The sequence below is a fragment of the Candidatus Uabimicrobium helgolandensis genome, assembly GCF_041508025.1.
Classification (GTDB): Bacteria; Planctomycetota; Uabimicrobiia; order Uabimicrobiales; family Uabimicrobiaceae; genus Uabimicrobium; species Uabimicrobium helgolandensis.
Map to the genome: position 1 here is coordinate 6,627,049 of NZ_CP165719.1, position 57,671 is coordinate 6,684,719.

Below are 57,671 nucleotides of genomic sequence, written 5' to 3' on the forward strand. Positions count from 1 at the left end.
CCACAATTAGCACAGATGAAAATGTGTACCAAGCCAAAGAAACATTGCGCAAAATTAACCAATAGTACATAAAAGTGGCTATCGCAATAGCAATAACAATCATTGTAAAAAAAGGACTAATCTTATTAGTGATAGAACGAACTTGGCTTTTTTCTTTATTTTGAACATTTCGCCATAAAGAAGTTAAAAAACTCTTTTCTACTTCTTTCTTAACTTTTACAACAACAGCTTTGCCAACGATTCGCCCTCCAGCAAAAACAAATTCTCCTTCAGTTTTGGTAATAAGATCCGATTCTCCAGAAACAAAACTATAATCAATTTGAGCAATACTACTTAATAACTTTCCATCAGTTGGAATTAATTCTTGATGGCGAATGTAAATTTGATCATTTACTTGCAATTCATGGACGGAAACAACATTTTTTCTCTCATGCTTTATACGCACTGTTGATAAAGGAAAATAAGATTTATAATCGCGATCAAAAGACAAATTTTGGAAAGTTCTTTTTTGGAAAAATTTACCTATGAGTAAAAAAAATACAAAACCACACAATGAATCACAGTAACCAGAACCGCGGTAGGTGAATATATCGAAGAGACTAGTTAAGAATAATGCCAAAAGTCCTAAAGCAATGGGAACATCTAGGTTCATTGTCCGTTTTTTACAGGAAATCCATGACGAATACAGCCACTCTTTCGCCGAATAAAAAAAGACTGGCAGTGTTAAAGCAATGTTAAGGTAACCAAAAAAACGTAAAAACTCATTGGGAATTTGTTCCTTGTTCGCTAAGTATTCTGAAAAACTAAAAAGCATTACATTCCCGAAGCAAAACCCAGCGACACCTAAACGAAGTATATCTTCGCGATCTTTTATCGGTAATTTTTTGTTATCTAAAGATAAGCGAGGAGGGTAACCTAATTGTCCAAGAAGAAAAACGATTTCACTCAACATCATCTGCTGGCTATCGTACTTTATGTGCACCTCGCGTGAAGAGAAATGAACATCTACATTTTTGATAGCATTGTGGAGTTGATAGATGTTTTCGAGTAGCCATATGCAAGAAGCACAGTGGATATTTGGTATATGAAATTGTGCAATGGCAGTATTTTTTTCACTAAACTTTAAGAAATGGTTAATAAATTTAACATTGTTAAGGTAAGCATAGTCTTCTTGCGATTTGTTAACAATGGGTTTTCCTGGTGATTTTGTTAGTTCGTAGTATTTATGTAAAGAGCTACCTTGTAAAATATTAAAAACAAAAAGACAGCCATGACAGCAAAAATGGTGCTCATCTGCTTTTATAGTATCATCTAAACAAGGTAGTCCACAATGAAAGCATGGTGTTAGAATTTTACATCTCCTTAATCTAAATCCAAGAACATTAAGGTTAAGAAGCAATTTGTATGCCACAGGTTTGTATTAAATTTTGCGCAAGCGTGAACCTCTTGTAATGTACTTTTCTCTTTTAAGGCTTCCAGTGCTACTTTGGCTTTGAACTCTTTGCTGTAGGTATTGCGTTTTCCGCCATATATCTTATTTACCGTTCCTATTAAAACGCAAAAATCTAAAAAGACCTAAGACGATCACCAAACAGTGCTGTGATCGATTACCGCTAGAGAGTTGCACTCTAGAGGACAAGTAAGAGGACAAATTCGTTTAAAAAGGAAGATGCCGAGAGCAAAAAAGAAGCTCAACTTGTCGTTCTCTGTCAGAGACGGCGAGTTTGAGAAAAGCTTTCCAGGGTTTCCAGACGTGACAATGTCTATCCACAGGTAAACATCGGGCGGTTCTGGTGGGAAAGCGTTCCGAAAAATTTTGTGCGCGGCGAGCAATAACAAGGCTTGCGGCAAGATGTGTACTGATTCCAAAAAAATGTGCAAATTTATAACGACCAATAACACTGGTGAAGGCTGGATTTACTTCGATAATTTCGACACCATTTTTCATAGCTTGATTTTTGATGAGTGCAGCAAATTTGCTATAGGCAAAGGAAGAGATCATTCTTTTATATTTTGTATTTGACGACGAGATCAAGTTACTTTTCTTTTTTGAGAAATCTAGTTTTTCAATAGCAACAGGTTTTTGTTCTTTCACAGCACGTGAAATAATTTGTTTGCAAGCTTCAGCAAGAGTTGCAGTCACTTGATGACAAGTGCGATCTTGAATGAGAGTATGTATTTTTTGATGATGGACCAAGTTACCATGCCTGTTTGTTTCAGCAACGGCTATATGAGAATGATTTAAGTCAACACCGATAGCTCCGAGATTGACAACTATCTCTTGCTATTTTTCTGTTGTATTACGTAAAGTGCTCTATTATCAACACGATGTAACATCATTAATTACCATAATTTGGGTTAAAAAACATGCATATAAATTTTAAATTTAAAAACATATAGGTGCTAAAGTAATTTATTATTATAGTAATGTACCTAACCAGTGAAAAAAGATTATTGTAGGTCCTGTATTTTCCGTAGAATATACCAGAGAGAAGAATTGGAATATCAACAATTGAATACCTAAACTACCATTGTTTGATAAAGCAAAAGAATGAGGAATATCGGCTTGTGGTATATTTATGGAGTTGTAGTATGACTCTTATGAACAAAGAGGAAATAGAGAAACAATACGTTTGGCTACACCATCGGAAAAAACTTAGTTTCATGAGTTATTTCGCGCGGTGCACTTAAGAACTATTAAAACTCTCAAACGTGACCAAGATCCCTATCAAGAGATTGTGGCTGAACTTTCAGCACAAGTTCTCGTACAGTTAGTACCAATTGCCCAACCAGATGACATATTGGAAACCGTTGTTATTTCTTCTTAGCAGTTTCCCATGTACGCGCATCTCTCTTTTTTCTATTTCGAATATTTCACGAGAGTAAAAAGTCATTGTATTCATATTTCATGTGTTATAAAAGCTTTGCTATAGATTTCAAAGCTTTTAAGCCTTTTCTGATACGGCGTCGGTCGAAAACAGGTGCGTTGGTTTTAGGTAGAGGGTTTCCTTTACCACTCTTTCGATTATATGTTCAAATAATTAATAGTTGTGAGGATATGATGTTTGATTTTAGTGAAAATCAGCTTTTATTCAAGAATCAATAGCGATAGTGTCTGATGTCAACATCCTAATAAATAATTTTACAACGAGTTATCGGCCAAAACACAAAAATAGCACGTCCTATAATATAGGATCCAGGTATAAATGGTGCTTCTTGTCGCGAGAGATAGTCTTCTTTAAGAATATCATTAGGAATATTTCGTTCAAAACCATAAATGTCTGTGAACTTACGCGTTTCTCCATGAGGAAAGTTTTTTTGATCTCCTTCAACAGCAATTCCATTTTGATAAAAGAAACGAAATATCTGCCAGTCTTTACTATCTCGGCTGTTGGGAGGATTATCACCTAAGGCAAAATAATGATTATTTGGTACATTAAAACTAGTCAAACCACCAAAAAAATCGCGCTTGGCAATGTAATAGATGTCGCGCCATAATGCTATATTGCTAAATATAAAAGATCCATTAGAAACTCCCCATCGCAAAGAAGTATCATATGTTAATCGCGGTGCTTTTTCCTCTTTTTTAGCGTAATTGAGTTTAGCAACGACTTTGTTGTTTATAGTCAATGTAATAAGATCATCTATATTTTCAAAAGTTATAGACTGATTTTTTTGCAATTTTTCCGCAAAATTTACTTTTTGTAATACTTCGTCATTTTCTGACTGATATCTACTTATTTGTCCTGAATTCTGCGTACTCATTTCACATAAAAAGCGGTATTCTCCTTCGCGCAGTTCTAAAAATAATTTCCCTGAAGAATCTAATAACGAGACATTAAATTTTAATCGAATTTCTCCTACGCGTTCACTACCTCCGACAGGATAAGCATATTGTTTGCGATAAAAAAAACGTTGATTATTAATCGGTTCGTAACGATTAGTGATCGTATTCTTATACTCGCACCACGTAATTTGTTTTGTTTTAACCGAAATTTCTCGTGCATTAACTTGCCACTTATTACTATACTCCCAATTGTACTCGATGTTATCATGAGTCTTAAATAACGGATATAGTAACTCATTTACTACCTTAGGTGGTTTGCGAACAATCATGTTGTCGATATATATTTCACCATTGCGTATATGAACTTTTTCCCCAGGCAAACCAATTAAACGTTTGATAAAAATTTGTCGATTATTCTGCGGATAGAAGAAAACAATAGGATCCCAGCGTTGTGGTTTTTTAAATATGTAGGCGTGTTTTTTTACTAAAATACGGTCTCCGCAATCGACATCACCGATAAGTGTGGGCTCCATAGAGCGTGTCATTACTTTAAAAGACTGTAAAAAGAAGTGGTGAACCATTAGTGAAATAATCAAGCCATATATCGCGATATCAGCGATAAACTCTGCGAATTTCATGAAACAATCGAATCTAGAAAAGAAAATATCTTTTCAAGTAGTGGAAAAAAATACACAATTATCACTGCAAGTAATTGGCTACTAAATATATAACTCCGCGTTTTCCAAAAAAATTCGTCTATTTCTGTAATTTCTAAATAGTGTGCTGCAAAATAAAAAATACCGATAAGTTCTATATTAATAGCAATGACAATCACAAACGTCAAAAATGTTGCTTGTCCGCGCGAATTTTGTTCATTAAGTAATGACCAAACAAGTACCGCAATAGCAATACTTAACAAACCATCCATTGCCAGTGTTGTTTTTGTGTCTTCAAAGTAGTAAGTGATAAATAAAATCAGACAAGTGGTAACAAGTTGAGTAAGTGCTATCACAATAAAAAAAGTTATCTTACCAGAAAATAAGTTTGGTAGACCAATCGTCGCTCCTAAACCTGTTGGCAGAAAACACAATAGCAAAATCCAAGCGTTTATAACAGTAAAAGCCGGTGGTAAAGAAATATCACTTTCCCCCCATCCCAAAAAGTGATCTGCTAGTTTGGGAAGCCCCCACGAAACGACAAGCATCACTATGCCAAAAATCGATGCTAAAAACCAACACACAACAGGAGAAGCACTTTTAGGCACTATAGTAAAATAGTAAATAATACCAAGAAGTATACATGCTGCAAATTCAGCATAATGAGCAACATCTTCATCAACGACCAACTCTTCTATCACAACTTTCACGCTTGTTATTAATATTTGTAAAAAAACAAACAAAAAAGTAATTGTTGTTATACTCATAGATTACAGATATCCATATCAATTGCGTATTTTCGTTAGTAAATACCAACCGCATGCCCAACCAAGTATAATAGCGCTTACTGCAACGAGAATAAACCATTTATGTCGTTTAAAAAATCGTCTAAATTGCCGCCACCATTTTGGCGTTTCGCGAATAACAATAGGCTTACCATCTAAATAATTTTCTAAATAAGTGGCCAAACTCTCTGCATCATTAAAACGGTCTTCGGTATCTTTAGATATACATTTGAGTACAATATAATCAAGTTCACGAGTTAATAAAGGGTTTATTTTACTTGGCGGAATAGGATCAAGGTTGTTGATTTTATGATAGAGCTCAATACTTGAACGCCCAACAAATGGTAATTTTTTAGTAATCATTTCATAGAGTATAACACCTATTCCCCAAACATCTGTGGTGGCGCGAATAGATTGGTTTTCTCCACGTGTTTGTTCAGGAGCCATATAAAAAGGTGTACCAATAATCGTATCACTTTTGGTAAGACGTGAACGCGAATCCATAATTTTGGCCAACCCAAAATCAGTAATTTGCGGATGTCCTTCCATATCGATGATAACATTTGCTGGCTTTAAATCGCGGTGGATAATTCCTTGTTCGTGAGCATAGTGAATAGCACGCGAAAGTTCCGCAGCGATATTAAGCAAATCTTCTAAGTCAACATTTTTACGTTTTTGAATTAAAACACTGAGTGGAACTCCATCGATATAATCCATAGAGAAGAAATGACGTCCTTGAAAATCTCCTGCTTCATATATACTTACAATATTAGGATGACGTAAACGGCTTGCCGCATCTGCTTCACGTAAAAAACGCTTGATGCGTTCAGGAGTTTCATTTTCTTCATTGAGCACTTTCAAAGCCAATATTCTATCTAACTTTTTATGCCGTGCTTGGTAGACAGTTCCCATTCCTCCACTAGCTATTTCACCTAGTATTTCATAAGCTCCAAATTCTTTAGGAAGAGATCCTCCTCTTTTTCTTTTTGGAGCAGGCGACGCTTTCCCTTCTGCCCTTACGTCACTAAGTGCTTTTTGAATTGCTGCAGAACGCAGACGAGAAGAAGTATATTTTCCCTGTTCTTCAAAACGACCAGGAGAAAGAAAAACTTTTGTTTTTTCTTTCCCTCTTGCCAAAGCAACAATGCGGCGATGATAAAAAATTTGCTCCGCCGCTCTCTTTAATTCAATAAAATCTTTTCCTGTAAGTACGTTATCTTGGACAAGTAACTCTGCTGTTGCCAGCCCTTCGCGTTTTTGACCAGATAGTTTTTTGCGATATTCGGTAATAATCTCGGGCGTAGTAAAGTTTCTTTTAATTGCAATTTGACACAATATAAAATCAATTTTGTCTAAATCGTCTTGTCTTTCTACTTTTTCTGTCAGTTTATCAATGCAAACAGTTAATCCCTGTCCTTCTTCGTCTGTAATCAAACTATCATCAATAATTGTTTGTAATAACGATTTGGGAGAATTAACATGCCATTTCAACAAAATATTAGAAAGATTTTGTGGAGAAACGGTTCCATCAGTAAGTAACATTCGACTTAATAAATAATCTTCTCGCCTTGCCATATAATTTAATCCGCATTAAGGTTTACACTCGTACAATAACACTATCAACTAAGAGATGTAATCGGCAAATTATTTTTCAACATACCTTTAAAACCAGAAGGTTAGGAAAAAAATGTGCTTATTTTTTCCCAACCTCTTAGGAATGAGGTTAAAATAAATGTACCGCTAAAATTTTGTATTTTAAATAGGTATTATAAATGAAACATAACTGTAGCCCTGTTAGCTTATGATAACGCTATAATACAAAAGATGGCGATCTCTTAGCTTGATTCCCATCTTGCTGCTTGTTGCTCCATCTGCCGTGATTTGTTACTGTTTCCCATGAGTTTAAAACAAATCGCTGCTCCTTTGTATGCGCGTACCATATCATCTTTTACTCCAGAGTACATTAAAATGACACGCATGTAGCAAAATAAAGATTTCTTAGAATCATTTTCAGCATTACCCTCGCGATAATAATCTCCTAATCCAACGTAAGCAGTGCTAAGAATAAACGGGTCTTTCATGCTCTTATCGTCTATTATTCTTAGTAAATGACGTTTTGCATCGCGATATTGTTTTTCGCCAATTAAACAAGTTCCTACGCGTACGTTTGCTTTATTATACATTTTGTCATCTTTGTCTAAATCTTTAACAACAGACTTATACATAGCTTTTGCTTTACGATAATCATTTTTCTTTTCGTAGCAAAAAGCCGCTTTGTATTTAGCATTGAACTCTTCGTTTTTTTTGCCAATTTCTTGATAAAAACCTGCAGCTTTGCGATAAGATCCTGCCGCTCTACGCCAATCTTTGACAGCAAAATAAACTTCCCCTTTGTAAAAATGAGCTTCAGGAAGGTAGCGTCCTTTAGGAAATTTACGAATAACGTCGTTATAAGAATTAATCGCCTCGCGAGTGTTTTTTTGTAAACGATAACTCTCTGCTATGCGAAATAGACAATGTTGTTGCGTCCAACTGCGTTTTTGTGATTCGCGTTCATAATCTCTGCGCGCTTCTTTGTATGCTTTTTGTAGAAAGTACCCTTCTGCTATTTGAAAATCGTTGGGTACATCTGCACGTTGAATTTCTTTTATGCGATTTTGAGCAGCCTCTTGTTTACTTCCTGGACCAGCTTCTTTAAAATAATATACTACTTTTGAATATGTTTCATCAGTAACAACTACACTCTTACGTAAACCTCCATCGTTGAAATAAATGGTGTCGCTAAAAACAAAACTACTAAGTAAAGCACATAATACAATAGTTATTAATTTTTCCATAGTATTTACTTTCCATTAAAATCGTTATTTTTTTTCATATAGACGTCGATGATGAAAACAATTAGGTAAGCGCAAAGTGTAAAAACAACACTGTTTATGCAAACACTTATTTTTAGGACAGAACATATCAGGAAGTTTTTTCTCTAAGTCAACTTCCGATAAAATAATGTCAGTAATCACAGAAAAAGGTATTTCAGACGGTTCTCTATGTGCTTTAGGGGAGCCGTGTATAAGAAGCTTTTCAGACTGATGTAGAAACCAACTCGCAATTTCACCTATTGCGTTTAGGTTATCATTTTTTAAAGAAGAAAACTCTTTATTTATGTTGATTTCAGCAGCACGTATTTTTGAAGCAAGTCTGCTTAGTTTAAGTTTCCTCAATTTACCAGTTCTATTTACAGAAAGGCTAATGTGTTTTTTGTCTTCATCATGAAAAACAGTCAAATCTGCTTTGTCTAACCATCTTGCTACTTTTGATACTGCTCCAATTTTTGCAGACACTACTACAATTTTTGAATCACCAATAGTGAACAACTGTCGCTTTTCTTGATATTCAGCAATAGCTTTGTACCAATTCTCTTCGTGAGCAACAACACAATCTAGTAATAAAAAAATATCGTCTATACATAGAGACACGTCGTTATTATGTTTAACGTAAAATCCACGTAAAATGTTCACAAAACTTACAGTTTCGTCCATCGCAAATTTAGAACTCAGTAAAAAACGATTTGGTTTTATTTTCTCTACAAAATCAATTACTTTACCTAAAGATGGTTTATCTTCCAAAGCGCAGTGAGCAAGTACCTCTGCAATACTCTTCCACTCATGAGCTTCTTCTTGTGGTTCACCAAAATCATATTGGTACTTTTTGCTATCATAACGTTGCAACAAATAACAAGCAAATAATGTTTTCAAATTGGCTCTTTGCGGAATATATATTCGATCTTCGTGCACACGCAAAACGATTGATTGACAATCAAAGAAATTTTCTTTTTCAGCTGTATGTGCTTGCTCTATGGCTTCGAACACTTTAAAAAAGAAATTAGTAGTTTCGTGGAATGATGCGCCGAAGTGAAAAGATGCGCCGCGAATTAAATTTGGTAAAGCCATTAAATGATCTATAGGATTGCGAGAGCGCAACGACTTTCCTAAACTATCGTGAATTCGCGCAAATTCTAATAAATTAATAAAACGCTCTTCTTTATCAACTCCTAAATCTTGCGCCACAAGATTAGCAGCCGATAAGCGTTTTTTTTCCTCGCTAATACTGTGACCATCAGGATGCGTATCCAAACGCCCTCCACCAATGTCAACCGCCAAAAACCCTTCTTGTTCTAACTCATTAGGGGTTTTTCCTTCTGGTAATCTTCCCGCAGGACAGAATAAAATTTTTGCTTCTTCTAAACCTTGGTAACAATTACTACCATATTTTCGAAGAAGATAGCAGCAAAGCATTGCATCTAAATCAGGATGTTCATGTGTAACAATTGTGTGAAACAGCATGATTACCAGCTTTCTAAGTCAAATTTTTTCGGCAAAATAACTAGGGTGTGTCAATGTTTAAGTTTTACATAATCTTGACTGCCCTACTTGATTGGGGTAACAGCTAAAATTAAAAGTTATCTTCTCTTTTTACACGAATAACATATTTTCCTTTGTTAAAAGGTAAAAATGGTATTTTAGAATTTACATCGCGGTTGATGTCAAAATAAGTAACAAATGCAGCTATACTATAACGGTGCCCATTACCACTTTCTAATTTACCTAAACGCACAATCCCCTCAAACTGCCCTTCGGTATCAATTGTTGCCTTCGACTGTAAAGTCCAGTCATCTTCATATTCACTACGCGTCATAATATACATCCGTAACGAATTACGATCGTCTTCTGGTAGGCTATTGTACTGAGCAATTTTACCTTTAACTCGTGCACGCACCCGATCAATTGTGCTTTCATTTTCCGGTTGATCAATGATAACTCCTACTTTAGGTAGAGATTCGAAATTATTATCCCACCATGAACTACCATTGTATAATTTATAACCAATAAAAACATTATAGCCTATTTGCTCATCTTTACGATGTACAGAAACACCTGTTTTCCCACCAACTTTAAGCATTGGAAAAGGGCGATATTCGGCTCCAAATTGACCCATCACTTTTTCATAAGCTCGTATGGTAAAGCGCGATACTTTTATCATTGAAACTACAAAATCTTTGCGAATTAGTTCTAGGCTGTCTTTTCCCATATATTCAACAAGCGGTTGAATATTGACAAGCTCATATTTGCGAATATCTTCTAGATCTACATTAACGTGATGAATATTTTCTAAACTAGGTCCGACATTGAAACTATCTCCAAGAAATAACTTCAATTTGTCAAAATCGTTTCTGGTATATGTAAGAGTAATTGATTGTCCCGTGTGCGCTTCGGTTTTTTTTCCTCCCCAGATGTTTTTGATAAAAGCTCCCTGGTCATGAACAAAACCCAACCTGTCTTCTTTTTCGTACAGGCTCATTAATTTGTGACCAGTCGCCACTTCAAACCGGTCTCTTTTTTCTTCTTCCAAATCAGGCTTGAAAAGAGTGCTAATTAATGCACACGATGTTAAGGACATAAAAAACACACACGAGATTATGAGTCTACAGCTAATCACTATTTCACCTTCCACTATAAATTACTAAAAAGTTGGTAAGATTCACCGAGTATTCTATACTACAAAGCGTATCAACGCAAGTTTTTTTCAAGGTGCTAGCCTACGCATACTTTTTTTATGAGTAGTCCTATACAAGCAAGCCCCTTGTTATTACAGTAAGTTTTGCGTATGTTTTTTTTTACAAGATTTGTTCGCAGTCTATTTACCTTTTATGAATACCCCTGTTACCAAACGTAAGAATGTATTTCGTAGATCATCAAAAAACACATAAAAGATAGGTACAATAAGAAGCGTAAGCAGTGTTGACATTGTTAATCCACCAATAACAGTACGTCCAAGTGGATAATACGGGGTTCCAGCAAAGTCAGCTGTTCCAATCGCCATAGGAAGTAAACCGAAGAGAGTTGTAAGAGAAGTCATCATAATCGGTCGAAAACGCGCAAAACTTGCTTGTAGTATAGCTTCAGTACGTTCAATGCCTTCTCCGCGCAAACGATTTATATAGTCAACAAGTACAATTCCGTTGTTTACAACAACACCTGCCAAGATAATATTCCCAAGATATACCATCATACTAATCGGAGTACTAGTTAAGTATAAAATCCAAAATACTCCTATAAAAGCAAAAGGTATCGACAAAATAATTGAGAATGGTAAAATAAAAGATTCAAATAAAAACCCCATGAGAAGGAACACTAATACAATAGCTAAACCCATTGTCAGCAAAAAAGTATTTTGATTTTCTTCTAACTCTACAAATCGTCCTTCTTTATTTATGGTATAACCGCGAGGCAATTTCAATGTTTGTAATGCTTTATCAATTTTTACCCCTAGAGCAGTAAGATTGCTTTTATTTGCTGTCGCATTGATGGTAAAAGTAGTTTTACGATTACGACGACGTATTGTTGCAAAACCTTTTTCATAAAGAATCTCTCCTAATGTACCAAGAGTAACTTCTTCTTCATTGCGATTATAAACGGTTATATCATTTAACATATCGGCATTAGCAACAAGTGACTGTTCAAATTGAATTTCTATAGGTATTTCGTGATCATCTACTTGAAATTGAGAAACGGTAAATCCGCGCAATGCATATGAAATAGTAGTTGCTGTACGCTGAGGAGAAATATCATAACGTTGTGTTTGTTCTCTATCTAGATGAACAATAATTTCTTCTGCTTGCTCACTCTCCTCGACACCAACATCCAACAGTTCAGGAATTCCTTGCAACAACTTCTCCACTTCTTTACCTATTTCGCGTAAAGTTTCTGGATTTTCGCCGCGCAAAACAATAGGAACATCTCCTTCTTCTTGATTTCCGCCACCACTTGAGGATTGTTGCCAATTACCGCGAATAGAAACACCAGGTAAACGAGGTATGAGCTTTTGTACGTCTTGGGCAATTTCATCTGTTGAACGCTTAATGTCATCTCCCTCACTAAACCACAAGCGTATTCGTCCAGAATTATCGCGGCAAAAAGAAAGCATGTTAATGATTTCCAATTCTTTTTTTTTCGCGAAAATAGCTTGCTCTACTTTGAGAAGAAGGGCACTATTTTTAGATACATCTTGGCTATCAGTAAAGGAAAACCTCACTTGCATTTGTCTTTGTGATCCGTTTTGTTGGTTTGTTACCCCTATTTTTCCTTTGATTATCCATGTTGAATACGTAAGAGGAATTAATATAAAGCAAATTGTTTCAAAACGGCGTGCCATTACCCATGATAATATTTTGTAGTAAATATCATTGCTTTTTGCGATAATTTTTTCAAAAATCATAAAACGTTTTACTGTTTTTTTACGCTTTTCCATAGCATACACTGCTGGAGGAATAAAAACTAAAGCCACTATAAGAGAAGCCACAAGAGAATAACAAACAGCTCCTCCCATTTCGACCATCATGACCCGTTCTGTTCCTTCAGTCATAACCATAGACGGAATAAACACAACTAAAGTAGTAGACGTTGCAAGCAAAATAGCCAGCCCAACTTCGTTCACCCCTTTTACAGCAGCATCCATTAATGACAAGCCTTTTTCGAGATGGCGATATATGTTTTCAACAACAACAACCGCATTGTCGAGAAGCATACCTACCCCAAGAGTAAAACCCATAAGAGAAATCAAATTGAGTGTTCCACCGTAAGCATGAACAACAACAATCGCCATCATTAAAGACACAGGTATTGAAAATGTAATAACAAAAGTCATTCGAACGCTACGTAAGAAAAAAAACAATACCAAAACAGCAAAAAAAGCTCCCCATAATAACGTTTGTTGTAAATTTAGAAGAGCATCCTCTATGTCGTCCCCCTCACTGTATAAAAAAGTAAACTCGAAATTTTCAAATCGAGAATCTTTTTTGTAGGATTCCATAATTTCTTTTACTTTAGTACAAACTTTAACTGTATTTGCACCTGATTCTTTATAAATTTCACAAAACATTGCAGGAAGAGCATTAATTCTAACTCTAAAACTTTTTAAGCTGCTAGCTAAAAATATCTCAGCAACATCCTGTAATTGAATACCTTCTTTTACAGGAAACTCGCGAATATCTTTTAATGAAGTAAATTTTCCTAGAGAACGCACTAAGAAAGTTCCACGATTATCGACTATTTTACCTTGAGTAAGATTCAGGTTGGCGTTACGCAAGCGTTGCACAAGTTGAAAAACATTTACATGATAAGCCGCTACTTTATCGGGAATCAAATCAATGTATATCTTTTTATTGTATGTTCCGTGAAGCTCGACATTGGCAATTCCATCCTCCTGTTCAAGGCGCATAAGCATAGTACGGTCAAATAAACTAGCGTAATCAACTAATTTCTTGAGAGCATCTTCAGGTTTGACATTTTTGTCTTTTTTTCTCAAAGAAATACCAACGTACTGTATAGGAAAATCCTGAAAATTAAATTTGCGGATACGATAACGTGTTACGTCTTCAGGGAAATCGACCATTAACCTTTCCATACGATCTTGCAACTGGTTGTACATTATATTAAGATCAACTGTTGATTTGAAATGGAGACGAACTCTTGATCCAGTACTAGAAGAGCGTGACCTTATTTCCTTGACTCCCTGTATTGTTCCTGCCATTTCTTCTATAGGTCGCGTAATTTTTTTTTCTACATCAGAGGGATTTGCGTCGGGATAATTTACAATGATAGTTAATACTGGCCAAGTAATTCCATCAGGCATCATCTGTAAAGGTATATTCTTGTAAGCAATAACTCCTGCAACAGAAAAAGCTACAAAAAACATTGTTACCGTAACAGGCCTAAATATACTCCAGGACAAAAAAGAACGTCTCTCACTCATAACTTTTCCTTATTTTTTAAGGCATGCCTAATCTTTGTGTAAGCTGCTGTTGTTGTTCATAAACCCAGCGATAGTATTCCTTCATTTTTAAAAGGCTAGCAGCCTCTTCATCAATGATAAATGTAGTTCTTGGATGCATTTGCAATGCTGATGCTGGACACCAGGCGCTCAAGGGACCTTCTATGGCTTGCTTAATTGCACAAGCTTTCTTTTTTCCTATAGCAAGAAGTACTATGCGCTTTGCTGAAGTAATAGTTCCAATTCCCATAGTAATAGCAAGGGTAGGCTGAAACTCTCCTTCTGTAAAAAAACGACTATTATCCTTCACTGTCTGCGGAGTCAATGTTTTGATCCGTGTTTGTGATCCTAAACTAGATGTAGGCTCATTGAAACCAATATGGCCATTACTACCTAAACCTAGTAATTGAAGATCTATTCCACAACCGCGAATTTTTGCCTCGTACTTTTCGCTTTCATAAATCGGGTTTTCAGCAATACCGTCTGGCAAGTGTGTGTTACGCGAAGAAATATCTATATGCTCAAATAGATGTTTTTGCATGAAGTAAGAATAACTTTGGGAATGTTGAGGGCTTAATCCAACGTATTCATCTAGGTTAAAAGTAATAACATTTCGAAATGAAAGTCTACCCCTCTCATAACGATTTACCAATTCCTTGTAAAGAAGCATAGGGGTACTTCCTGTAGCAAGTCCAAGTACTGCATTATTTTTTTCAATAATAGCTTGCTCAAAAATATCCGCACATTTATTCGCTATTTGATGCGGCTCTTTAAGAATAATAACTTCCATTTATAAATCTCTCTTGTGAAGAAATGCAAGTATCTCTTGTTGTTGTTTTTTTGGCCAAGTAAATTTAGGAAACTCTAATTCGAGTTCTTTGTGATTTCCATAACCACGAATATAACCGTTAATCCTAGCAGTTGCAGTTGCGTGAATAAAATCGGTCATTGTTTCGTATACTTCAAAAAAAATTTTCAACAGAAATGGTGTGTGTTGTAACCAATATTTTTGATGGTAATCTTCAGCAACAAAAAAAGAAAAATTTTCAATAATTTCGACGTAAGACTCTCCATGTTTTTCTTTGTATTTCTCTTCACTTTTGCGAACTAAACTTAGTTGTTCGTTGTTATGCGCAAAAATAGCACTTTTGTATTGGCGCGAATAAGGAACGCGATCATGACGTCCGTTTTTCCAAAAAACTTCAAGTAAACTTTCGTAACAAACGATTTGAGGATCATAATCCATCTCAATTGTTTCTATGTGGTCCCCCATTTTACGGTATGTAGGATTTACAGAAGTTCCCCCAGCATATCCCACACGCGTACGGACAACACCTGGTATACACCCAAACTGGGCATCTGGTCCCCAGAATCAGCCAAGAGCAAAAGTTGCTGTTTGTAAATTACCTTTGACTACAACATCCTTATTCACAGCCATTTTCATTTTTTCTTTCCTTCTTTTTAGCCCAAATTGCACCAACAGCAAAACACTTTGTCACCAAAACAGGACAAAGACGATATAACGACCACAAAACTCTTGTTGAAAAAGGTATGACAATATTTTTTTTCCCCTGTGCTATTTTCCTTAACATTATCATAGCAAAACGATCAGGCTTCATTTTGGGGATTTTTCGCCACATTTGGTGCACAAATTCTTCTGACATCCCATAATATTTGCTATTGTCGACTATTTTGGTGTCCACTGCACTTGGGCAAACCATTGTTACTCTAATACCATACTGTGCTGCTTCAAAACTAAAAGCGCTAGAAAACCCAACAATAGCATGTTTACTCATCGTATAAGCAGTAACATCAGGAAAAGGAACTAACCCAGCCAAACAGGCAATATTCACAATATGTCCACTATTTTGCTTTAGCATTTTGCTATATACAAGGTGCGAACCGTGAATAACACCTTTGATATTAACATCGATGACGCGATACCAATCATCCATCGTTAGATTTTTTATTTCGCCAGCAATACCAATACCTGCATTATTAAACAGAATATCAATACGCGAAAATTGGGTAACCACCTCTTCGATAACGCGTGCAAAATCACTGTAGTCAGCTACATCACATTTAAAAGCGCGACTCTTATCTCGAGCGATACCTTTTATTGTTTCCAAGCAAGCCTCATCATCAACATCAATTGCAATAATTGTCGTTGTACTACTCTGCCCTAATATTTGACAAATGGCTTTACCAATTCCAGAACCTGCTCCTGTTACAATTACCACTTTTTTATGAAAATATTTCATACAGGAAAGTGTCCTAGCGAATCTTATTTAAAGCTTCTTGCGCTTCTTTTTTCATCGTAGCGTCTTTTAACAAAGCTTCTAACTCTGGAATTAGAGGAACTGCAAGTCTTCGCATGCGGCCAGCACAAATAGCTCCCCACCTACGAACTCCAATATCTGAATGCAACAATGCCTTTTCTACAATGGGAATCATTCTAGTACTTTTATAATCTGTTTCGGCCAAACCGCGTAAAATCCATTCTTTTCCTTGCTTATTGACGTATTCAAAAGCTTTCAATAAATGTGATGTTGACTCAGGATAACGCATATCTACTTGCTCAAAAGACTGTTGAGCATATGTATTGACGTAGCGATTTTTTTCCGTAAGTAGTTCAGCTAAATACAATGCATTATCTGGATGTAGAGGAGTTATTTTACCTAAAATATCATATATGTTTTGTCTCATCTCTATAGTAGCTTTACGCAACTTTGGAACAAGAGAACGTATCCATTTATCTTCATTACCGATTTCTTTTTTCAAAAAACCAATAGCTAAACTACGATTGAATGGATTGTAATCATCTAAGAACCCAATAGAAATTTGAATAACTGATTCTCGTTCAATAGAAGAAGAAAAGAGTTTTTTTAGAATTAGTCGCTTCACTAAAGCTGTACGATTATTCAACAATTTAGTAAACGTTCGAAAATTATTTTCTGTTAATTCAATTTCTTCTAAAGTCTGTTTTGCTTGCTCGCGAATGTGGCTAGAAGTATCGTAAGAAGCGATGGATAGCAAACTTTCGATGATCGCATTATCTATATTCTTTAGTTTTTCAATTGCTTGTAAACCTTGGCGACGCTTATCTGAGAAACGATGTTTCAACATAACCAGTATGTTTTTAGCGTTTAATTCTAAGTTACTAGGTTTTTTATTTTGGATTTTCGCAATAGCGTCGTAAGCACTCTCACTAATAACTCTTTCATTGTGCCAAGTTAATTTTTCAAGCAAAGGAATTACACTTGCGGCTGCTTCTCCTAACGTTCCTGCTTTTTTTATAGCAAGAGTACAAGTAACTTTATCACTACTTTGCAAATCTTCCACAATTTCCGCTATAGTTTGTTCTTCTGTCTTTGCATTAGGGTCTAACATCGCTGGAACTTTTAAATTAGAAGGTACTAGCCACAAACTCATAAAAATAGTTATACCAATAAAATATACATTAGCACGATCTCGATGTTTTCCCCACCATGTTTTAGCTCGATATGCATAAAATCCCCATTTGTCGTCGTAGTTTTTATTCGATAACAAAAAGTTTATATCTTCCTTTAACTCATTTAAGTCCTTGTAGCTATAATCCTTGCGTGAGTCGACTGCTTTTAGGCAAATAAATTGTAATTGTCGAGGAATTGTTTTTTGCAAGTTTTTTGGAAAAGACACATCTCTTAAACCGGATCTACGCTGCAATTTATTCATTGTATCTTGTCGCAAAGCGGGCTTTCCAGCAATAAGCTCAAATAGAATATATCCTATTCCTACAATATCATTACGTTTTTCAGTAGGTAGCAATCTAAGACGCATAGGTATTGCGGAATTTATTTCTTCTAACCCTCCAGCTGGTATACAATTAGGGCTGGTCCTCTTTACATTAAAACCAATAATTTGCGGACAACCTTGTTGATCCATAAAAATATTAGATATAGACAAGTTGCCGTGGCGAATTTTACTTTTGTGTGCATATTCTACGGCGCTGATAATCGCCTGTACTAAGTATAACTTTTGGTGTATAGATAAAGAGTTTTCTTTCAAATACATCCGTAAAGGAATGATCTTACCAGCGCGCATAAAAACAACAGTATGCCCTTTATAAAATCCAATATCTTTTATTTGAAGAATATAACGATGTCTTAATTCAGCAAGAGCTTTGATTACAGAAACACTAGAATAAGAATACTGCCTGTGTAAAATAAGAGCTAAGCACTTATTACGCGATGTACGATGTTCGCAAAAATAAAGATTTCCCAAACGATTTTTTGCATAAAGCGCTTCAAATCGATATTGGTAAGCAATACTACCACGCATAGGAGTTCTCGAGGTTTGTTTGAGGTTGTTTAAAGCGTTTTGCTTTTTATTGTGATGAGGTTTCGGTTGCGCAGGATTACTTTTCGTGACTGGTTTACTTACTACAAAATCGTTATTAAATAAGTCTACTTGCTTTTCCTGTGGTTGCCATAGTTGATCCACTTTTTTATTTGGTGGAATAATATGTCTTTCCAGCAAATTTTCATTTGCCACTTTTTGCGGACTTATTATCTGAGTCTTGATAAGATCTTCTTCAACTAACGGTTTTTTCTTTTTTACTTCTTGATCTGGTAGTAAATTTTTTGCATCTTCTATTAATACTGCATTCTTGTATGATAGGTTTTCAACATTCGGCCCAATCCAAATAGCGTTGTTTTTAACAACTTTCTTTAATGCTGTTTTTCTTTTAGGTAAAGGAACTTTAACTTCTAAAGATTTAATTATTGATGATATTTCAGGAGCAAGAACAATAGAATCTGCTGGAAGTATAATTTTTTTATTGGCAACAACAATACTATTTACTGTTTTATATTTGTAAGAAGTACATATTTTATGCTGCGCAATATTTTTTCCTTTCGGAACCCACAATAAAGAATTAATATCTACTACTATAATTTCGCCTGTTGACGACCACTTGGCAACTTCTGATCGTGTATCAAATTTTTTTAGATAGGCAAATAAACGATTATTTACTGGCATTTTTATATCATTTCCTTTTGCTCAAATTATAGTTTCAAGCTTAGAAAACAGAGTTGGGTTATACTTAATTGCTAGTAAAATCCTATATTTAGGCTATCCTTAGTAAGTAAAACAAAAAACGTTTTTTCTAATTTAAGGCGGCTCTACAAAGGCACCATACTAAATTCTAATTTAAGGCATATTCAATATACGCTAACTAGCAATTAGGTTTAAATTATAAATTAGGAGGTAAAAATGTGCAGTGCGGTTCTTGAGGCCTAATTTACATATTGAAATTATAACACCTGAAAGGCAAATAATGAAGTATAAAGTAGAACACTGCATTGACACAATGCATTATCAATCCACCGAATTTGTGCAATTTGTACAACAAGATATACGTCAATATCGCATACAACTCGAAGAAAAGATTTTAGATGAGCTAATCAATTTAAAAGAAATGGTAAGTGAGTCACAACTTTACTATGAAGATCCAGAATTTAAGCTTTCCTTTGACAGTATTGCAAATACTTTGAACTATATCTATGAAACAATTAGTAATTTAATTGAAAGTAGAATGATTCCGCAGTTGCGTACGGAATTTACAACAAGTCTCACTACCTATGGGAAAAAAATATCTGCGCAAGATTTAGAGACCGCTGTTCACAATATTGTAAATTCCTTTGCTGAACAAATGATACAGAAACTAGATCGGTTTCTACAACAAATTGATCATACCAAAAATCAAACTCAAATGCGTCACGACAATTTTGAAAATGAACTAAATATCTACAACAAACTAAATAAAAATATCTTTGAAGGTAAGTTTATTGAAGAAGTTTCTTTACTACACGCTCTTAGTAGTATGTTACAAGAATTAGCTATGGCTCTTGATATTTTTAAGCAAGGAATAGAAAATCTACAAAAAACACTTGGAGATTATACTAAAATTGTTTATGCGCGCTTTATCAAAGAAGTGGATAAGCGCAATGTGAGCTTTATATCTCGTTTAACAAAAAAAACAAAAGAAAACCCACAACAAGACGCCGCATCTACCAATACAAAAAAAGTAAAACGTAGTATTAACGCTGTCAAGAATATAGATACTATGCCCATGCCAGACTTCACCAGTAAAAAGGGTAAAAATTCTCTGCAAATAGCCATCGACTTTCCATATAATAATCACAAAATAATTGATATTATTATGCAATTTAATGTAGGAAAATATGCCGCGCAACAACTAAAGCTCGAAGTGGAAACTATTTTCAAGAAAAAAGCCATTTTCATTTTAAGTGGCCCTGCAGAAATAAATCTTGAAACACATGAAAAAGATGTTGTTCACGATGTCGTAGCAACGATGCAACTTGTTGTTAAACGTCGTAGAATTACAACTAAAGTACAAGAAAATCTGGAAGCGCATTACTTATCTAAAATTATTCCCAAGGTACCTTTTTGCGATGGAAATTTGAATTTCATCAGTTACGAAAAAAATGGTAACTTAGTTTTAGAATATGTCGATTTAGCAGAAGAAACAGAAAAAGTTAACGAAGCAGAGCTACAAAAAGCTCTTAGTAATTGTTTTGCCATTTTTGAATAGGTTTTTTATGAAAAAAATAGAAGATATACCGAAAAAAGCACAAGCGGTTATTTTAAAAAATTATAGTGAACAAAAACCAGACATAACAACCGAAGAGGTTGATGTTCCACTACCTAAGCACGGTGAAGTTCTCGTTCGTATGATTTCTTCTCCTATTAACCCTTCAGATTTAATGTTTACCAAAGGTTTATACGGTTTCAAAAAAGAACTTCCCGTTATTCCTGGATTTGAAGGATGTGGTATTGTTGTCGCCGCCGGCGGTGACTTGACATCAAAATTTTTATTAGGTAAACGCGTAGCATGTGGTGCAACCGAATCAGGATCAGGAACTTGGGCAAATTACATGCTCACTAGCAGCAGTTACTGTATGCCGATAAAAAAATTCGTGAAAGATGAAGAAGCGGCAATGATGATTGTTAATCCAATGACAGCTTGGGGTTTAGTTGACCAAGCAGTCATCGGTAATCATAAAGCAATTGTACAAACAGCTGCTGCAAGCGCCCTAGGAAAAATGATTATTCGTTTAGGAAAAAGACGATCTATACCAACAATAAACATTGTTAGACGCGATGAACAAGTACAACTTCTACAACAACAAGAAAAAGCACAGTATGTTATCAATAGCAATGACGAAGATTTTTGTGAAAAATTGCAAGATTTATGCCATAAATTAAAAGCAACTATCGCTTTTGATGCTGTAACTGGTGAACTTTCAGCGCAAGTAGCTGCAGCAATGCCAATAAAATCGGAATTGTTAGTGTACGGATCATTATCTCAAGAGCCTGTCAATATAAGCTCAAGAGATCTAATTTTTCAACAAAAAATAGTGCGCGGATTCTGGCTTTCGCAATGGTTAAAAGAAAAAAATTTACTCAGTAAAATACGCAATGTTGGTAAAGTCCAAAAACTTCTTAGTAACGATTTAAATACACATATTCAAGAACAAATACCTCTAAGCGACGTAGCTAAAGGTTTAGAACTTTATGAAAACAACATGACCGCTGGTAAAGTATTGCTTAAATGCTCAATGCAATAACCTGGATCGAGAAAAATTTTTACTTGACGTTGGTTGTTCTATGTAGCATAGAATAAGAAACAACAATATAGGGGAATTTTAATGAAAAAAATTTTAATCGCTTTACTGTTTTGTCCGTTATTTTTATTTGCAGATAAAATAGCTGATATCACACCAAAAGTTCTTCATTTAAACACCATAAAAGACACAGATAACGTCAGCGGAACGTTTATACTGAAGAATACGAGTGGTAAAACTTTGCAAATAAACAGAGTAAAAACATTTTGTGGATGCACATACATAGAACCCAAAGTTAAAACTATTGCTCCAGGAAATACGACAAAACTTACCGTAAAGTACAGCCCAAAAGGCAAACAAGGACCTCAAGAAACAGAAGTACATGTATTCACGAACTTGCAAGAAAATCCACTAGTGCTTAGATTCGACGCTACAGTACTACGCAACCACTTTCTTTCCGATGACATACTTTCTTTTGGTGAGTTTCGTCGCGGCAAACAAGTTGAAAAAAAGATTTGGTTATCTCCACTAGAACTTCCAAATTTTCGAGTGAAAACGGTAGAATTAAAAATCAATGAAAAAAATATGACAACTAGCTTTAGTGTTTCTTCAGGTTATGGTTATTATGACAAACTATACCCTGGTAAAAGGCGTGGATTTTGGGTGAAAGTACGTGCATCAAAAGATATTGATTTTGGAAAAGCAACAGGTAATTTAGTGTTCATTACCAATATTCCTCAAAAAGAGGTAATATCTTTACCCTTTTTTGCAAAAGTAGCAGGTGACATTAGTTTAAGCCGCGATCACATTGGAATGGGCATGCTGCGTAAGGGAAAAAAAATATCGCGTAATTTAATGGTCTACCCAACCGAAGAAAGTGAAAGAGTTGTTGTCCAAAAAGTAAAATGCTCTCTACCGTTTATTAGTGCAAAAATATTTCCTATTATTGAAAATCAGTACTACGAAATTAAATTTGTTTCGCAACTTTCTGGCAGAGAAAAACGAGGAGAATTTCGCGGAAAAGTAACAATCCACACTTCTAATGAAAAGCAACCTGTTATTGTACTTCCTATCCAAGGGTTTATTCGCTAGAAATATTCAAACAATTAATTGTAGAAAACGTATTACTAGATAACTTGGTAAACAACTTTAAATTTTCGTTTTCTACAATTAATTCATTTCAATTTGCGCTGATTTCATCGTACAATTGATTAATTGGATAGGATTTTTTCATGCTAAACTCACCATATTTAATAATACCTGTTATATTGATAGGTTCTATTGTCATAGGAACTTTGTTTCATTCTTTTTTGCATCGAATACGCAAAGGTCTTTTTACAATACTTCCCAATTCCAATACAAATATCCAATCTTTTCAAACAAACCATGCAATCGTAAATATATATAACACCGAGAAAAAAGTATATATTACCCCTCGTAAAAAAGATCAAATAGCCCTTCATGTAGATGAGATCATTGGATTAGAGATGCGCTTCGAAGAGAAGACTTCGTGGTACGAAATTCTTTTTGATTTGCAATTAACCGACCTATTTAAAAGCAACCGCGATACTGTCGACTGGTATTACATTTATTTACAAACGTCTAATCAAGAAAAGATATTGCTATTTTCAGCAGGACAGTACCAACGCCGAGAATTTCTAATGAATTTTTTAATCAATTTTTCGAATAATTTACTAGCGCGATTTAATCTCTATCGAGACTTAGACTCGTACAAAGAAGATGTAATTACCAATATCAAAGATATGTTTAGTAAAATTGATAAAGAAATTCATGTAGACTATAGTCGTCAAGTAAACTATTAAGACATTGACATTTTATCTTTCTTATAATTTTGCTCTTTTAGAAATTAGCTTTACCAATTTATCATGTTTATATTTTCAGTGATAATCATTCCCCAAATTAACCATAAAATCAATGAACTTAGTAAATAAAAAGCAAAACGATGTTTAATAGTATTATAGGTACTTTGAATAAGACTATGAATAGCACGTAATCCTACAAAAATGGAAGCAAGAACAACATATAAGGAACTGACAATACCAGTGTTGTAAATGACAAAAATCGCGACATAAAATAACACTGGCATTTCAAATAGATTGATAAAATTGTTAGAAGGCCCACTTACTTTTTTTAGTAGTTCTCGTTTGTTTTTTGCATCCGCAAGATCTTGGACATTTATATTTTTGCTAAAAATTTCTTTTAATCGCGTGACATAAAGCCAAATCCAGACAACTGCTGTTAAGCTTACTTGTGCAAAGAGAGGTAAGAATATTATTTTATTATCCATTGGTGAAAATCCTTCATTATAATATTTAATTTCCGTGTATTTTACCTTGGATCAAAAGTTACATCACAGTTGGGAAGCCATGATGCTATTTGTTGGCGATGATCATGGGGAATTTTACTTTGGTAATAACGGTGATTCAAATGTAAAGAACAAAGAGATTTAAAATTGGAAATTGAATATGGTACTTCAATTATATGATTGCTACTTAAATCAAGAAAAGAAAGTGATGGTAAACCATACATTTCCTCGGGTAGTTTAACAATACGGTTACTACTTAAATCTAAAGTCCACAAAGATGCAAGGCCGTATATTGCTTGTGGCAGTTCAGCCATTATATTTTTTGCCAATTCCAGTGAGCGTAAAGATTTTAAATTTCCTATTTCTATAGGTAGATCAGCTAAATGGTTTTCGTGTAATTTTAATTCTTTTAATGAGCGCAATTGGCCAATTTCTCTTGGTAGTTCTGTTAATTGATTGTTTCCTAAGTGTAAAACCTCCAGAGAGGTTAAATTAGCAATTTCTTTTGGGATTTTTTCTATTTGGTTTGAAGAAAGATAAAGATGTGTAAGAGTTGGTTGGCATACTTTACTAGTAAATTCGGTTAATTTCATATTCGACAAATTTAAAGACATCTTACCCGAAAAACTACAACTATAAAAATCATAGTTTTGCAACCAACGAAATTTTACATTCCCAAGAAAACTACAACTTTTAAAAACGACGTTTTCAAAACTATAGTATTTTTTTTCATCAAGATGGAAAGAACATTCGAGATACTCAGTGTTACTTTCTATATCGGTTAATGATTGATTTATTATTCTTACCATAAACGTTCCTACACCTTCAGATAACAACCACGTTGCTATTTTACTTCGACTTCGGAATTTGACTTTTGTGATTTAAGTTCATTTTTAATTTGTTTTGCTATAAATAAAAATAGTGCAACAGACAAACAAATAATCGAAGTAACCGCAACATATTTTTTTCCATACTCATACATATAAAAATTCAAAAATGGACAAACCATAAATATCAGAACAAAAGCATTGGCTATGTATATACGATGTGCGATATTATACTTTTTTTTGTAATTGTAAATGAACAGAAATGTAACTGTTGTCCAATAGCAAAGAAAAGAAAATTGAGTATAACCTGCGCGCTGCCCTCCATCTAAAATCATACTAGAAAAAGATAAAGTGCAGAACTGAATGACAATCGAAATTACCAAAGCCTGTTCTGTAGATAAAGACTTTTCTTTCATCAACTTCTCCGTTTAGTAATGACCTTCAAGACTAATTGTTGCATTGTAACGTCTAAAAATATTTGGAATTTCGTATTGATGATGGAAACGCTTACAAATATGCTTCACACAAAGGTCACCTTCAGGCACAGAGGTTTGTGGAAAATAGCGATCGAAACATTTTTGAGCCCAGTCTCTATATAACTTAGCATCTTTATTATTTTGAAGCTTCTCACTTAACATCTTTAAATTATAAAGAGTTGCATACAAAGAATGATGTTTTCTACCAAAAAAGTATATTTTTTCATTAAGCGCTTTGAGAAAAGTCTCGCGAGCAGCTTGTAAGTTTTCTTTGTGATATAAAATACACGCAAGATCATTTAGATCCTCAGCAATAGCATGGTTTCTTTTTCCGTAAAGTTTATCAATGCGTATGGCTTCTCGTTGTTCGTATTCAGCGCGTTCTATATTGTTTTGTTTGAGAAATAGCATTGCTAAGCGATTGCGTATTTTTGCAATATTTAGGTAGTCAGGGTACTGTTTTACGTATATGTCTATCGATTTTTGATAAAATTTTTGCGCTTCTTTGTAATTCTTTTCAACATCGCGAATTCTTGCTAATCCGTAATAGCTATCTGCGACATAAATATGATTGCTTCCTAAATATTTTTGCGTTTCGCGTAGTGTTTTTTGATAAAGTAAAGCGGCCTCTTCATTTTTCCCTTGGCAACGCAAACATTCGGCTAAATAGTAATTACTATCAGCAGCAATAGAATTATTTTCTCCTAAGGTGAAATTGACGATTTGCTGAACAGGACGGCATAAACGCTCGCTATTAACATAGTCCCCTTTACACCAACATTTCCAAGCCAAACTATGAGCTCCAATGGCAATAACTAATGCTAAAGAAATACCTATTAAGCTAGGGAAAAGTGCTGTAAGGTAGTTGCGTGGAGTGATGCGGATTTTGGTTGGCATCTTTTCACAAGCAGATATTTTAAAATTCATCAGAACATTGATTTCAGAAATAATATTTGTCACACAGCGCTGCTGCTTTATACGCATAAATAAAACACCAGACACAAATATCACTATTGGTAAAACAACTGCTAGCATACTTGCATAAACGATAGGGGCAGCGAAAGGGATAACGAAATAGGTAAGTACAATCGCGACAAAAGCAGCGATAATACCTTCAAAAAGAGATTGAAAAATCCAACGCAATTTAGTATTAGCAGTAAAAGTGAGTAATGTTGCTTCGCCCGCTTTCTCCACGAAAGTAAATGGTTCCCATAACCCTTTCTTTACAAACCGAACATTGTTTTTTTGTATTTTAGTAAAAAACGGTCGTCCTGTTTTGGGATTTACAGACTGCAAACGCTGCTCGATATCTTCTAAACTAGCGGTGACAAGATATTTGTTACGTAATCCTAAAAATGATTCAACTAAACCCACTTTACATTCCTTAAAACAATATTATTGAAAACGAATTTCAAAATGTTTTTCGAGCCCGAGCCGAGTCCGATTTCAAAGCTTTTATTACAACTCACAAAAGTTCTATTTTTTACCACCTTTAGAAAGTTTCGGAAACAGGTTTGGATAATATAAGGCATGATATTTTGACAACATCTATTATTCTAAACCACTGAATGATGACATACCCTAATAAATATCAAGAGCACATAAATGGTGGTAAACTGAATTTTTTACATCTGGATTCATTTTTTTATAATATTTTGAAATTTGCTGCCAGTTCTTAAGCAAAATCTTACTACCTGCTTTTCCCTTCGCTTTTGAAAAAGTGCCTGTTTCAACAAAAGAGATATACGCTTTTTCCTGAAAAAGCAGTGCAGATACAATATCTTCTGGTATTTTTTGCAATTTTTTATCTGGCGCATTGATTCTTTTTAAATTTTGAACAATAACCTTTAATTGCTTTTGGTATTCTTTTAATCTCTTCTTTCTACTTAAATCTCGATTATACAACGTTTCATGAATCTTCAAACGCGCGTGAATAGCTTTAACTATTTGTGCAAAAAACTTAGCTACAAAAGTATGATGTTGTTGCGGAACACCTTTTAAATGAGAAGGAAGAGGAGAAAATGCACATGGATATTTTGTTCCTTGTGGTGCATCAGTATTTCTAGGGTAAATATCATAGAATGCTTGCTTGTTGTTTTGTAATTTTTTTATTTTAGGAAGAAGTTCTGTATATAAGTTGTGTTTCGGATGATGTCCGGTACTGTCAGATACTAAAGTAAAATTTTGATCAATAAGCTGAAAACCTGGTATCATTTTGTAACTAGCTCTTCCCTGCATTTTCTTAGTACCAATAAGCACTATTTCTTTTTGCGGATCTATGTTGAAATGTTTTGCCCAAGCCTTTGCGCTTTCTTCGGTTGGTGCTTTCATCTTCAAGTCATATAACAACAAATGTACATAGAGAATATCAGCTTTTTTGAAATCTAAACCACCGTACGTTTTGAGCAGTTTTTTAAAAGATGGTAAATTTCGTTGTGGACTAATATTGGCAAAAGTACCGATTTGTTGGTCATTTGCCCCAGCAAAAGCATTGCATGCTGGACAATTCATTCCTATAGGTTCTATAATAATTATTTTACCAGCAAAATCTTTTAATCTAACCAATTCTCCTTGGTGATTTTTTAACTGTACATCGGGATATTCTTTTCCTAAAACAGGCGGCCAAGAAAAACTAGCCTCCTTGCTTTCCGCGTTATTTTGATGAGTAGAATTCTCACCACAGCCTATAAGTAACAACAAGAGTAGAATAAATAAACTTTTCATAATACTTTCCTATAAAAACAATCTTCAGTGTTAATTTAGAGCGTATCAATGTAACATCTATCCATAAGAAACAACAATACTTGTATCTTATAACAATTAGTGGAGTACCGCGGGTATTTTTGTTTTCGACAGTTTCCACGCCATAACCATTTTACTCTAACAATATGGTCGAATTTCGATAACTATTACCCAAAAACGATATAGAGAGTAAGTAAGGTTGTCACTAGCCACACAACTACACCTACAATCAGTAGTTTATTTGGAGAGTGATATTGTACGTTGGGGTTTAAAACGGGTTTTTTTCCATCTAAATAAAGAGATAAATCAGCTCCAAACTCTTTGGATGTTTGGTAACGATTGCTTTCTTTTTTTTGTATCGCGGTCATGCATATATTTGCCAAGTCTCTTGTTATTTTTTTGTTGTGTTTTCTTACAGGTTTTGGATCTTCTTGTAATAGGGCGACAAGAGTTTTTTGGTGCGTATCGCGTGCAAAGGGTAATGTACCTGTTAAAAATTCATACAACATGACACCTATAGAAAACACATCACTACGATGGTCAACTTTTTGACTTACCACTTGTTCAGGGGAAGCATATTTCAATGTACCAAGAATTGTTCCTGCTTTAGTGATACCAGATTGGCTTTCCACTGTTTTCGCAATACCAAAATCTACAATAACAGGGCGTAGATACTCTATTTTATTTGCAAATTGATTATTTTTTTGGAAGTCTTTTTTTACTGTTAGTAGTATATTGTGAGGTTTTAAATCCCGATGAACAATATTAGCTTGGTGAGCAACGTGAATAGCTTCAATTATTTTAATAAAGATGTGTAAACCTTCTTCTATAGTTAAATTTTGCCATATATTACCGTGAAAAACTTTCCCTTGTATAAACTCCATTGTGTAATAAAGACGATTCCCCACTTTCCCCGACTCATAAATTGCCATTATATTTGAATGAGACAATTTACTCATTAAGGCTATTTCTCGTTGAAACCTCCTTGCGTTGGTATCGTCAATCTTTGCAGTGCCAGGCGTAATTTTTAAAGCTACAATTTTATTTTCATTATGAAAATCGTATACTTTATAAACTTCTCCCATTCCTCCAATGCCAAGCAACGAAACTACCTTATAACGATCATCAATGATATCATTACTTGCAAAATATTTGTTTCTTGGTATTTGTATTTCCATTGAAAAAACCTTTATCAGGCATAATTTTAAAGAAGGGCATGTCGACATTCGTTTTATTGCGTAAGTCAGTATATTGGCTCTCTAAAAGCAATATACTTTGCTACATAAAACGGAATATAGACATGCCCTAGAACAAAAGACTACTTTGTAGATTTTTCTTTCCAATTGCTACTTGGAGGGTTTTCCAGTGTTTTCGGAGCAAAAATATCATCTTTTTCGATTTTATTGTATTTACCGTCAATAATACTATACTCTGTCGAATACCCTTCGTGCTCTAAGTTTGACATTTTCCAAGTAGTTGGGATTTCACGTCCATCTATCTCTTTAAGGTCAGAATAACTTAGAACTCTTACCACTTCTAATTTCTCATTATAATACTGTGTACGTAGTAAGATGCCTCCTTTTTCACGAATCCATAGCCTTAGCTTTTTATATGTAACTGGATGTCCTGCAATAGGAGCTAAATCTACAACATATACTTTTCCGTGTTTCTTTTTCATCCCCTTAGATTCAGCTACAATTTTATGTGTGTAGTCATCTGTAAGAGTTGATTCCTTTAGTAAATCGTCATATGTGAAATCACTTCCTAATACACCTTGGTGCATCATTCCAAAAGGAATACGTATTTTTTTTCGAACACTAGGAGCATACATCCACATATCAAATTCGCGCTTTAAAATAGTTGTATTTCTATCTTTGATAGGTTTTATGAAGTGAGTTAAACTGAATTTTTTACCCTTTAGATAAACGACTACTTTACGTGCAATTTTTTGACCTGGACGGTTAACCACAAAATTTACGTAGTGTTCAGAGCTATCTTCACCTCGTAAAAGCAAATCAGCTTTTTTTACTAATTCTGTAGCGTTAGGTGTTTCACTTTTCTTGCCTTTTTCATCTGCCATAACTGGACTAAAACCAATAATTAAAGCAAACAATAAAATAAAACTACTTTTCAACATTAAAGTCTCCTAATTTAAGTGGTACTATAGTACCTTAAAAAATAGATGAGTACTATCTGACGTTTAATGCTTGAACGTCAGAACTGTAGGGCGCATTGATACGCCCCAATTATTTTGCAATAATATCTGCAATATTCAAATAAAAACATTAGGGGATTGGCGCCCTGCAAAATAATTCTAGGGTAAAACCATGTTCTTTTATTTGAGTGCTTATTAAAACACATATTCTAAACTAACAAATAAGCTGTCATTATCTTTAAAAAGCCCAAATAAATCAGTGTTACGTCCATTTAATAGTTGCGCTGTTAACGATATGCTCAAGTTGCTGTGAAGTTTATAAGAAATATCAAACTCAAAGAAATCGCTTGTCCACTCATGGTTTTCGTTCAATGTTATTTGTGCTAGCGCCTGCACTGTAAGTTTCGTATCATAATCATAACTAAGCACAAAAATTAAGGCGCGATCTCCAGCATCATCATCTGCAACAATAACATTAGCATTATCCGATTCACTTGTTACTATTCTATTAAATAACACCTCTACAACAAAATCCAATTGATCATTCAGGCGAAATAAACTTCCCCACAAATAACTTCCTCCGACTACAATAGTGAAAAAATCATCCGTGTCATTTGTTTTTGACCATGTATGTGTCATTTCCAGAAATAATTTCAGCGCTCCGTATGTGGTAACTACGTCTCCACCAACTACGCGAATTTGGTCAAAAAAGTTAACAATCACTAATGGATTTATTTCTTGGGAAGCAAAATGATTTAAACCTTCGTAATACATGAGGGATATATCGTACCCTCGAATAGTTGCGTTCGTACTAAAAAACCACTGAGAATTCTCTAAAGTACGTGCAGGAAAAATTTCATCCTGGTCAAAACCATCAAATAAATCAAGAAACCAACGAGATCCTTCGAATGCTATTCTATTTTTAGTGAAATGAGGTACAAATATAAGGGTAATCGCGGGAAATTCAATCAAGTCTGTCCCTGGCAAGTAGTAACGTAAGAAAGCAGACCAAACGCCAATTTTTAAATCATTGCTAATATTAAATCCTTCTATAGGATCGATTAAGTCAAAGGGATTAATCAGATCTGTTGGATTTGGTCCAAAAGCAGCTCCTCGCGAATAAATACGCTTTCCTAGAGAAATATCGAATGAATTAAATTGCGTTTCGACATAAGCTTCAGCAAGGTTTACAACACTTCTTTTTTCTCCATTATCATCTAAATGAGTGAGAGTAAAAAACCCGCTAGCAGCATCAAAATCATCAATATTAATCTCTGGTATTATGTGAAACATAAAATCTCCGAGTTTAGGTGTAAACTCGAATTTAGCGTTGAATTCATTTTGAACATTTCTTTTATTTACATTATTATCTTTAAAGAAATATTGCGTTCGGTAGAAAAAAGTACTACGAAAATAAGAATAAGATTCCTCTGATAAGTAACTACTACGCAAATTTCCAAGAGGATCAATATAAACAGGTATTTCATATTCGGAGTATGAACTATCTTCGATAATATTTCCACCTGTACCTAGTTCAGATGCCACTTCTTGCTCTACTTCATTTACTTCGTCAGTTACAAGATCACTACCTTCTTCATATTCGTCTGGAAAAGCGCCCTCGAATTCATCAAAGACCTCACTGCCTTCTTCTAAATCTGCTTCATATTCGTCCGTAGGAGCACCTTCGAATTCATCAAAAATTTCGCTACCTTCTTCTAGATCCGCTTCATATTCATCTGCAGGAGCGCCATCAAATTCATTTTCCAATTCTTCATATTCATCCGCAGGAGCACCATCAAATTCGTTTTCTAATTCTTCATATTCCTCTGCAGGAGCACCATCAAATTCATTGAGTAAACCACTACCTTCTTCTAGATCTTTCTCCGTTTCTTGGTCTATAGAAAACAGAAGATCACTTCCTACTTCTAAATCTTGACTAATTGAATCGTCAGCATTCAAATAACAGCAAAAACAACAAATAACAAAAATATATTTTAGCATAGAATTAATTTTTATATAACGACTGAGGAGAAAAAGTACTATCCGAAATAGGGATATTTACTTTCCAGTTACTAAATGCAACCTTTGTTCTTTTACGGGTAGGTACATCAATAATAAATGCTGATTTAGGTTTCCACACATTACCAACTTGGGCAACACTTTCTACAAAATATATTTTCTGTAAAGATTTTGCGGTAAAATACTTAATTTGTAAAGCAACAGAATTAGACACATCAATCCAATAGTATTTTTTTGTGTAAATTTGTTGACTTGTTTTTTTAAGTTTAGCCTGGATCACATAACAAGATCTTTCCATAAAACTACGAGTAGTGATGTATTTGTATTCATAGTCCTCTAAATCTTCTTCAAACCAATCTTGATAAGAAAATTCACTGGCAAATAACTTGCTAGCTGCTTGTGCACGAGAAAATTTCTGCTCGCGCGTCTCATATTTCCAATAACGATTTCCTTGCTCTGTCTCTACGAATAAATTAGCATTTCCTCTCAATAAACTTGGTTGCGTCACCTTTAGTAGTTCTTTTCTTTTTCCTGGTTCATTTTTAGAATAGAGAGTCGCTTCCACTTTTTGATTCTTAGAAGTAAAAACAATGTTTACTTGGGTCGTTTTTGTTTTATAAGAGACCTTTTTTAAAATATCTTTATCAACTACTGACTGTGCACTAATACGGACAACTTGACGTTCTTTTAACTCTTGTGGTGATTTATCCGTAGTTGTAATTTTCGTAAAAGATGGAGATACCCTTCCTTGGCTTTTCAATTGACTAAGCTCTTGCTTTGTTTTTTCCAGTTGTTGTCGCAAAGCACTTTTTTCTTTTTCTAACTCGCGGCGCAACAACTCCTTTTCTTGATTTAAACGCTGTGATTGCTGAGAATTTTTAACTTGAATTGCTTTCTCCATACTCTCTAGCTTTTTTTGCTGAGTATTCTGTTCTTTTATTAATCGCCTATTTAATTTCTTCTGCATGTTGTTGTATAGAGTTTGGTATTTCTTTTCTAACTTCTTTTCCATCATAGACAACGGCTCACTTAATTGCGATTTCTTTACTGTTTTACGCAATTTATTAAGCTCTAATTGTTTTGATTTTTCTAATTTTGTTGTAAGTAGTTCTTTTTCCAATGTATATTTATCTTCTAAAAGTTCTAGTTTTTCTTTACTTTGTTTTTGCTGCTCGCGTAGTTGTTGCTCAATAAGTTGTTTTTCTTTTTCTCTTGTTGCTACTTCACGTAGTATATCTTTTTCTTTTAAACCTTTTATTATAAGAATAACAAGAACTGTCGATATCATTACGATTGCAAAAACCAGAAAACTAAACCATCTACGGCGGTTACTTTGTTGCTTTTCTAGACGAACCATTGTTACATTATGTTGTTGTGTCTGATACATTGTTCGAGTTAATTGATCAAGGCGACGAACTTCTGTTTTTAGTTTTGAATATTCTTCAATTATCTCTTCAGGAGGAACCTCTGTTCCATCCTCGCGAATAGTCTTGCCATTTTGCATTCTATATTTTGGAAAATCTTCTTCCATTACATGTTCAAAAACAAGATCAATTCCTGATGAAGGTTGGTTTTTACGCAAATCATTTTGCGATATACGTAAGGTTTGCCTTTTCTCATCCTTCTTTTTCATTTTTTACCACACCTCCTTAGTACCTGAAACATTTTAAATAGTTTAATACATACCCTACTAAATTGGCGTGGCTTCTTGTTGTGGCTCCATATTTTTCGTTTCTAGCTCTTACTTCGGAGTTAGTATATCGAACAAAAATCATATGATCACGCGCTTAAACTATAGCTATCATCTCTTCAATTGTGTCTATTTTTAAGATTACAAATAAAATTATAACAGCAAGTAGGACATAAAATGCAGAATGCTAATAAAAATCTATCAATTCGCATAAAATATAGTGTTATTATAGTGAATATTTTAACACAGCAGAGTAGGGCGTGCCATCATTTTTAAGTTTGTTTAGCTGATAACTTATTGTAAAATGAAACGAATGCGTTTGTTTTGATAGTAAACAAACAATATAAATAACTATTTTCGATAGAGTTTGTCTAGTAAAGTGAATCATATGTCTAAAATTATTGAGAGTATAAACATCCAGGGCAGCATTTATACTGGCGACGATGTTAGTAAGTATGCACTAGATTTTGGAAAAACGATAACTAAAAAACCACTAGCTGTTGCTAATACTACAAGCGCAGAAGACATAATAAAAATTATTGCTGTGGCCAAAAAACACTCTGTGCCTTTATCTATTAGAGGTGCTGGTCATTCATGTTATGGCCAAACTCTATGCAACGGTGGAATTGTTATCAACAATATTTCTTCTAAACCACAATTCAAAGTCCATTCGGAATCCGTAGAAGTAAATACGCGGACGCGGTGGCTAGACCTAGAGAATGCCTTAAATGCGATGGGTAGATCCCTTCCGGTGTTAACAGATTACTTGACATTTTCGGTAGGAGGCACATTAAGTGTTGGAGGGTATGGAGTTCGCTCGGTCACCGAAGGATCTCAAGTAGACCAAGTACAAAAACTACAAATAATTACCTGGAATGGAGACATATTGTGGTGCTCTCCTGATGAAAACGAAGAAATTTTTCGCTACGCTCTTTGTGGAATGGGACAATTAGGCATTATAGAAAAAGTAATTATGCGAACAACACCTTATTTTCCTAAACCAATCTTACACCACTACCGCCATCCATCCTTAGAGCATCTTGTTGCAACATTTGAATCTTTTTTAGACGAAAACAATTCTTTTCCTGACTACTTCGAAGCTGCAATGGTGGGAGAAAATTTTTTAAATTTTTCACATCCTATCGTAAACCGCATTTTAAAGACAGGAACACACTTACTCCTTGGCAAAAAAATTATCGGTTCAAGATACGGTTTTCATAACAAAGAACGAATAAACTTCGAAAAATCTGAATTATTGCGAAATATAAAACCAAAAATTTCTACAATAAAAGATAACTATGCTCTTTTTTCTCACCGAAAACAGGACAAGTACGTCTCTAGCCTCCATCGACAAAAGCGTATTTGGACAGACTACATGTTAAACTATGAAGGATTATGTAAATTTACCTCATTTATGGAAGAAGAGCTTCAAGATAAAAAATTAGCTAATTACTTAGGAGTTCTTTATTTTTTAGGTAATCGCAAACCAAAGAAGAAAATTCATTTTGCATTTGAACCAGCATCAGGAATAAAAGATCGCATGACATTCTTAGTCGGTGTGTTTTATGCAGTACCTGAAAATGATACAACCGGTGTCAATTACGTAAGAGAAGCACTAAAAAGATCTCTGCAGAAAGTAGTTTCTTTAGGTGGAAGACCTTACCTTTATGGCTGGAATGATTTAGATAACAAAATGAGAAATAGTTTATACGGCGATTCATGTGAGAAAATGATAAATCTATGTCAAGAACTAGATCCAGAGGGGGTAGGTAAATTGTTACCTAGCTTTACAGGAGAAACTAATGCAGTATGATATTGTTGTTATTGGTAGTGGAATTGCTGGAGCAACAGCTGCTTTAGTATTTTCTCGAATAGGTCATCGCGTCCTAGTAATCGAGAAACGAAAACATCCTCGTTTTGCCATTGGCGAATCAACAATCCCCACAACAACACATATATTCATGAGTTTATCTAAAAAATATAATATCCCAGAGCTAAGGCATATTTGTCACTACACTGCTTTAGCAAAGCGCAAAATGGCAAGTTACCCTAAAAGGCACTTTTGGTACGGTCTTCACAAAGAAAATGCCCCTCTATCACCTTGTAAACAATTAATGTTCGAAACATTTCCTTTACCTATTGGTCCAGACGTTCACATGCTGAGATCTGATGCCGACTCTTATTTAGTATCTAAATTTGCCAAATACGGCGTTGATTACATAGACGAAACAGAGATAAAAAACTTTGATTACGATACTTCTACAAATACTGCAAATATATCTACACTAAGTCCACAAGGGGCAAAACAAGTACTATGTAAACTTGTTGTTGATGCCTCTGGACATGCTTCGTATTTAGCTAAAAAATTCAACTTACGCGAAAAAGAAACATCACTAAAAACCAAGTCGCGAACTATTTTTGGGCATTTTCGTGGCGTTAAAGATCTCGATAGTTTATTAGAAAAAAACATTTTTCGTTATAAACGAAATGCAGGAACGATGCATCACTGTTTCGATGGTGGATGGATATGGGTAATTCCTTTTGATAATGGTATTACCAGTATCGGACTTATGCTTGATACTGATAAATACCCTAACAACAATAAAATTACACCCGAAGAAGAAATGCAGCAAATAATTCAAAAATTTCCAACAATAAAAGAACAACTAGAAAAAAGAGAACCTCTTTTTCCTCTAATAAGAACTGGACGTGTTCAATTTTCATCTCATACTATTTTAGGAGATGGATTTATTCTCACTCCCCATGCTGCTGCTTTCGTTGATCCGCTTTTTAGCACTGGTATTTTGCTTACTTTATCTTTCATTGAGCGCATGGCTCATTTACTTGAATCATCACAAACAGATAGATTTGTAACGAAAAATTTCCAAAGTGTAGAAAAAGCTTTTTTTCAAGAAATCCAAACTATAGACCTCGTTGTTAGCGGAACCTGGAAATCTTTTCGAGATTTTAATATCTTCAAACAATATTGGAGAACCTGGATTCACAGCACTACCTTACAGTACTTTACGCATATACTAGGGAATTCAAGCAATGCTAAAGGCTGTTCATTTGCTTATGGAGCGGCAATAGAAACCTGGAAAGAAACTCTTTATAAAATGCATTCTATTGTTTACCAAGACGGGGATAGTCAACAAGTCGCTGAGAGTTTGCAAAAAATAATGGATTCTGTTCCTCACCCGTATCACAACAGTCTATTTGAAATAAATAGCAAAGAGGCTTGCAGTATACACACTGATATTGATAAGAAATATCAAGTACAGTTTTTTATGACACTGTTAGACACTCCAGAAATCAAAAAAGATGGAGGGAATAAATCGAAACTTTATTTGTTTATTCTTTCAACAATTATAAAAAAAATATACTTTAAACTACGTTACTGTTTATCTAAGTTAATTGGCACTAGTTTTTACAAAGAGATTCGTTCTATTCACAAAATCACTTCTTTGTAGAACGCGGACAACCTAACCGTTTATTGGGGTATTAAATATGCAAGAGCCAGATTTTCAATTGTGGACGGAGATCAGTGGCAAACCGCGGATGGCAGATTTTCTAGTCGAGTCATTGTATCGAGCAGGTGCCAAGTACATTTTTGCAATGCCAGCAGAATCACTCAATTCTATTATTGATGCTATTCGCAAACATAAAAAAATAAAATTAATCACTGTTAGACACGAGGCGAATGGAGCTTTGATGGCTTCTGCCTATAGTAAAATCACTGGTAATTTAGGTGTATGCATGGGAACAACAGGGCCTGGTTCGACTCACTTACCTTTGGGTTGTTACGATGCAAAAGCAGATTGTACAAAAATGATCGCTCTTAGCGGACAAGTGCCAAGCCACCAAGTAGGAACAGGTGGATTTCAAGAAATAGACGCACTCTCTCTATTTCAAAACTCTTGTAAATATAATTATTTGTTAACTTCTCGCGATCAAACACCTCTTATCGCACAAATTTGTTCGGAAACCGTTTTTCACAATTGTTCTTCCCATATCGCATTTGCTTCTGACATCATGAAGACAAAAGTAAATATGAAAGCACTTCCTTCTTTCCAATCTTCGGACTTTACCCCAAACCTTCCTATGATTGATTGCAAATCAATACTACAACGCATACAATGCCAAAAACCAATCATTGTAGTTGGCAAAGAAGGTGAAAAAAAAGAGGTTTTGGCCTTAGCAAACAAGTGGCAAGCACCAATCATTGTATTACCGGAAGCAATTTCCTTTCTTAACATAGTGAAAGACCATCCCGTTCTTCGTTGGAATAACAACAAAGAAAATCCATGTAATAATTTGATTAATGATGCACATCATATATTACTTATTGGGGAACACAGCTATAATTTTTCGACATTAACAAACGGTGTTACATCACGAAAAATAACACAAATTTCTCCAAGCGATCACTACTACCGTAAAAAAGTTGATACTCAATCAATTTCGGGAGAAATATCAAGTATTGTACCACAAATAGCAAAAGAGATTTCACAGCAAACAGACAAAGATTGGTTACAGGAGACTCAAAATGCATCAAATTGGCGGCCTGAATTAACTATTCCACAAGAAGTGCTTCTAGCTTTAGATAAATGTATACCAACAGATGCCAATGTATCTGTTGAGCCTGGAGATATTTGGAATGATGTTTTTTTTCATTGGCCTACACGTGAGCGTAAAATAACTTCTTCTTTTCATTTACAAGCTCCTGGTTATGGCTTTGCAGGAGCAGTTTCTGCTGCACTAGCTTACCCCCACAATCTTTCGTACGCCTTTGTTTCAGAAGGATTTAAATTGTCTATGCCCGACCTTCTTTCTGTAAGAAAATATGGATTGCCATTAAAAATTGTCCACTTTGAAAATGAAGACGAAAAGGATCTAAACTTAGTTAAGTTTGCGCAAGCATCCCACTGTGAATCAGCTAAAGGCACAATCGAAAATTCGCACGCAGTACTAGAAAATCAACGTAAAGACAAACTTCCTTCTCTTGTTTCTTTCCCTATTAGCTATAAAAAATATACACCAGAGGGCAAAAAACAAACATTTGCTAGTAACATTATTGAAATTTTTAGCAATGCTGGCGCTAAAAAAATATATGGTGTCGAAAATTCCAAAACGACTATTTGGCAAGAAAATATAGACAAGACAAAACTAGACTTTGTTCCTGTGGTTCACTGCGAATCAGCGTCAATGATGGCCTCAGCTTGTTATAAATCGGAAAAAGCTTTAGGCATCTGTGTTGTAACAGAAGCTTACGAACTCCCTTTACAATTAAATGGTCTATACGATGCTAACTACGATTATTCTCCAGCAATAATTATCACACCTAAATACAATAATTTGGATTTTTTTGATAGTAAAGCTTTGTTTAAAGATGTAGTATGTGCCAGTTTAGATATCAAAGCAAATAAAGACTCTCTACAAAAATTGGCTAATGCTGTGAATTATATTCTGCACGAGAAAAAAGTACTTCATTTGAGTGTAGACTGGGAGTTGTTATCTAATCCAAAAATAGAATTTCAACAAGACACAGTTTTATCTTCTAATCTACCCACTGCTCTACAAACACAAAAAGCCAGCAAAGTTTTACAAAAGGCTAAAAAAATTGTCATCTTAGTTGGTGGTGGAGCTAAAGGTGCAGGAAAAGAAATAGAAGCACTAGCAGTAAAATTATGTGCCCCTGTGGTTTGTACAATGCAAGGATGTGGAGTTACCTCCGAAAACTTCTCTCATTTTGTAGGACGTACAGGTGCTTCAGGTCATAGAGCAGCTTTTTGCGCCATTGAACAATGTGAGATTTTACTAATTTTAGGAAGCTCAAATCGCGCTGCAGTGTTTGGTCTCGTTGGTAATTTTGAAATTATACAGGTTGACATAAACCCAAAACAATTTGGAAAAAGAGAACAAAAAACTATTGGAATTCAGGGAGATACAAAACAAACCCTCATTTCTATTCTAGAAGATATAAGCGAAATCTCTGTTTGTATTCACCGTCAAAAGTTTCTAACGAAATATTCTAATAAATACAAGAAATGGTGGCAAAAACAACTCAGGAAGAAACATTCAGGTAATATGATACAACCATCGAGCATTTGTCCAACACTTATAAACGTTTTAGACAAACACAAAAAAGATGTTGCTTTAACCGTTGATGTAGGCGTTACAACCTTATGGGTGTATCGTTTTTTTATGCGGCCAAATCCCATTATTTGGACAGGTTCTTTTGCCACAATGGGATTTTCCCTTCCAGCAGCAATAGCAATTAGTAATTTCTACCGCAAAAAAGTATGGGTTATGGCTGGAGATGGTGGAATTGCAGTAACAATGGTAGAATTGCTTTCAGCAGTAAAACAAAAACTTCCCATCGTAGTAATCGTATTTAATAATAACAAATTAGCAGCTATTAAGTTTGAACAAGAGGTTATGGGATGGCCAGAATATGAGTCGTACCTATTTAATTGTAATTTTGCTGAATATGCTGAATCTCTAGGAGCTACAGGAATACGTGTAACAAACAACAAAGAGATGAAACAAGCAATGGAGCAAGCAATTATACTCGAAACGCCTTGTGTTATAGACGTCGTTTGTAACCCTCATGAAAAACCCTTTCCACCGAAATTCAAAATTGTCAATTTGCGTGGTTATATTTTTGCCTTGCTGCGAGAACGCTATTTAAACGCAATCACTTTGTTCAAAAAAAGCGATGGAATTGTAAATGTTCCTACTCGTTACAAGAATGATAAGGTTGTTGATGATTAAAGTAAGGCGTGTCGACACACCCTAATAAAAATTATGATAGGAGAAATTAAATGAGCGCTGTAGTACGTGTTGAAAATGTTTCTAAAACATACAAAGGTCGCGGTGTGCCAGTAGAGGCCCTGCATGATACCTCTTTCTCTGTAGGAAGTGGTGAATTTACAGCAATATGTGGACCATCTGGTTCAGGTAAAACAACTTTGCTTAATATTATCGGAACAATCGATTCCCCTACATCCGGTAGTGTCTTTATTGAAGACAAGGATACCGCTACTTTGTCTAAAAAACAGCTAGCGAGTATTCGCTTAAGTAAACTTGGTTTTATTTTTCAGTCTTATAATTTAATTCCGGTCCTAACTTGCCAAGAAAATGCAGAATTTGTACTTCTTTTACAAGGCGTAACTCAAGGACAAAGAGAAGAAATTGTCAACGAAGTATTAAAGGATGTAGGTTTAGAAGATAAAAAACATGCTTTTCCAAGAGAACTTTCTGGTGGACAGCAACAACGAGTAGCTGTTGCTAGAGCAATAGCTAGCCGTCCTAAGCTTATTCTTGCTGACGAACCTACAGCAAATTTAGACTCAAAAACGGGAAAAGACCTAATTGATTTAATGTTAGAACTTAATCAAAAGTACGAGGTAACATTCCTATTTTCTACTCATGATCCTATGGTAATGGAAGCAGCAAAAAAAATTATTTCCATTAAGGACGGCAGAATTGTCGACACCAAGTAGTTTACCACAGCTTTCAAAAAAACTTACTCTTAGACAATTTCAAGAACTACCAACAGACTTAAAAATTGACTATGTTTGTAGTGGAGTGGAGTTAGAACATAACTTTATAGATAAATATAAAATTATTGTTATGTTGGGACGACCGCGCACTTGTATGGTTGGTGTACTTGCTTACGCTTTAGGCTATAGCTACGTTGGCAATGTTTATGCGCCTATTATTTTATTTGGCGCGTTACTAAGTTTCTTGTGGAGCTTTTCTGCAAATTTGCACAATACGTATACAGATTTCAAAGAAGATGCCTATAATCTTCCTGGAAGACTTTATTTAGTTGCTAGATTAGGATATCGCAATCTATATAGATCCTTGATTGTGTGTAATATCTTAAAAATAATTATTGCAGCCTTTATGAACTTACCCTGTTTAATATTTGCAGTCTTAGTACAACCATTAGTGCATCAATATTCGTTTCCACCTCTGCGCTTAAAAGGCCGCCCTATCATTGGCGTGTGGGTATTTTCTTTGGCGGTAGTCTCTCCTTTCGTACTAGGCGTTTTGTCGCAACAGACTTCCGATCCGTTGTTTTCAACAGAGAGCATCGCCATGATGTTGTTTTTAACTGTATGGTTTATGGCGAAAGGTTTCTTTAAAAACGTTCCTGATTACTATGGAGATAAAGCTGCGAATCTAACAACATCTGCAACCATTTTTTCTTCGTGGAAATCAGCGAGTATTTTTACACTTGCTTGTACTGTTGTTGCTTATTTAGCACTTATTCCAATAGCAATTTTTAACCTAGTTCCTCTAAAAGTTCTTATTTCTTTGATTTGGTTAATCCCCGTTGTCATAAACTGCTTGAAATTAATTGAGGTAAATGATGGCGCTAAAGGAAATTATTGTCTTAAAATAGACATGTTGATATCTGTAGGATTTATAATAACTCTTTTACTACTTACCAAGTTTAACATATTAAATATAGTTGTAACTGTTTTTAGCCTCTTTATTCTGTTTGGAAGCGATTGGTTCGGGATAGACTCACGTCGCAATCAGGACACTTCAGGAGGTAGCAATTTGGGAGATGAAATGATAATAGCAAAAATTGCGTGGCGCAATCTTTGGAGAAACAGACGCCGCACACTCATTACCTTATGTGTCATGAGTTTTAGTGTTGCTTTCATGATTTATATGGTTAGCTTAGCGACAGGCTACCACAAAGGCATAATCGCTAATTCCGTAAAGGCAGGAACGAGCCATATTCAAATTCACAAAGAGACCTTCCATTCTGTCTTAAAGTCCGATTTATTTCTTGAGTGGAATTCTAAAATGGAAGAAAAAATGCGCAGCTATAACGAAGTAAAAGCATACTCTCTGCGCATCAAAAGCCTTGGCCTAGCGAGTTACACTAACAAAGCACAAAATATTACTCTTTGGGGAGTCAATCCCAAAACCGAACCGACTATTTCTGTTTTTCACAACGAAGTAAAAAACAAAGGTCCACTAGTTGAGGGATCTTACTTAAAAGAAACAGACTATCTTGAAGGGTATTTGGATAACAATCCTCATGTTTTTCACTTACCAGGTGTTCTAATTGGAAAAAAAATGGCTGAGCATTTTGATATTCGTATAGGTAGTAGTATGGTGGTTACCTTACAAAGTGCTGGAGGAGAAATAAAACAGAACCTATTCCAAGTACGCGGTATATTCCAAACGTTAATACCTACATACGATGCGCGAACCGTTATTATTCATCACAAGATGGCGCAAAAAATGCTTTCTTATTCTTCTTCTCAGTTCTCTGAAGTAGCTATCGTTGTTAACGATTATAGTGATATGAAACCACTAGCAGAGAAACTTAAAAGCGATTTTTCTTCTTCGTTTGAAATTCTAACTTGGGACCAAATTCACCCCAATTTAGTCGATTTTATTCGCGTAGATAATGTGTTTATTGTCTTTTTTGTAGTGACTCTATTCGTTGTAACATCTATTGGAATTGTAATTACTCTTCTCATGTCTGTATTTGAAAGAGTACATGAATTTGGTGTTATGTTAGCAATAGGAATGAAAGAATCAAATTTAAAATCACTTATTTTGGCAGAATCTTTGTGGCTCTCCATTGTTAGCTGTATTTGCGGGAGTATACTAATATCTCCTGTTCTCTATATGGGTCAAACTCAAGGTATCGATGTTTCTTATATGTTAGAAGGTGCCTCACTATGGGCAATTTCGTTAGACCCTACGATATATACAGAGTTCTCTTTATTTGCAACACTTGGATGTTTTGCCCTTGTTATATGTGTAACTTTGATTGTCAGCTTGTACCCAGCGAAAAAAGCAACGAAGATGGAAATTGTTCAAGCAATGAATTTTGTTTAGGAGAATAAAGATGCCTATTTACAAAATGGCATGGCGTAATATTTGGCGCAACAAACGCAGAACAGGTCTGAGCATAGCTGTAGTAGGATTCTGCATTGGTATATTAATTCTGTTCATTGCTATCATAAATGGTTTACAAGAGCAAATCATTAAATCAAGTGTGAACACATTTACAAGTTATATTCAGGTTCATCGCAAAGGATTCGACAAAGAAAAAAGTTTAGCAGGTTTCATTGAAAAAACAGACGACATGCAAAAACAAATTGGTAAACTTCCTTCTGTAGAGGGAGTCACTGCAAGAATCTTATCATCAGCTCTTATTAGCTATGAGAATTATTCATCTGGTTGCCTTGTCGTTGGAATCGAACCATCAAATGAAAAGAAGGTAACTTTCTTCTATCGTGGAATTAAAGAAGGTCATTTTCTTGAAGATCAGGATGAAGACACTATTTTAATCACAAAAACCATTGCCCAACGAATTTCTGCTAAGCTCAACTCCGAAATCACAATAATGGTGCAAGGTTATAACGGGTCTTTGGAAGCAAGAAACTTAAAAATAAAAGGCATTTTAGATTTAGGGAATCCAGAGCTAAACCAAAATTTAGTTATTGTAACTAGAAAAACGGCTGGTGAGTTAACTGGCTATAAGAGCCAAAAAATTTCAGAATTAGCTATTCGTCTGAAAGGAAATAAAGGTTTACAAAAAACCACAAACGAGATTAAAAATATTCTAAAAAAACACAAAAGTTTTTATGGGGAGCTAGTGTCTGAAAAAGACAATGATCTATTTGTAGAAGAAGATATTGAAGACAATTTCATAAAGACAGAAAAAGGAATTGAGTTTGAAAAAGAATTTGAAGTTCTTTCTTGGCAAGATTTACTAAAAGCAATAGTGCAGTTTATTCAATTTGAAAATAGTGTTGTTCACTTTATTCTAATGATTGTTTATGTAGCTGTAATTCTAATACTATTCAATGTTTTTATTATGTCAATTATGGAACGCAAAAAAGAATTCGGTATCATGAAAGCAGTGGGAACAAAATCATCGCAACTGATTTTCATGGTGTGTATAGAATCCTTTGCCATTGTTATTATCGGAATTATTGTTGGTAGTGCTATTGGAATAACAGCTTCTCTAACGTTATACTTTTTTCCTTTAGAAATAGCTTCAGCCGTAGATATATTTAATCAAGGGATGCTACGTCCTCAAGTGTTGGCTATTTTAAATATGAAATCTCTACTTCTACCGATAGCTGGTGCATTAATAACAGGCTTAATCGCACCTCTATTAGCCTGCCGTGAAATCACCAAACTAAATCCTGCTGAAGCGATGCACTCATCGTAAAGAAAAGCATAATCTCATTTTTAACAAGCAAGCGTAACGAGGCTTCTCGTTACGCTTTACTATGTTCTTTGTAGAAAGGTTTACCATGAAACGTCCAGCTACTCCACAAAGTACTTTCGATAAAGTAGCACCTTACTATGATTTCATGAACTCTTTTTTGAGCTTTGGTATAGATCGCCGTTGGCGTCGCAAAGTAGCTTACCTCTTATCAGATATACAACAAGGTTATGTTCTTGATATTGCAACAGGAACAGGTGCTGTGGCAATAAGCGTAGCAAAACACTTACCACAAGTTAAAATTATTGGTTGCGATATTAATCAATCGATGCTTGAAATAGCACAAAACCGAATACATAAAAACAAATTACAAGAAAGAGTAAAACTCGAAAAAGTAAACGGTGAAAAGCTACCATATGAAGATAACTACTTTGAAGCAGTAACTATAGCTTTTGCTATAGATGATATGGATGATCGCGATGGCTGTGCAAAAGAAATGTTTCGCGTTTTAAAACCAGGCGCCAAATTAGTCCTACTTGAATTATCTATGCCAGAAAAAGGATTTGCGAAAAGCGCGTATCAAAAATATTTAAAAGTATTTCCTCTAATACGAAAATTAGTAAAAAAAGCAAACTACAATCATGTTCAAAAAGAAATTCTCAAATACCAAGGTCAAAAAAACATAGAAGAACTACTAGAAAAAACTGGCTTTATAGACTATTCATTTCAAAAACTTACTGCAGGAATTGCAACTCTTCACTCGGTTCAAAAACCAACATAGAAATTTACAAAATAATCACTCAATCTCGCTACAAAATTGTAATTGTTTTTTAACTTAACAAGAAGTCGCGAATAATCGGCAAATATTCACTGCTTGTACCAGTACACTGAGTACCGCTGTGACTGTGTTTGGCAATATCACCGAGTGGACTGTATGCTGGATTTATGTCAATAAGAGAGCCACCATTATCTTTTACTTGGTATACTGTTGTGCACGCAACATTAGCCGAAGCGGAAGTCCCAACAGTAATGAGTAAATCAGTTTGATCTACCCATGCTCGCGTACTGTGAATGCGAAAATGATGTTCATTATAAGATTCATCCCACCAAAGAACATGAGGACGGGTCATCGCCTTACATTTAGGACAACACAATAGTTTTATCATTTCATCTGTAAGTGAGGCATTTCGGTCTGGAACTTGCACTTTGTCTGGAATATCATAAATGTCGTAACTACACTCTTTGGAACAGCGCATCTGATTAATGTTACCATGAACCTGAAAGGTTTTTTCTTCAGAATTACCAGCTAGAAGATGTAAACCATCGACATTTTGCGTAATAAGTCGAAAACGATCCTGTAAGTGTTTTTCAAAATCAACAACTGCCATATGCCCTAGATTAGGTTTGGAACGACCACATACTCCCTTGCGATACAAAAACCACTTCCAACTTTCAAGAGGCTTATCTTCAAAAAAAGTAAATGTACCGATTTGCTGAAATTGGTAGTTTACCGAACCAACAGTCCAGTATCCGTCAGCTCCCCGAAATGTAGGTATACCACTTTCAACAGAAATCCCCGCACCTGTAAGTATAGTAAGATTCCCTTCATTTTCTTTAAATTCGTTTAGTATTTGTTGTAGTTTTTCTTCCATTGAATTGCCCTTCTACTCTACTGACATGTAAAAATATTCGAACTTCGTACCCTGTGGACAGTTTTCCTCTAAAGTAACACAAAGATTGCGCACGCGGTACAAAAACATATCTATTACATCACGCTCAATAAGTGGAGAAGAAATAATATTTTTCACATCTGTTGATAACTGATGAAGTGCACTATGAGTATTCTCAATTTCAGTCATTTGCATATTACTTCTTATATAAGGAACAATAATACGAGCTGGTTGTAAACGATCGCTTAATAAAGCCAAGGTAATAAGCCGCCAATCAACAATACTTTGATGAACGGTACATGATTTACTCTTGTAGATTTGTTGAAGCAAAATATCGTTATTTTTGACTTTCGAAGAATCAGTAACACCAGATGCTTTTGGATCTTGCCATAGATGATTTAACTCGGGCAAAAGCTCTTTTATCTTTGTCATACATAAAAAAACGTTTTTTTTGCGCCAATTTATTTTTTTACGATATTCCTTGTATTGCCAGAACAAAACATATTTTTGCATTTTTTGAAACAAGGAACAATTTAAGTGATTGATGTGCTCAGTTAATTTTTTAACACAATAAAACAAGACAATGCTTTTATCTATGGGAATTAGAGGTGTAGTGTTTTCAATGAATTCCTCGTCTATATTTTCTAAAAGCACAGAACTCTCCTCTTTTCAACAGCTACTATTAAGGCTGTTTTGTTATCAATTTTAGGAATTGCTATGGCTATTTTTGCAACAATCACGAACCTTGCCATAACCAATAAAAAACTCGACGTTGATACTGAAATTGGCTCCTTTAAGAAGTGCTATTTTTATGGGAGCCTTAATCTCTCTTGTCATTCTGCCACTATTTTTCATAGTGTCTACTCAATTTAGCAGAAAAGACATTACCAGTACAATATCCTTTATTAGCTGTGAGATTTTTTTCGCCAAAATGGACATTAGAAGAAAGAATCAAAGGATTGTTAGATAACAGGTGCTTCATTACTAAATTGAGTAAAATTTCTATGACGTTATTGGTTGCCATCTTCGTTTTATTCAATGTTTTAAGTGAGTCGCAAAAAGTTTTTGAGCACGTTTCAAGTCAGCGTAGAATTTGAGTGTCAGAGCAAGGAAAGCCTGAGAGGCGCATAACTGTAGCTATGTAACCGAAGGCTCAACGCCGCTATGATACTCAAAGGCAAGCTGCGTGCTCTTAAAAACTTTTTGTGACTTGCTTAATATCTACTCCACGTTTCGTTTTCTCCATCAAATCAAAACCTATATTTAATCATTTAACTAGATTTGAGGTTTTGTATAATTTTATCCATCCTTGTTGCTCAATAAATTGAATCATATCTTTGGTTAAAAAATTTGGGACATTTTCTGCGATTTGGGCAAGATACATTCCATAAGCTTCTCTGCACAAATACGTATCTTTTTTCCATCGTTCTATCAGATGCGAAAACTCTGAGAGTGCCTTACTTTTTTCACCCGCTTTATAATAACAATATCCTTTTTGTTCCAGAAAGATTTCATATCTCCACGACTGATTACCACAGAAAAAATTTGCCTTTAACCGAGAGTATGCTTTAGCTGCCTCTTCCCAATTTTGCAAATCGTGTAAGCAATGTGCTCTATACAATAACGACCACGAATGTTGTGGGTCAATGCTTAACGCTTTATCATAATACTCCAATGCTTTATCTTTTGGATACTCGTCACTAAAATGAGGACACATCCTGTCCTGCTAAAAAAAACACCAATACATCGTTTACAACATAGCCTGATGTATTAAAAAACCTTTTACCTAAAGATATGCGCCAGCCTTCGACCCTACCTCAGCAAATAAAGACAAATCAAAAGCAGCAACTTGATTTTTATTAGTGGAAAGTGGGGTAAAGGAGACAAAAACAACGTGAAACTATCGCCGCGTGCAACCAAGCGAAACAAAACAAGTAAAGAAAATAATTTCCTCAGTTTACGAGCGAATTTCATTTTCTTAGCAACAAACAATCCATTGTCGTTTTTCATTTCACAAAATATATAGGTAGTGACTTTTTTCAAAATATATTGTTGTTGTTGGTTTGATAAAATTTATCAAAAATATACACTATTCTAAAATGATAATATAATAAAAATTCCAGTTGTTTTTTACTCTTTGCTTTTTGAGCAGTTTTTTCATGGCTTGTAGGCTTGTCTTCTTTTTTTTTAAAAAAAACAGTTTCGTTTGGCATGAAAAATGCTATTATTTTTCATAATCAAAAAACACGTAGTTTGATTATACAGCTATTAATAATTTAAATCTAAATAAAGGATACAAAAATGAGAGCTACTACTTTTATAATGTTATTGGTGATGATATTTACTTGTAATTCTTATACTTACGCAAAGAGCGACATGCGTAAAGACTGGATTAAAGAAAAAAAACAAGCAAGAAAAGCATTTAAAGAAGCATATGAGGATTTTATCGAAGGTTTGTCGAAAAAAGAAGCGAAAGAACAGTTAGAAGAACTTGGATTAAAATATGGAGATAAAGAGTTAGAAGATTATATTAAATTTGATAAAGATTTCGGACCAGCGATCGATTCTTTAGTGACTTATCACGAAATCGAAATTGAAACTCCAACAGTAGAAGAGATTATTGCCGATGAAAAAATGTGGGAAATCGCACGAAAAGTGGCAAATGGTGTTCACGAAGAGCACTCATGGCTCTACTATACCAGAGATCATGGCATAATGTCGATGAAGAAGATTTATGATACTTACATCAACGGTAGTACTCAAATTAACATTTCAAGTGAGACTAGAGATCGATGGAACAAAGCAAGTAAGGCAAATTTTGATGAAGAACAATACACCGCAATAGCTGGTGATACTTTGGCGAAACTGAGAAAAAAGACTTACGAAGAAAAATATGCCTGGAAATCTTTATTGAGTCAAGTCACAAGTTCAGAAGAAGTTGAGGATTATTTAAAAGATATAGAAGCTAAAAAACATAATCTCGATTACAAGGTTGTTAAAAAGGCTAGAAAACTAGCGTTGAAAAGATGTAATACTTATAGTCAGGCAGTTAAAGATTTACTTCATACAATGAGAAAAGGAATAAAGAAGGAAGATGATAAAAAAGTTAAGAAAGAACTAAAGAAAGAATCAAAAAAATTAAAGAAAGAGTTAAACGATTTGCTAGAAGTTTTAAGAAGTTTTGCGAAAAAAATCAAGAAAAAATATTAAGGACAACCATCAATTTTAAAACCACCATGGTAACAGCCAAAGGTAATGATCACCTTTGACTGTTACCGTTTTCGTAACTACAGTCGAATGAACTTAACATTTTGGAGAGCATAGAAACAATACATGCAGTTTCTCACGCAACTCCAAGGCTTTGAAAAGTGGTGCAAATACCGGGGAAAATGGTGTCAGGTCAGGGCCAGTAAACGGTACTGTAAGGCTTATTTTAAAGTAATTGCAAGCAAGCAGTCTTTACGAAGACTGTAAATAAAGGCTTTGCAAAAGTAACTACATCTATTTACTTTATTTTATTTGAATTACATGCCATTCAATAAATAATCGATAGCCAGGATTTGATTTGTTTTTTGTGTTTTTCGCTTAGTTGGTTGCCCGTTAGATATATGTAGGCAAGAGAAGATAAATCGCCTATTTGTGCTGGGTGAAAAACGGGTAAGCCTTAAATCTGACGTGGGCAATCCCCGCGAACAGGTAACTATGAATAGGAAATCGAACATGTGTTCTAACTGTTGTAAGTATTAACAAAACCTAATCAGATTAACAGGTTTTGGATGAGGCTTAGAGGTTAATTATTTCGTAATTAATTCCACTCTCGTAGGGTCTCGGCAGAAAGCATGATTCTAAGGTTACGCAAAACGGATATCAGGAACGAAGTAACCATTATGAGTGCTCTTTGGAAAAAGAAGGTTAGTTAGCCGTAAGCCTCATATTGGAAGGATTGAGTAAGAAGCGAAAGCCTTATAGATGGACTTGAAACAAAAAGCACACCCAATCAGGAGAGTGTGGATTCCCAAACCTGGAAAACAGGAGAAACGCCCACTTGGTATACCAACAATGGAAAATCGCGCGCAACAAATGCTAGTCAAATTAGTAATAGAGTCAGAATGGGAAACCAAATTTGAGGCAAACAGTTATGGCTTCAGACCAGGAAGGTCAGCACATGATGTAATAGAAGCAATCTATTCTGCTAAAAAAATTAGCACTTGCTGAGTTCATCGCTCTTTGATAGATTCTATAAACTTTGCGAATAAGTACTAAAAGAAAACGTAGGAATAAGGTAGAAAAATGAAAAAAATTTTAAAAGAAACAGTTGGGCCAGGAGTTTTTACTCAATGGCAGGAAGTAGATGTAGAGATATGTGCCTTTATTGATTTGGGGATAAAAGTAGTTGTTAATGATGAGTATACAGGATTAGTTTATCAAAATCAGATTTATGACAAGTACAAAAAAGGGCAAAAACTCAAAGCATATATAAAATGTGTCAGAGAGGATGGGAAAATAGATGTTTCTTTGCAACCGAATCAAAGCTCACATGTTTTTTTAACTGCCGAAAAGATCCTAAAACATCTTAAAGCCGCTGGGGGAAAATCTAGGTTTAATGATAAAAGTTCTCCTGAAGATATAAAAAATGAGTTTCAAGTAAGTAAAAAAGTGTTTAAACAAGCAATCGGACATCTGTATAAACAATTTAGAATAAAGATTACAGACAAAGGGATAGAACTCATTAAAGATTAGAATAAAGCAAAAATGGTGTCAGAATGGAATGTTGTTCTTCGTCAAACGCAAATAGTTATTTAAAAGGGGGACAGACCTTATCGCAGAGACAAACTTATATAAAAAAATAAAGGTTTTGTTGGTTTGATAATTTATGGAATCCAAGAAAAAGAGAATAACAGAGAAAATAGTAACTGAATAAAAACTCAATTATGAAGAGAATTCTGTGCACAAAATGACACATTGAAGAGTTGTAAACAGACTTTGAGCATTGTAAATTTTCGTAGCTATTTCGCTTTGGGTTACAGTAGAATGACTCCCTAGCTACTATCTATATTGGTTTTGGCTTTTCTCAGAGTGTATATTTCTTTTTCTTGCGCTTTGTAATTTTTGCGTTTTTCATAGTATTTATGATTGGCATGTTTTTGAATGATATTTTGTGCAAATTGCTTTGAACCGTATATAATGCCATAAGTGAGTGGTTGTTGCTTTTTCAGTAAGCCTTTTTCTTCCATAGCTGACTGCATTATTTGACGGTATTTTTTTTGCCTTTGCTTTGGTGAAGAACTTAACTGTAAATATTGATCGTGGTAATCTATTTTGAAAATACCTTTTCCATAATCATGCTGTCCGTAGCTAGAGTATCGCCACTCTTTAGGATGTTTAGTTACACCATTGCGCGTCATATTTAGTTCGACGTAAAAAAGGCAATATTCATGTAATACTCTTCTGATTCTATGATAGTTGAATGGCATCTTCCTCTCCAAAAGTGCCCCGTTTTTTTGTACTTTTTGTTGTATGCTTTTGTAAAATAACCTTGGCTGTACTGCATAAAAAGAGATAGGTTTTTATTTTCTAGCGTGCCTAAAATCAAATGGATATGGTTATTTGTCATGCAAAATCCATGAATACATACACCGTACTTATCTCGCGCTTTATTTAGCATTGTTAGATAGAGATCAAAGTCCTCGTTGTCATTGAAAAAATACTGGCGATTATTTATAATCTTCATGCCAGACCAGGACCAATAAACAGTACTTAGATATAGGAAAAACAGGAGATACAGTAACTGGTCGATCTAAGAGGTGGTAACTAGAAACATTCCATAGTAAGTCATTGATAAAATAAAGACTTTGTAAAGCTTATAATTTTTGTTAATTGTTCAATAAAATAAGAAAGAACTCTTATTTTGTTATTTTTAAGTCTAAACTAGCTAAGTATAAAAAACGAAAATATTGGCAGAAAAAATCTAAATCGATTATTTATTGAATGGCATGTAATTCAAATAAAATAAAATGAATAGACACAATTGCTTTTGCAAAGCCTTTATTTACAGTCTTTACAAAATCTGCTTACTTGCAATTGTTTTAAATTAAGCCTTGCAGTACCGTTTACTGACCCTGGTCTGGTATTGAATTAAACCCTAATGTCGAATATTAGTTCTATCAAGTACGGTTTTGAATAAACCTTGTCGTACATATTGAATATTAATAAAATCCATAACATTGTCAATGGGAGTATATATTCTAGCTACGGAAACACGTTTTCTGTACAACTCTCGAAGAATTTCGTTCTTTAAATTAGGCTGTTCTTGATTCATAAAGTTACCGATAAATTTTTGTTATTGTACCTTGAGTACTCGCGATCTCTTTTATAAATGATAACCGCCAAAAAATATTACTTTGTGCCCGATGCATCCCAAATACCAAAAAATGGGTAATTTTTTTGTGAATGATTTACGTTGTCAGCTCCGTTAGCTGCAATTTTATTGCCTTTAGCATCGAAAGAGCAACCATAGAAAACTCCTTCTGTACTAAATGAAAAATATGAATTGAGTGTTATGGCTTCGTCTTTGTTGCGATTTTTGTACATGTTTTGTTCTAGGCGTGGCCATAGATAAAGAAAACCATCCTCACCGCAACTGATCATCTGACCAGTTTTGGGATTTGTTGTAAGATGCAATACTTTACGCGTGTGATCAGAAAAATGCACAAGTGGTTTGAGTTTATCACCTATAATTTTATATTTTGTTATGTGCTCTTTGTCTGTCAGAAAAATGTAGTCACTATTTGTTTGTTCGTCGTATTGCAATAAACACTTTCTATCTTCGGCGTTAATATTAATCGCTTTTTTAAGTTTAAGTGTTTTTGAATTTATTAAGTACAGCCATTTATTTCTGCCTGTTACAGCAACAAGGTCCCTACCGTTCCACGAAATGTTAACTAAATCTTGCTTACTTTTAGCATAGAAGTATTTGGTGTTCTTTATCATATCTTTTATTTTATGTGCACTATTGCTAATAATAGCACCATCGCCATCAAGTTCTAAGTCGTAAATCCATCCTTTTTTGCCAACAGCAATAATTCGTTTATCATTGTTAACGATTGCGAATCTTTCTATTCCTGCATTACCAACAAATTTTGTTTGCCGCCGTTCGAATTTTTCTAAATCCCAAACACTTACTGATTTATCAAATCCGCAAGTATATAGTATTCCCATTTTATTGAACGCAGCATGGGTTATGAGAGAAAAATGTCCGGTTAACCTATCACGTCCGTTGCGCGTAATATTTTTTCCAGTTGTACTATCAAACAAAGCTAGCGATGAGAGTTGACCCACTACAACTTTTTGAGAATCTGGATGGAATATACAGAATCGTGTAAAATTGTTAAGATTTTTGCGGATAGGCTTTGACGAGATATCTGTATTCCATAACTTGATGTTGTTACCTCCAGAGACAATATTTTTACCATTATTGACGAACATACAAGAGTTTAGCTTGGTATGTCCAGTAAGAGGTATATCTTTGCCGCGATCAATTGTCAGAACTGCTTTCTTTGTATTTTTAATGTTTATGTTCCATAAGTGGATACTACCATTTTGCGTTGCGATAATAATTTCTTTTCCGTCAGGGCTAATATCAAAATCAGTAATAAGGCTTTTAAACGTAATTGTTTTGACAAGACTATTATTGGAATTTTGTTGATTACTTTGGGTATCTTTCCATAGATTTTGCTGCCAAAAATATAGTTTGCGCGCGCTTGAACTTATGACAATATTTTTATGCACAGGGTGTATTTTACACTGCTTTATAAATGTTTCGTGGGGACCAAAAAATCGCATTTTCTTAGAATGAAATGCATAGAGATATTTGTTTTGTGCACCACCAATAATTATTTTTCCGTTATCAGCAATATCGCAGCAAGTAAAATCAGCGTTGATGAATTTTATGTTTTTACTACGTTTAACTTTTACCATTTGTCCTTGAAGGTGTTCTTGTGGAATTGAGAAGGCAGCGAGAGTTTTACGACTTTTTATGTCGACAAGTATCAATGACTTTGTGTAAGATAAACTTTGTAGATTTGTTTTATCAAAGAAGTTGATTTGATCTATTGTTTGTCGAGCAATAAGTATCTTCGAACCATTTTTACTAAAACACATATCGTTAATTTGTTGTTGGAATTTTGCTTTTTCTTTTAAATGCGCAGAGAGCTCTGCAGCAACCGAGAAAACGGTTTTTTTCCAAGTATTACTATTCCACGTAAATATTTTTCCCAAAACATCGCCAACAACAATGTGAGATCCGTCTGGACTTATAGCGCAGGCTCTTGTTCCATAAGAAGTGGGAATCAACAAACGACCTTTAGATTTTTTGTTTAAATTGAAAAAAGAAGCGCCTTCGTTGTGATTGATAACAATTAAGTTATTGTTACTTACTCTTGCCTCTTTGATATTTAGTTCTGGCATTATGTTGCTGATGAAATGTGGTAACTCATGGTGACTACGATTTTTTTGCCATTGATATTCCCATAAGTATTCTGCATCAGGAAATTTCTTGAGTGTTCTCTCTAAAACATTGTTTACTGTGAGAATTTGTCGTTTTTCATTGCGGATATTTGCGATAATTAAATTTGCCTTGTATAAACTTTCTTCAGCTTCTATTTTGAGCTTTTTGGCGATTTCTTCAGCTTCTTTGGCTTTTTGTTGTTCTTTTTGTGCTTTTTGCTTTTCTTTTTCGGTTTTTTGCTGAGCGGTGATTGCTGTCTTTTTTGCTTTTTCTGCTTCTTGTTGCTGTTTTTGTGCAAATCGGCGACCTCTTTCAGCGAGAAATGCAATGGCCGATAAACTCGTCAAAATAAAGACGATAAGAAATGTTAACATTTTATTGCGGACGATGCTTTTTTTGATTCGCACCAAATTTGTAATTGGTTGCGCATTGACAGGACGATTATGTATAAAATTCTCTAAATCTTTGGCCAATTCTTTTGCATTTGCATAGCGTTTTTCTGGTTTTTTGTGTAGACATTTCAAACAGATAGCTTCGAGATCTTTAGGAATGTCTGGATTCAAAAGAGATAGCTCAATAGGGTCTTCCGTAAAAATCTGACACATCAATTTCATAGAACTTCCTCCTTGAAAAGGAGGTCTTTTTGATAGTATTTCATAAAGAGATGCGCCAAGAGAGTAAATATCGCTGCGTGCGTCTACATTTTTGCCGTTTGCTTGTTCAGGAGACATGTAAGTAAGAGTGCCGAGAACATCTCCCGTTTTTGATAGTGGTTGTTCTTCTTCTAATTTTTTCGCGAGGCCAAAATCCATGATTTTTGGTTCTTGGTTATTCTCCATCATAATGTTGGACGGTTTTATATCGCGGTGAACGATTCCTTGTTCATGAGCATAATGTATGGCCTTGCTACACTTAGACATAATAATTGCAGCTTTGCGTGGTGTAAAGTTTTTACTGCGTATTAAATACGATAAAGAGCGTCCCTTGATAAGCTCCATGGTAAAGTAGTTTTGCGGATGCGAACCGATTTCGTAAACTTCGACGATGTTAGGGTGTTTTAAAGAGGCTGTTGCACGTGCTTCTTTTAAAAAACGTTGAACTTGTTTTTCTGTTAACGCCCCCGATCCCAAAATTACCTTGAGAGCGACACTACGACCTAGACGTTCGTCGCGAATGCGATACACGGCTCCCATGCCGCCAGCACCCAGTTTTTCTTCGATTATATAATGATTGAAGCACTCTTTTGGCTTCATTAACTCTCTCTTACCATGCCCAATCATACTACTCGTAAATAAGGCGCTGTTATTTATTTCCGAACCACCACCAAAATGAGCATTATCGCTTGCAATATTGGAATCAACTCTTGTAATGTCGTGATTAGTATTTCTTAGTAGAGATGCATTATCATAAGTGGTAATACCAGACACTTGTTTATTTTCAATGCTACTCATCGGTAAGGCGCTGTTATTTACTTCCAAACTATGACCAAAACCATCATTATCGTTTGCAATATTGGAATCAGCTATTGTGATATCGTGACTAGTATTTCTTAGTGGAGACGCATTATCATAAGTGGTAATACCAGAGACTTGTTCATTTTCAATGCTACTCATCGGTAAGGCGCTGTTATTTGCTTCCAAACTATCACTAAAACCATCATTATCGTTTGCAATATTGGAATCAGCTATTGTGATATCGTGACTAGTATTTCTTAGTGGAGATGCATTATCATAAGTGGTAATACCAGAGACTTGTTTATTTTCAAAATGAGATGTTGGATTTGTAGGATTCATTAACATAGCGCTATTTTGTGATGTTTGCTTCTGCAAAATTTTTCCTATGGTTATTAATTGTTGAGGGGTAATAAAGCCGAGCTTGACTGTTACTTGACTTAGGGTAAGTGTTATTCCTTTTTGCATAGATTGTTGTTGAATTGCATAGCAATTTTTCAATCTTTGCTTGTCGATAAATCCTAGCTCTAGTACCTTATTGGCAAATAAAGTATCTTTGTCATTCATAATAAGCGGAGTCCGTTGCATAAGAATATTGAGAAATAAAGGGTGAAAGAAGAAAAAGGTAGAAAAAATGTGCTAAAAAAGGAAAATAGCCATAACTTCAAAACTAAAATAAAGGTTATGGCTATGATAAAATTAGAAAATCAAGATAGCAAATTTAGGTTAGTAACAAAAGGATTTTGTACAGAGTGGTTGAAAGATACCAATGAAAACAGAGAAAAAGCCAAAAAAACATTTCTAAGTTTGAGAAAGTATTGGGGAGATTTCTTTAGAAAAGAGGAATTACAGGAAGTACTAGGAATTAAAGAAGAGGTACCAAAGAAGACGGGCGAGTTGTTAAAAAAG

At 34.7% G+C, this 57,671-nt stretch carries 41 protein-coding genes and 2 pseudogenes (2 of these 43 only partly in view); 15 read left to right on the forward strand and 28 right to left on the reverse strand.

The window, feature by feature from the left end; translation table 11 throughout:
• The 13 genes and pseudogenes from UABHE_RS24655 to UABHE_RS24715 all read right to left on the reverse strand — a co-directional run.
• Positions 1–1,399: the 5' portion of a heavy metal translocating P-type ATPase gene (locus UABHE_RS24655; protein WP_372365969.1), read on the reverse strand. The gene continues 1,052 nt to the left of window position 1, outside the view; the window shows 1,399 of its 2,451 coding nt (coding positions 1–1,399); its start codon is at positions 1,397–1,399; its stop codon lies beyond the left edge, outside the window.
• Between the two features lie 258 nt (positions 1,400–1,657).
• Entirely contained in the window at positions 1,658–2,197 is a 540-nt protein-coding gene (locus tag UABHE_RS24660) for an IS200/IS605 family accessory protein TnpB-related protein (RefSeq protein WP_372365970.1), read from the reverse strand.
• Positions 2,198–3,129: 932 nt separating this feature from the next.
• Positions 3,130–4,425: a signal peptidase I gene (gene lepB / locus UABHE_RS24665; RefSeq protein WP_372365971.1), complete on the reverse strand. Its 1,296-nt coding sequence runs from the start codon at positions 4,423–4,425 to the stop codon at positions 3,130–3,132.
• Entirely contained in the window at positions 4,422–5,210 is a 789-nt protein-coding gene (locus tag UABHE_RS24670) for a hypothetical protein (RefSeq protein WP_372365972.1), read from the reverse strand. The genes lepB and UABHE_RS24670 overlap by 4 nt, the downstream gene beginning before the upstream one ends.
• A gap of 18 nt (positions 5,211–5,228) precedes the next feature.
• Positions 5,229–6,803, reverse strand: a complete 1,575-nt coding sequence (locus tag UABHE_RS24675) for a serine/threonine protein kinase (RefSeq protein WP_372365973.1) — start codon at positions 6,801–6,803, stop codon at positions 5,229–5,231.
• A 260-nt stretch (positions 6,804–7,063) separates the two neighbouring features.
• Entirely contained in the window at positions 7,064–8,065 is a 1,002-nt protein-coding gene (locus UABHE_RS24680; protein WP_372365974.1) for a tol-pal system YbgF family protein, read from the reverse strand.
• A gap of 24 nt (positions 8,066–8,089) precedes the next feature.
• A complete protein-coding gene (locus tag UABHE_RS24685) occupies positions 8,090–9,568 on the reverse strand; it encodes a hypothetical protein (protein ID WP_372365975.1) in 1,479 nt (492 codons plus the stop codon).
• A gap of 109 nt (positions 9,569–9,677) precedes the next feature.
• On the reverse strand, positions 9,678–10,682 hold the full coding sequence (locus tag UABHE_RS24690; RefSeq protein WP_372365976.1) for a hypothetical protein: 1,005 nt from the start codon (positions 10,680–10,682) through the stop codon (positions 9,678–9,680).
• A 237-nt stretch (positions 10,683–10,919) separates the two neighbouring features.
• Positions 10,920–14,036: an efflux RND transporter permease subunit gene (locus tag UABHE_RS24695; RefSeq protein ID WP_372365977.1), complete on the reverse strand. Its 3,117-nt coding sequence runs from the start codon at positions 14,034–14,036 to the stop codon at positions 10,920–10,922.
• Positions 14,037–14,052: 16 nt separating this feature from the next.
• The gene (gene nagB, locus UABHE_RS24700; protein WP_372365978.1) at positions 14,053–14,844 is read right to left on the reverse strand and encodes a glucosamine-6-phosphate deaminase; all 792 of its coding nucleotides are present in this window, start codon (positions 14,842–14,844) and stop codon (positions 14,053–14,055) included.
• Positions 14,845–15,414 (reverse strand): annotated as a pseudogene (locus UABHE_RS24705) (peptide-methionine (S)-S-oxide reductase); the annotation flags it as partial.
• A 64-nt stretch (positions 15,415–15,478) separates the two neighbouring features.
• On the reverse strand, positions 15,479–16,315 hold the full coding sequence (locus UABHE_RS24710; protein WP_372365979.1) for an SDR family NAD(P)-dependent oxidoreductase: 837 nt from the start codon (positions 16,313–16,315) through the stop codon (positions 15,479–15,481).
• 13 nt (positions 16,316–16,328) lie between these two features.
• Positions 16,329–19,073, reverse strand: coding sequence for a protein kinase (locus UABHE_RS24715; protein ID WP_372365980.1), 2,745 nt, complete (start codon positions 19,071–19,073; stop codon positions 16,329–16,331).
• 298 nt (positions 19,074–19,371) lie between these two features.
• On the opposite strand from UABHE_RS24715, the gene UABHE_RS24720 reads away from it, so the two are divergent.
• The 4 genes from UABHE_RS24720 (at position 19,372) to UABHE_RS24735 (ending at position 23,505) form a co-directional block, all read left to right on the forward strand.
• The gene (locus UABHE_RS24720) at positions 19,372–20,649 is read left to right on the forward strand and encodes a hypothetical protein (RefSeq protein ID WP_372365981.1); all 1,278 of its coding nucleotides are present in this window, start codon (positions 19,372–19,374) and stop codon (positions 20,647–20,649) included.
• Positions 20,650–20,656: 7 nt separating this feature from the next.
• Positions 20,657–21,685 (forward strand): zinc-binding dehydrogenase, encoded by a 1,029-nt coding sequence (locus UABHE_RS24725; RefSeq protein ID WP_372365982.1) that lies wholly within the window; start codon positions 20,657–20,659, stop codon positions 21,683–21,685.
• Between the two features lie 81 nt (positions 21,686–21,766).
• Entirely contained in the window at positions 21,767–22,774 is a 1,008-nt protein-coding gene (locus UABHE_RS24730) for a DUF1573 domain-containing protein (protein WP_372365983.1), read from the forward strand.
• Between the two features lie 140 nt (positions 22,775–22,914).
• Positions 22,915–23,505: a hypothetical protein gene (locus UABHE_RS24735; protein ID WP_372365984.1), complete on the forward strand. Its 591-nt coding sequence runs from the start codon at positions 22,915–22,917 to the stop codon at positions 23,503–23,505.
• Positions 23,506–23,555: 50 nt separating this feature from the next.
• Here UABHE_RS24735 and UABHE_RS24740 read toward each other — a convergent pair whose 3' ends face one another.
• The 9 genes from UABHE_RS24740 to UABHE_RS24780 form a co-directional block, all read right to left on the reverse strand.
• Positions 23,556–23,990, reverse strand: a complete 435-nt coding sequence (locus UABHE_RS24740; protein ID WP_372365985.1) for an MAPEG family protein — start codon at positions 23,988–23,990, stop codon at positions 23,556–23,558.
• A 41-nt stretch (positions 23,991–24,031) separates the two neighbouring features.
• Entirely contained in the window at positions 24,032–24,817 is a 786-nt protein-coding gene (locus UABHE_RS24745) for a leucine-rich repeat domain-containing protein (protein ID WP_372365986.1), read from the reverse strand.
• Between the two features lie 35 nt (positions 24,818–24,852).
• Positions 24,853–25,251 carry a hypothetical protein gene (locus UABHE_RS24750; protein ID WP_372365987.1) on the reverse strand — a complete coding sequence of 133 codons (399 nt, stop codon included), beginning with the start codon at positions 25,249–25,251 and terminating at the stop codon, positions 24,853–24,855.
• 12 nt (positions 25,252–25,263) lie between these two features.
• Positions 25,264–26,685 (reverse strand): tetratricopeptide repeat protein, encoded by a 1,422-nt coding sequence (locus UABHE_RS24755; protein ID WP_372365988.1) that lies wholly within the window; start codon positions 26,683–26,685, stop codon positions 25,264–25,266.
• A 207-nt stretch (positions 26,686–26,892) separates the two neighbouring features.
• Positions 26,893–28,035, reverse strand: a complete 1,143-nt coding sequence (locus UABHE_RS24760) for a peroxiredoxin family protein (protein ID WP_372365989.1) — start codon at positions 28,033–28,035, stop codon at positions 26,893–26,895.
• Positions 28,036–28,220: 185 nt separating this feature from the next.
• A complete protein-coding gene (locus UABHE_RS24765) occupies positions 28,221–29,231 on the reverse strand; it encodes a serine/threonine-protein kinase (protein ID WP_372365990.1) in 1,011 nt (336 codons plus the stop codon).
• Positions 29,232–29,371: 140 nt separating this feature from the next.
• Positions 29,372–30,190 carry an outer membrane lipoprotein-sorting protein gene (locus UABHE_RS24770; RefSeq protein ID WP_372365991.1) on the reverse strand — a complete coding sequence of 273 codons (819 nt, stop codon included), beginning with the start codon at positions 30,188–30,190 and terminating at the stop codon, positions 29,372–29,374.
• A 213-nt stretch (positions 30,191–30,403) separates the two neighbouring features.
• The gene (locus tag UABHE_RS24775; RefSeq protein WP_372365992.1) at positions 30,404–32,209 is read right to left on the reverse strand and encodes a hypothetical protein; all 1,806 of its coding nucleotides are present in this window, start codon (positions 32,207–32,209) and stop codon (positions 30,404–30,406) included.
• Between the two features lie 4 nt (positions 32,210–32,213).
• On the reverse strand, positions 32,214–33,860 hold the full coding sequence (locus UABHE_RS24780) for an outer membrane lipoprotein-sorting protein (protein ID WP_372365993.1): 1,647 nt from the start codon (positions 33,858–33,860) through the stop codon (positions 32,214–32,216).
• Positions 33,861–34,305: 445 nt separating this feature from the next.
• Between UABHE_RS24780 and UABHE_RS24785 the strand changes: the two genes are divergently transcribed.
• The 7 genes from UABHE_RS24785 (at position 34,306) to UABHE_RS24815 (ending at position 45,916) form a co-directional block, all read left to right on the forward strand.
• Positions 34,306–35,730 carry an FAD-binding protein gene (locus UABHE_RS24785; protein ID WP_372365994.1) on the forward strand — a complete coding sequence of 475 codons (1,425 nt, stop codon included), beginning with the start codon at positions 34,306–34,308 and terminating at the stop codon, positions 35,728–35,730.
• Positions 35,720–37,387, forward strand: coding sequence for an NAD(P)/FAD-dependent oxidoreductase (locus UABHE_RS24790; RefSeq protein WP_372365995.1), 1,668 nt, complete (start codon positions 35,720–35,722; stop codon positions 37,385–37,387). The genes UABHE_RS24785 and UABHE_RS24790 overlap by 11 nt, the downstream gene beginning before the upstream one ends.
• Before the next feature lie 37 nt (positions 37,388–37,424).
• Positions 37,425–40,691 (forward strand): thiamine pyrophosphate-binding protein, encoded by a 3,267-nt coding sequence (locus UABHE_RS24795; protein ID WP_372365996.1) that lies wholly within the window; start codon positions 37,425–37,427, stop codon positions 40,689–40,691.
• Between the two features lie 50 nt (positions 40,692–40,741).
• Complete coding sequence (locus UABHE_RS24800; RefSeq protein ID WP_372365997.1) at positions 40,742–41,422, forward strand: ABC transporter ATP-binding protein; 681 nt, start codon at positions 40,742–40,744, stop codon at positions 41,420–41,422.
• A complete protein-coding gene (locus UABHE_RS24805) occupies positions 41,406–43,793 on the forward strand; it encodes a UbiA family prenyltransferase (protein ID WP_372365998.1) in 2,388 nt (795 codons plus the stop codon). The genes UABHE_RS24800 and UABHE_RS24805 overlap by 17 nt, the downstream gene beginning before the upstream one ends.
• 10 nt (positions 43,794–43,803) lie before the next feature.
• A complete protein-coding gene (locus UABHE_RS24810) occupies positions 43,804–45,138 on the forward strand; it encodes an ABC transporter permease (protein WP_372365999.1) in 1,335 nt (444 codons plus the stop codon).
• Between the two features lie 85 nt (positions 45,139–45,223).
• Complete coding sequence (locus UABHE_RS24815) at positions 45,224–45,916, forward strand: ubiquinone/menaquinone biosynthesis methyltransferase (RefSeq protein ID WP_372366000.1); 693 nt, start codon at positions 45,224–45,226, stop codon at positions 45,914–45,916.
• Between the two features lie 49 nt (positions 45,917–45,965).
• On the opposite strand, the gene UABHE_RS24820 is transcribed toward UABHE_RS24815, so the two are convergent.
• The 3 genes from UABHE_RS24820 to UABHE_RS24830 form a co-directional block, all read right to left on the reverse strand.
• On the reverse strand, positions 45,966–46,787 hold the full coding sequence (locus tag UABHE_RS24820) for an NAD-dependent deacetylase (protein ID WP_372366001.1): 822 nt from the start codon (positions 46,785–46,787) through the stop codon (positions 45,966–45,968).
• A gap of 12 nt (positions 46,788–46,799) precedes the next feature.
• Positions 46,800–47,459, reverse strand: coding sequence for a hypothetical protein (locus tag UABHE_RS24825; protein WP_372366002.1), 660 nt, complete (start codon positions 47,457–47,459; stop codon positions 46,800–46,802).
• 613 nt (positions 47,460–48,072) lie between these two features.
• A complete protein-coding gene (locus UABHE_RS24830; RefSeq protein ID WP_372366003.1) occupies positions 48,073–48,522 on the reverse strand; it encodes a tetratricopeptide repeat protein in 450 nt (149 codons plus the stop codon).
• A 584-nt stretch (positions 48,523–49,106) separates the two neighbouring features.
• Between UABHE_RS24830 and UABHE_RS24835 the strand changes: the two genes are divergently transcribed.
• The 3 genes and pseudogenes from UABHE_RS24835 (at position 49,107) to UABHE_RS24845 (ending at position 51,545) form a co-directional block, all read left to right on the forward strand.
• Positions 49,107–50,015 (forward strand): hypothetical protein, encoded by a 909-nt coding sequence (locus tag UABHE_RS24835; RefSeq protein ID WP_372366004.1) that lies wholly within the window; start codon positions 49,107–49,109, stop codon positions 50,013–50,015.
• Positions 50,016–50,774: 759 nt separating this feature from the next.
• Positions 50,775–51,005: pseudogene (locus tag UABHE_RS24840) on the forward strand (reverse transcriptase domain-containing protein); the annotation flags it as partial.
• 90 nt (positions 51,006–51,095) lie between these two features.
• On the forward strand, positions 51,096–51,545 hold the full coding sequence (locus tag UABHE_RS24845; protein WP_372366005.1) for a type I-B CRISPR-associated protein Cas8b1/Cst1: 450 nt from the start codon (positions 51,096–51,098) through the stop codon (positions 51,543–51,545).
• Between the two features lie 299 nt (positions 51,546–51,844).
• On the opposite strand, the gene UABHE_RS24850 is transcribed toward UABHE_RS24845, so the two are convergent.
• The 3 genes from UABHE_RS24850 to UABHE_RS24860 all read right to left on the reverse strand — a co-directional run bounded on the left by UABHE_RS24850 (position 51,845) and on the right by UABHE_RS24860 (position 57,329).
• Positions 51,845–52,210: a hypothetical protein gene (locus tag UABHE_RS24850; RefSeq protein ID WP_372366006.1), complete on the reverse strand. Its 366-nt coding sequence runs from the start codon at positions 52,208–52,210 to the stop codon at positions 51,845–51,847.
• Positions 52,211–52,212: 2 nt separating this feature from the next.
• Positions 52,213–52,536, reverse strand: a complete 324-nt coding sequence (locus UABHE_RS24855; RefSeq protein ID WP_372366007.1) for a transposase — start codon at positions 52,534–52,536, stop codon at positions 52,213–52,215.
• 665 nt (positions 52,537–53,201) lie between these two features.
• Positions 53,202–57,329: a WD40 repeat domain-containing serine/threonine-protein kinase gene (locus tag UABHE_RS24860; protein WP_372366008.1), complete on the reverse strand. Its 4,128-nt coding sequence runs from the start codon at positions 57,327–57,329 to the stop codon at positions 53,202–53,204.
• A gap of 42 nt (positions 57,330–57,371) precedes the next feature.
• On the opposite strand from UABHE_RS24860, the gene UABHE_RS24865 reads away from it, so the two are divergent.
• Positions 57,372–57,671, forward strand: the 5' portion of a protein-coding gene (locus tag UABHE_RS24865) for a hypothetical protein (RefSeq protein ID WP_372366009.1). It continues 27 nt past the right edge of the window; the window shows 300 of its 327 coding nt (coding positions 1–300); the start codon lies at positions 57,372–57,374; the stop codon falls past the right edge of the window.

Bases quoted from the DNA above. Each gene is read 5' to 3' on its own strand.
- UABHE_RS24830 (WP_372366003.1), bottom strand. From the start codon at position 48,522: ATGTGTCCTCATTTTAGTGACGAGTATCCAAAAGATAAAGCATTGGAG.
- UABHE_RS24695 (WP_372365977.1), bottom strand. From the start codon at position 14,036: ATGAGTGAGAGACGTTCTTTTTTGTCCTGGAGTATATTTAGGCCTGTT.
- UABHE_RS24715 (WP_372365980.1), bottom strand. From the start codon at position 19,073: ATGCCAGTAAATAATCGTTTATTTGCCTATCTAAAAAAATTTGATACA.
- UABHE_RS24720 (WP_372365981.1), top strand. From the start codon at position 19,372: ATGAAGTATAAAGTAGAACACTGCATTGACACAATGCATTATCAATCC.
- UABHE_RS24730 (WP_372365983.1), top strand. From the start codon at position 21,767: ATGAAAAAAATTTTAATCGCTTTACTGTTTTGTCCGTTATTTTTATTT.
- UABHE_RS24735 (WP_372365984.1), top strand. From the start codon at position 22,915: ATGCTAAACTCACCATATTTAATAATACCTGTTATATTGATAGGTTCT.
- UABHE_RS24765 (WP_372365990.1), bottom strand. From the start codon at position 29,231: ATGGAAATACAAATACCAAGAAACAAATATTTTGCAAGTAATGATATC.
- UABHE_RS24775 (WP_372365992.1), bottom strand. From the start codon at position 32,209: ATGCTAAAATATATTTTTGTTATTTGTTGTTTTTGCTGTTATTTGAAT.
- UABHE_RS24860 (WP_372366008.1), bottom strand. From the start codon at position 57,329: ATGAATGACAAAGATACTTTATTTGCCAATAAGGTACTAGAGCTAGGA.
- UABHE_RS24750 (WP_372365987.1), bottom strand. From the start codon at position 25,251: ATGAAAGAAAAGTCTTTATCTACAGAACAGGCTTTGGTAATTTCGATT.
- UABHE_RS24795 (WP_372365996.1), top strand. From the start codon at position 37,425: ATGCAAGAGCCAGATTTTCAATTGTGGACGGAGATCAGTGGCAAACCG.
- UABHE_RS24675 (WP_372365973.1), bottom strand. From the start codon at position 6,803: ATGGCAAGGCGAGAAGATTATTTATTAAGTCGAATGTTACTTACTGAT.
- UABHE_RS24770 (WP_372365991.1), bottom strand. From the start codon at position 30,190: ATGTTGAAAAGTAGTTTTATTTTATTGTTTGCTTTAATTATTGGTTTT.
- UABHE_RS24835 (WP_372366004.1), top strand. From the start codon at position 49,107: ATGAGAGCTACTACTTTTATAATGTTATTGGTGATGATATTTACTTGT.
- UABHE_RS24815 (WP_372366000.1), top strand. From the start codon at position 45,224: ATGAAACGTCCAGCTACTCCACAAAGTACTTTCGATAAAGTAGCACCT.
- UABHE_RS24670 (WP_372365972.1), bottom strand. From the start codon at position 5,210: ATGAGTATAACAACAATTACTTTTTTGTTTGTTTTTTTACAAATATTA.
- UABHE_RS24710 (WP_372365979.1), bottom strand. From the start codon at position 16,315: ATGAAATATTTTCATAAAAAAGTGGTAATTGTAACAGGAGCAGGTTCT.
- UABHE_RS24820 (WP_372366001.1), bottom strand. From the start codon at position 46,787: ATGGAAGAAAAACTACAACAAATACTAAACGAATTTAAAGAAAATGAA.
- UABHE_RS24680 (WP_372365974.1), bottom strand. From the start codon at position 8,065: ATGGAAAAATTAATAACTATTGTATTATGTGCTTTACTTAGTAGTTTT.
- lepB (WP_372365971.1), bottom strand. From the start codon at position 4,425: ATGAAATTCGCAGAGTTTATCGCTGATATCGCGATATATGGCTTGATT.
- UABHE_RS24725 (WP_372365982.1), top strand. From the start codon at position 20,657: ATGAAAAAAATAGAAGATATACCGAAAAAAGCACAAGCGGTTATTTTA.
- UABHE_RS24845 (WP_372366005.1), top strand. From the start codon at position 51,096: ATGAAAAAAATTTTAAAAGAAACAGTTGGGCCAGGAGTTTTTACTCAA.
- UABHE_RS24685 (WP_372365975.1), bottom strand. From the start codon at position 9,568: ATGCTGTTTCACACAATTGTTACACATGAACATCCTGATTTAGATGCA.
- UABHE_RS24745 (WP_372365986.1), bottom strand. From the start codon at position 24,817: ATGGTAAGAATAATAAATCAATCATTAACCGATATAGAAAGTAACACT.
- UABHE_RS24780 (WP_372365993.1), bottom strand. From the start codon at position 33,860: ATGAAAAAGAAGGATGAGAAAAGGCAAACCTTACGTATATCGCAAAAT.
- UABHE_RS24790 (WP_372365995.1), top strand. From the start codon at position 35,720: ATGCAGTATGATATTGTTGTTATTGGTAGTGGAATTGCTGGAGCAACA.
- UABHE_RS24690 (WP_372365976.1), bottom strand. From the start codon at position 10,682: ATGTCCTTAACATCGTGTGCATTAATTAGCACTCTTTTCAAGCCTGAT.
- UABHE_RS24800 (WP_372365997.1), top strand. From the start codon at position 40,742: ATGAGCGCTGTAGTACGTGTTGAAAATGTTTCTAAAACATACAAAGGT.
- nagB (WP_372365978.1), bottom strand. From the start codon at position 14,844: ATGGAAGTTATTATTCTTAAAGAGCCGCATCAAATAGCGAATAAATGT.
- UABHE_RS24850 (WP_372366006.1), bottom strand. From the start codon at position 52,210: ATGACGCGCAATGGTGTAACTAAACATCCTAAAGAGTGGCGATACTCT.
- UABHE_RS24855 (WP_372366007.1), bottom strand. From the start codon at position 52,536: ATGAAGATTATAAATAATCGCCAGTATTTTTTCAATGACAACGAGGAC.
- UABHE_RS24740 (WP_372365985.1), bottom strand. From the start codon at position 23,990: ATGGATAATAAAATAATATTCTTACCTCTCTTTGCACAAGTAAGCTTA.
- UABHE_RS24760 (WP_372365989.1), bottom strand. From the start codon at position 28,035: ATGAAAAGTTTATTTATTCTACTCTTGTTGTTACTTATAGGCTGTGGT.
- UABHE_RS24785 (WP_372365994.1), top strand. From the start codon at position 34,306: ATGTCTAAAATTATTGAGAGTATAAACATCCAGGGCAGCATTTATACT.
- UABHE_RS24810 (WP_372365999.1), top strand. From the start codon at position 43,804: ATGCCTATTTACAAAATGGCATGGCGTAATATTTGGCGCAACAAACGC.